The organism is Streptomyces sp. NPDC002825 (assembly GCF_040295385.1).
In the GTDB taxonomy this organism is placed as follows: Bacteria; Actinomycetota; Actinomycetes; order Streptomycetales; family Streptomycetaceae; genus Streptomyces.
Map to the genome: position 1 here is coordinate 85,665 of NZ_JBEOVH010000023.1, position 51,231 is coordinate 136,895.

Here is a 51,231-nt window from a genome sequence, read left to right on the forward strand (position 1 = left end):
GCCCACCGGACCTGTGGGGGCGACCGACACCCCTACCCCAGGCACGACATGGTCGTTCCCGGCCGTGCCCACCGGACCTGTGGGGGCGACCGACACCTCTACCCCAGGCACGACGTGGTCGTTCCCGGCCGTGCCCACCGGACCTGTGGGGTCGGCCGACACCACTGCCCCGGGCCCCGCGGCGTGCGCGGGGGCCGGGGCGGGCGGGGGGATCAGGAGCGGGTTCAGTGGGCGTGCGCCGCCTTCGCCGAGGCGGTTCCGGAGATCTCCTCGCCGGGCTCCATGGGCGCGGTGACCTCGTCGGCGTCGCGGCCCCGGCCCAGGTGGTTGAAGACCACGTTGAGCAGGACGGCGGCGACGCAGCCCGTGGAGATGCCCGAGTCCAGGATGATCTGGGCGGTCTCCGGGAAGGCGTGGTAGAAGTCCGGCTTCGTGATCGGGATGATGCCGACCGCCAGGGAGACGGCCACGATCAGCACGTTGTTGTCCTTCTCCAGGCCGGCCTTGACCAGGGTCTGGATGCCGCTGGCGGCGACCGAGCCGAAGAGGACCACACCGGCGCCGCCGAGGACCGGCCGGGGCACGACCGAGATGAGCGAGGCGGCGACCGGCGAGAGGCCCATCAGGACCAGGAAGCCACCGCCGCAGGCGACGACGAAGCGGCTGCGGATCCGGGTCATGGCGACGAGGCCGATGTTCTGCGCGAAGGCGCTGCACATGAAGCCGTTGAAGAGGGGGCTGAGCGCGGAGCCGAGGGTGTCGGCGCGCAGTCCGGCCGCGATGGTCTTCTCGTCGGCGGGGCGCTCGACGATCTCGCCGAGCGCCAGCATGTCGGCGGTCGACTCGGTCATGGAGACCAGCATGACGACGCACATGGAGATGATCGCGGCGAGGGCGAACTGCGGGGCGCCGAAGTGGAACGGGGTCGGGAAGCCGACGATGTCGGCCTCCTTCACCGGGCTGAAGTCGGTGACGCCGAAGGGTATGGCGATGAGCGTGCCGAGGACGAGACCGACCAGGACGGCGACCTGCTTGAGGAAGCCGCGGGTGAAGCGCCGGAGCAGCAGGACCACGACGAGGGTGATGCCGGCGAGCGAGAGGTACGTGGTCGAACCGTAGTCCTCGGCCTTGGGGTTGGGCCCCTGGGCCCAACCGAACGCGACCGGGAGGAGGGAGACGCCGATGAGGGTGATCACGGAGCCGGTGACGACCGGCGGGAAGAACCGCACGAGGCGGGAGAAGAACGGGGCGGCGGCGAAGCCGAGGAGTCCGGCGACGATGATCGCGCCGAAGATCACGGGGAGCGCGTCGGCCTTGTTCTCGGTGGTGTCGACGATCGCCAGCATCGGCGCGACGCCGGCGAAGGTGACGCCGTTGACGAACGGCAGCTTGGCGCCGATCTTCCAGATGCCGAGCGTCTGGAGGAAGGTGGCGAGACCTGCGGTGAAGAGGCTCGCGCCGGTGAGGAAGGTGAGCTCGGTGCCGGAGAGGCCGACGGCCGCTCCGACGATCAGGGGCGGGGCGACGACACCCGCGTACATGGCGGCCACGTGCTGCAGGCCGCTGGTGAGCATCTTGAGTGGGGGCAGCGTCTCGTCGACCGGATGCTTCTCACGGTCTTCGGGGGCGGAGCCTGCGTCTGGTGCATTGCGAACCTGGGGCTTGGCGGCCACGGCGGTTCCTCCGGTCGGTTACACGTCGGCGGCGACGAGGGGTTCAGGGAGGTGGTGCGATGCGGTGCGAAGTGCAGGAGGTGCGGCTCGTTGCGAGGTAGGGCGGGTGGTGCGGGTGGGGCGGGGTGGTGCGGGGTGCCGCGGAGGGGGAGCGCGGCGGGGACGGGTGCCCGGTGTGGGGGTGCGGACACGCTTCACCGTCCCGGGTGGTGCCGTACGTCTTCTGCGTACGGCACCACCCGGTCGGGCTGCCGCGGGCCCCGCTCGGGTCCGCGGCGACCGACCGAGGGCCGTCCCCCTCGGTCGGACTCCGTGGGGAGGGTCAGCTCTGGGCCGTGATCCGGGCCAGGCGCTGCGCCTCCGCGCGCGCGTCACGCGCGATCTGCTCCTCGTCGGCGAACAGGAGTCGGTTGTTCTCGACGATCTGCTTGCCGTTGACGAAGGAGGCGGTGACCGGGGCCGCCGCGCCGAAGACGATGGCGGTGACCGGGTCGGCGATCGAGGAGTGGCCGAGGCCGTCGATCTTCCAGAGGACGAAGTCGGCGAGCTTGCCGGCCTCGAGCGAGCCGATGTTGTCGGCGCGGCCGAGGACCTGGGCGCCGCCGTAGGTGCCGAGGCGCAGGGCCTGGCGGGCGTTGAGCGCGGCCTCGCGGTGGGCGCCGAGGCGGTTGATGAGGAGCGCGTTGCGCAGCTCGGTGTGGAGCTCGCCGGACTCGTTGGAGGCGGTGCCGTCGACGCCGAGGCCGACGGGGACGCCCGCCTTGAGCATGTCCGGTACGCGGGCGATGCCGGCGGCGAGGCGCGCGTTGGAGGACGGGCAGTGCGCGACACCGGTCTTGGTGCGGGCGAAGGCCTCGATGTCGGAGTCGTTCATGTGGACGCAGTGCGCCATCCACACGTCCTCGCCGAGGAAGCCGGTGGACTCGAAGTAGTCCGTCGGGCCCATGCCGAAGAGCTCGTGGCAGAACTTCTCCTCCTCCACGGTCTCCGAGCCGTGGGTGTGCATGCGCACGCCGAGCCGGCGGCCGAGCGCGGCGCCCTCGCGGAGCAGCTCGGTGGAGATGGAGAAGGGCGAACAGGGGGCGACGGCGACCTGGGTCATCGCGTCGAAGGAGGCGTCGTGGTACTTCCGCACCGTCTCCTCGGTCGCGGCGAGCGCGCCCTCGGTGGTCTCGACGGCGAAGTCCGGCGGCAGGCCGCCGTCCTTCTCGCTGCGGTCCATGGAGCCGCGGGCCAGGGTGAAGCGGACGCCCATGTCGGCGGCCGCGCCGATGATGGCGCCGGAGAGGTCGCCGGAGCCCTGCGGGTACACGTAGTGGTGGTCCATGGCCGTGGTGACACCGCCGCGGGCCATCATCGCCAGGGAGCCCTGGGCGGCGACGCGGACCATCGACTCGTCGATCCGCGACCACGTCGGGTAGAGCGCGACCAGCCAGTTGAAGAGGTTGTGGTCGGTGGCCAGACCTCGGGTGATCCACTGGTAGAAGTGGTGGTGGGTGTTGACCAGACCGGGCGTCACCAGATGACCGGTGGCGTCGATCCGGCGGACCACGTTCTCCAGGCCCTCGGGCGCCTTGCCGGCGCCGATGGACTCGATCTTGTTGTCGGCGACGACGAGGTACCCGGAGGCGTACTCGGTGTCGTTCGCGTCGACGGTCGCGATCGCCGCGTTCTCGATGACGATGCGCTGGGCTGCCGAAGGTGCTGCCATGGCGGTGCTTCCTTCATTCCTCGGGGATGGTTCGGGCACGGCAGGACCCTAGGAGGATTTGAGTGCCGGAGCCGCGTGACGGCTCCGGGTGCCGAGATGGTGGAAGAACAGGTTCAGCAGGACGGCGACGAGCGCGCCCGCGCTGATGCCGGAGCCGAGCACGGTCTGCGCCCAGGCGGGGAAGCCGGCGTAGAAGGTGGGTGCGGCGAGCGGGATGATGCCCGCTCCGAGCGCGACGGCCACCAGGATGATGTTGGAGCTGTCGTCGAGTCCGGCCTCGGAGAGGGTACGGATGCCGCTGACCGCGATGGAGCCGAAGAGGACGATGCCGGCGCCGCCGAGGACGGGCATCGGGACCATGGACACGACCGCGCCGAGGACGGGGAAGGCGCCGAGGACGAGCAGGGCGCCGCCGGCGACGGCGACCACGTACCGGGACCGGACCCGGGTCAGCGAGACGACGCCGACGTTCTGCGCGAAGGCGGAGGTCGGGAAGCCGCCGAAGACGGGGCCGAGCAGGGTGGCGATGCCGTCGGTGCGCAGTCCGCGGGTGATGGTCTTCCCGTCGCTGCGGCGCTCGCAGATCTCGCCGAGGGCGAGCATGCCGGCGCTGGACTCGGTCATGAGGACCAGCATCACGATGCACAGGGAGAGGATCGCGGCGGGCTGGAACTCGGGGGCGCCGAAGGCGAAGGGGGCGGGCAGGGCCGCGACCGGTGCCTCGCGCAGGGCGCTGAAGTCGGCCATCCCGAAGGGGATCGCGGCGAGGGTGCCGATGAGCAGGCCGAGCAGCAGGGCGATCTGCTTGACGAAGCCCTTGCCGAAGCGCTGGAAGAGCAGGATGACGACGAGGGTGAAGGCGGCGAGTGCCAGGTACTTCATGGCCCCGAAGTCGGCGGCGGTCCTGTCGCCGCCCTGGGCCCAGCCGACGGGCACGGGCATCAGGGTGACCCCGATGAGCGTGATCACGACGCCGGTGACCAGCGGCGGGAAGAAGCGCAGGAGCCTGCCGAAGAAGGGGCCGACGGCGAGGCAGAAGACTCCGGCGACCATCACCGCGCCGTAGATGGCGGGGAGTTGGTGTCCGGGGGCGCTGGTCTCGGCGATGGCGAGCATCGGGGCGATGCCTGCGGACGAGGCGGCGTTGACGAACGGGAGCCGGTTGCCGGCGAAGCGTCCGAGGCCGAGGGTCTGCAGGATGGTCGCGCAGCCCGCGATGAGCAGGCTTGCGGCGATGAGCCGGGTCATTCCTGCGGCGTCCAGGCCGACGGCCTGACCGATGATGAGCGGAGGGGTGACGACGCCGGCGTACATGGCCGCGATGTGCTGGAGTGCCGCGGGGACGAGCCGCGAGGCGGGAAGCTTCTCGTCCACCGGGTGGCACTCGGCCGTTGCCGAGGCAAGGGTGGACGGAGGGGTGGAACACGGGCCTTCGGCGTTTGCCGGCCCCTGTGCAGGCTGAGCCATTGTTGTTCCCTCCGGTCCGGTGCGCCGGCCCCGCCCGACTGCGGGCGGGCGGGTCCGGCGACGCGGATGCCGCTTAGAGGTTGGTCATGTCGACCGGGATCTGCGCCGTGGCTCCGTCGCGGAGGACGGTGGCCTCGATGAGGCCGTACATGCGGTCGGCGGCGTAGTAGACCTCGTTGTCGTTCTTCAGGCCGAAGGGCTCGAGGTCCACCAGGAAGTGGTGCTTGTTCGGGAGCGAGAAGCGGACTTCGTCGATCTCCGAGCGGTGGTTGATGATGCGCGTGGCCATCTGGTACAGCGTCTGCTGCAGGGAGTACGAGTACGTCTCCGAGAAGGCCTCGAGCATGTGCTTCCTGGTCTGCTCGTAGGACCGCTCCCAGTTGGGCATGCGCTGGTCGTCGTCGGTCCAGTTGAACCGCCAGCGACCGGACACCTGGGTGGCCAGGATGCGGTCGTACGCCTCCTGGAGCGTCGTGTACTGGTCCTTGATGTAGCCCCAGAACTCCGAGTTGGTGGAGTTCATGACGACGAGGTCCTTGAGGCCGGAGATGACCTCCCACTTCTCGCCGTCGTAGGTGATCTGGGTGACGCGGGTCTCCTGGCCCTTGCGGGCGAAGGAGTGGTTGACCTCGTCGGAGCCGATGAACTTGGAGTTGGCGTCGGAGGAGGCGATGCGCTCCCAGGCGTACTCCTCGATCCGGATCCGCGCCCGCTTGATCGGCTCCTGGCTCGTCACGAAGTGGCGGGCGAGGTGGATGCCGAACTGCTCGGCGGACTCGATGCCGTACTCCTTGGCGAACGCGAAGACGGTGTTCTTCGTCGTGTCGGTGGGGAGGCAGTGGGCGTTCGAGCCGGTGAGGTGGACGTCGTCGAGGTCGCCGGAGAGGGCGACGGAGACGTTCAGGTCCTTGATGTGGTGGGTGGCGCCGTCCCGCGTGATCTTGACGACGCGGTTCTCTGCTTTGCCGTACTGGTTCTGGCCGAGAATCGTGGGCATGTCTGCTAGCTCCCTCGGTAAACGGAGTAGCCGAACGGGTTGAGCAGCAGCGGTACGTGGTAGTGCTCGCCCGGCTTGACGGCGAACGTGATCGCCACCTCCGGGAAGAACGCACCGCTGTCCCTTACGCGGGGGGCGTCCTGCTGCGCCTCGGCTTGCTTCTTGGCGAAGTACGTCTCGGTCTCGAAGTCGAGACGTACGTGGGTGGTTTCTTCCGGCAGCGCCGGCAGGTCCTTGCAGCGCCCGTCCGCGTCGGTGGCGGAGCCGCCGAGCGTGACCCACTCCGCGTCGGAGCCGCTGCGGGCCGCGAGCGTGATGGCCACGCCCTCGGCCGGGCGGCCGATGCTGGTGTCCAGGATGTGGGTGGACACCGAGGCGGTGGTGTCGGTGCTCATGCGGAGCTCTCTTCCTCGGAGGTCTCGGTCTCGACGAGACGGGTCAGCCGGATGCGGTTGATCTTGCCCAGTTCGGTGCGGACGGTCTCCCGCTCCACCTCGGGCGTGTTGCCGATCCGCTCCCGGACCGCGTCGCGCATCTGCTCGCCGGTCCTGCCGGTGGCGCAGATGAGGAAGACATGACCGAACTTGTCCTGGTAGGCCAGGTTGAGTTCGAGCATCTCGGCCTTGAGCTCCGCGGAGGCGCCGGCCATCCCGCTCTGTTCGCGGGAGGAGGTCGGGTCCCCTGCCTTCGGACGACCGATCGGCGGGTGCCCCGCCATCGCCTCGGCCAGGTCCTCGGTGGTCAGCTCGGCCATGGCGGCGTCGCTGGCGAGGAAGAGGGCTTCGGCGGTGGAGTACGGGCGCTGGGCGAGGACCTTGCTCCCCCACGCCGAACTGGAACACACCTCGTGGAGCGCGGCGACGGCCTCGCTGTCCGAGGAGGTGTTGAACCGGGCGAGGCCCGGTGTCGTACCTGAAGTCACGGGAAGCCTCCGTGGCTGTTTTTCGCTGTGCGTCGGACGGGCTGCGGATAGCTAACGCCCTCCGCAACACAACGTCAACACTTTGTTGAAAACTCGGCCATACAAAAGCCGTCGTCCCGACATCTGGACGACGGCTTATGACCCGAACATGATCAACTACTCGCTCTTGGTGGCCTTTTCCCTGTTCAGGGCGGTCTCCCTGTTCAGGTAGTTGTACACGGTGAAGCGGCTGACGCCGAGCGCCCCGGCCACCGTCTCCACTCCATGGCGTACGGAGAAGGCACCGCGTGCCTCCAGGATCCGGACGACCTCCTGCTTCGCCTTGCGGTCCAGTTCGGCCAGCGGCATCCCGTGCCGCCGCTCCATCGCCGCGAGGATGTGGTCCAGGGAGTCCGAGAGCTGCGGCAGACGCACGGCGAGCACGTCCTCACCCTCCCAGGACAGGACGACGTCGTCGACCTCTGCCTGCGCGGGGACCAGGAGCTCGGCGCCCATGGCGTCCACCAGGGGCTTCACCGCCGCGACCAGGGGGTGCTCGCTCACTTCTCGCCCTCCCCGATCACGTTGACCTGGAGCGAGACGCGCGTGGCGCCGGCCGCGAGCGACTTGCGCAGCAGGGAGTCGACGGCGGTGAGCACCGCGTCGGCGGCGCCCTCCGCCGTGTTCCCGAAGGGGCCGACGTCGACCGCGTCCAGCTCGGCCGACTGGATGACCTCACGAGCCACGACCGCGTGCGCCGGCGCCTCGTCGAGGTCGAACGGCTCGGTGGTGAACTCCACTCTCAAACGCTCCATGGCCCCACGCTACGGCCCCGCCCCGCCCCGCGGGAGCCCCGGACCTGCGGGGACCTCTTGACAAGTGCGTCACCCGCCTTGCAACATTCCGTCAGACAGAAACTTACTTCCGCAATACGGAAGGAGCGCCGCCCCTCATGGGATACACGGACCAGCGCTTCGATGTGAACCTGTCGATCCTCTTCACGGAACTCCCGCTCCTGGAGCGCCCCGCGGCCGCCGCCGCGGCGGGCTTCACCGCGGTCGAGCTGTGGTGGCCCTGGATCGACACCGCCACCCCCGAGCAGAGCGAGCTCGACGCCCTCAAGAAGGCTCTTGAGGACGCCGGCACCCAGCTGGTGGGCCTGAACTTCTACGCCGGGCAGCTCCCCGGCCCGGACCGCGGAGCCCTCTCCGTGCCCGGGGAGGAGTCGGACCGCTTCCGCGCCAACATCGAGGTCGCCGCCGACTTCGCCGCCTCGGTCGGCTGCAAGGCGCTCAACGCGCTCTACGGCAACCGCGTCGAGGGCGTGGACCCGCAGATCCAGGACACCCTCGCCCTGGAGAACCTGGTCCTGGCCGCCCGCGCGGCCGACCGGATCGGCGCGATCCTCCTCGTCGAGACCCTCAACAAGCCGGAGTCGCCGCTCTACCCGCTGGTGAGCGCCCCCTCCGCGATCGAGATCGTCGACAAGGTCAACGCCGCCACGGGCCTCGGGAACGCGAAGTTCCTGCTCGACATCTACCACCTGGCCATGAACGGCGAGGACGTCAGCGCGGTCATCGCACAGTACGCCGACAAGACCGGCCACGTGCAGATCGCCGACAAGCCGGGCCGTGGCGCCCCGGGCACGGGCGAGCTGCCCCTCGAGCAGCTCCTCGACGAGCTGAGGAAGGCCGGTTACGACGGCTGGGTCGGCCTGGAGTACAAGGCCGCCGATGCCGCCGCGTCCTTCGAATGGCTGCCCGCCGAGGCCCGCCCCGCCAGCTGACGCAGGCTCCCTCCCCGTACCACCTTGTTTTGAGAGGCACCCTCATGAGCAACCTCCCCAAGATCGCTTGGATCGGCCTCGGCATCATGGGCTCCCCCATGTCCGAGAACCTCCTGAAGGCCGGCTACTCGGTCACCGGCTTCACCCTGGAGCAGGACAAGCTGGACCGCCTGGCCAAGGCCGGCGGCACCGCCGCCGGCTCGATCGCCGAGGCCGTCAAGGACGCCGACGTCATCATCACGATGGTGCCCGCCTCCCCGCAGGTCGAGGCCATCTCCTACGGCCCCGAGGGCATCCTGGAGAACGCCAAGCAGGGCGCGCTGATCGTGGACATGTCCTCGATCACCCCGCAGACCTCGGTCGACCTCGCGAAGAACGCCAAGGAGAAGGGCATCCGCGTCATCGACGCCCCGGTCTCCGGCGGCGAGGCCGGCGCCATCGAGGCCGTGCTCTCGATCATGGTCGGTGGCGAGCAGGCCGACTTCGACGAGGCCCTCCCGATCCTCGAGGCCCTCGGCAAGACGATCGTCCTCTGTGGCCCGCACGGCTCCGGCCAGACGGTGAAGGCCGCCAACCAGCTGATCGTCGCGGTCAACATCCAGGCCTGCGCCGAGGCCGTCGTCTTCCTGGAGAAGTCGGGCGTGGACCTCAACGCCGCCCTCGACGTCCTCAACGGCGGTCTGGCCGGCTCGACCGTGCTGACCCGCAAGAAGGACAACTTCCTGAACCGGGACTTCAAGCCCGGCTTCCGGATCGACCTGCACCACAAGGACATGGGCATCGTCACCGACGCCGCCCGCAACGTCGGTGCGGCCCTCCCGGTCGGCGCGGTCGTCGCCCAGCTGGTCGCCTCGCTGCGCGCCCAGGGTGACGGCGGCCTGGACCACTCGGCCCTGCTGCGCGCCGTCGAGCGCCTCTCCGGCCAGCAGGTCTGACCCAGCGCCCCTTCACCGGGGCCCCTGATTTCCGGTCGGTGGCGGCGCTGACAACCTGTCCTGTCGCGCCCAGGCGTCGCCGCCGACCGGAACACCACACTTCATTTTCAACAAACTGTTGACGTGCTGTTCGAGCCGAATTTACGCTCCTCGGACCGTCAGCAGAGCTCCCGTACGGAAGGTCACCATGTCGAAGCGCGTGCTTACGACCGAGTCCGGCGCCCCCGTCGCCGACAACCAGAACTCCGCCACCGCCGGCGTCGGTGGCCCTCTCCTCCTCCAGGACCAGCACCTGCTGGAGAAGCTCGCGCGCTTCAACCGTGAGCGGATCCCGGAGCGCGTGGTGCACGCCCGCGGTTCCGGCGCGTACGGCTACTTCGAGGTGACCGACGACGTCACCGCGTACACCAAGGCGAACTTCCTCGGCGAGGTCGGCAAGAAGACCGAGACCTTCATCCGCTTCTCCACCGTGGCCGACTCGCTCGGCGGCGCGGACGCGGTGCGCGACCCCCGCGGTTTCGCCCTGAAGTTCTACACCGAAGAGGGCAACTACGACCTCGTCGGCAACAACACCCCGGTGTTCTTCATCAAGGACCCGATCAAGTTCCCCGACTTCATCCACTCGCAGAAGCGCGACCCCTTCACGGGCAAGCAGGAGCCGGACAACGTCTGGGACTTCTGGGCGCACGCCCCCGAGGCCACCCACCAGATCACCTGGCTCATGGGCGACCGCGGCATCCCGGCCTCGTACCGTCACATGAACGGCTACGGCTCGCACACCTACCAGTGGACCAACGAGGCGGGCGAGGCCTTCTTCGTCAAGTACCACTTCAAGACGAACCAGGGCATCCGCTCGCTCTCCGCCGAGCAGGCCGCCGAGCTCGTCGGCAAGGACGCCAACTCGCACCAGACCGACCTGCTCCAGGCCATCGAGCGCGGTGTGAACCCGAGCTGGACCCTGTACGTCCAGATCATGCCGGCCGCCGAGGCCGCGGACTACCGCTTCAACCCCTTCGACCTCACCAAGGTGTGGCCGCACAGCGACTACCCGCTGCAGCGCGTGGGCCGCCTGGTCCTCGACCGCAACCCGGACAACGTCTTCGCCGAGGTCGAGCAGGCCGCGTTCTCCCCGAACAACTTCGTGCCGGGCATCGGTCCCTCGCCGGACAAGATGCTCCAGGGCCGTCTCTTCGCCTACGCGGACGCCCACCGCTACCGCCTCGGTGTCAACCACACCCAGCTCCCGGTGAACGCCCCCAAGGCGACCGTGGCCGAGAACTACGGCCGCGACGGCGCCATGGCGACCCGCAACGGCTCGCGCTACGACAAGAACTACGAGCCCAACTCGTACCAGGGCCCGGCCCAGACCGACGCCGCGCTCTCCGCGCCGCTCGCCATCCACGGCTGGACCGGCACCCACGAGGCGCCCGCCCACACCAAGGACGACGACTTCTTCCAGGCCGGTGAGCTCTACCGCCTGATGTCCGAGGACGAGAAGAAGCGCCTCGTCGCCAACATCGCCGGCGGCCTGTCCCAGGTGTCCCGCGAGGACGTCATCGAGAAGAACCTCGCGCACTTCGCCGCCGCCGACCCGGAGTACGGCAAGCGCGTCCGCGAGGCCGTCGAGGCCCTGCGCGAGGACTGACCGCACAGCAACACCCAGACTGCGTACGGCACCTGACGGGAGGTCAGTGTCGTACGTGGTCCGGATCGCCGGCCCGGATGAGGGGTGGTCGGTGAACCGGACAAGCGTGAGGACCGCGGCGGCTCCGAGCCAGTGCGGTGGTAAGGACGCCGGGCCCCCTTCTTGACCTGAAAGAAGGGGAACCGCCACGGCGCCCGTCGGAACCGCCGCGGTCCCAACGCCCCCTTCCGAGGGGTCCCCGATACTTCGCACATCCCAAGACTCCGCCCGGCGGCGCGAACGTCCTGTCGCGTCAGCCTCGTGCCGTCGGGCGGTCACAAGACGGGAGAGCGCGGAACCAGGTTTACGGTCCCTGGTTCCGCGCTCTTCTTCGTTGCCCGGGCCAGCAGGAACGTCACGGTGAGCGAGGCGACGGCGAGCAGCACCATTCCCGTGCGCGGTGACGTGTACTGGGCGAGGGTGCCGGCCAGGGCCGCGCTCAGCCCCTGCAGGGCGAGCATCCCCGAGGTGTGCAGCCCGAGGGCGTGACCGCTCAGCTCCTCCGGCACCAGGGTCATCAGCTGCTCCTGGTGGAGCAGGCTCGCCCCGTACCCGACCGCCGACACCGTCACGAGCACGAGCGCGAGCGGCAGCCCCGGGTCGAGGGCGAACAGCAGGAACGGGGCCGCGAGCAGCGCCTGGAGCGGGAAGCGGATCCGCTCGCGCAGCCGCGCCGGTACGAAGCGGCCGATCGCGGTGTCCCCGGCCAGCATCCCGAGCGCGCCGCACGCGAAGAGCAGCCCGGCGCGCTCGGGGGCGTACGGCACGAAGAGCGACTCGCAGCCGACGACCAGACCGTTCGGCACCCAGAGCGCCAGGTAGGCCCGGCGGCGGGCCGGGACGGCCCAGAGGCGCCCGTTGGTGCGCCAGGTCTCGGCGACCGAGGGCCGCCCGGCCGCGCGGGGCGGGCGCGCCCCGAGGCCGAGGCGGGCGGCCAGGGCGGCGGCGAGGTAGAGACCCGCGCCGGCGAGGACCGTGCCGCGGGGCGAGAGCAGGGCGACGAGGATCCCGCCGGTGGCGAAGCCGCCGATCTGGAAGGCGCCGGTGGCCATGTTCATCACGGAGCGGCCCAGGAGGTACTCCTCGCGCGGGAGGATCTCGTTGAGGAGCCCGTAGCGCGCCCCGCCGCCCAGCGAGGCCGCGAGCCCCTCGGCGAGCAGGATCGCGAAGACCGCCCAGGTGGGCAGCGCGGGGATCGCGAGGGCGGCGGTGCCGACGGCGAAGAAGAGGGCGATGCCGGAGAGCGCGGCGCGCGGCGGCAGCCGGTCGGCGGCGGAGAGCAGGGTGGTCGCGCCGACGAGCTGGGCGAGCGAGGGGCCGAAGAGGGCCAGGGCGGACAGGAACGGGGACCCGGTGGCGCGGAAGACGAGCGTGGCGAGTCCGAGCCCTGCGACGGTCTGGGCGGCGGTGTGGGCGGCGCCGGTGAGGAAGAGCGGTTTGAACTCGGGGGTGCGGAAGAGCGCGCGGTAGCGGGGCATGCGAGGAGTCTCGGAGGGCGCGGCGGACCACCGGTAGTGTTTCGCGGGGAGGCGAAACATGGGCTGGTGGCAGATCGGCACGGACACCCTGGCGGGGAGCTCGTTCGTGCTGTCCCCGCTCGCCGAGACGGTCGCCTCGCTCAAGACCCTGCACCTGGCGGTGGCGACGCACCCGGGCGAACGGGCCTGGCTCGACCGGCACCTGCCCGCGTACCGGGAGCGGCTCGCGGCCGAGCCGGTCGACGCGCTGCTCGTACGGGCGTCGTTCTCGCCGACCTGGAACGCGGACTTCCTCACCCCGACCCCGCGGGGCGACCGCGAGCGGAGCTTCGAGGAGGAGGTCGAGGCGGTGCGCGCGACCGAACCCGCCGATGCCGTCGACCAGTTGGCGGTGTCGGTCGGCGGGCCGGTGCCGGAGCCGCTGCGCTCGGCGCGGGATCTGCCGGAGCGGCTCGCGGACGTGCTCGGCTGGGTGTGGCGGGAGACGGTGCTGCCCGAGTGGGCGCGGCGGCGGCGCGTCCTGGAGGCCGACGTGATGGCGCGGACGGCGCTGCTGAGCCGGGGCGGCTGGGCGGCGGCGCTCGACGAGCTGTGCCCGGGGAAGATGCGCTGGCTCGGCGACGGGCGGCTCCAGGTCAACACCCGTGACTATCCGCCGCGTTCGGTCGACCGGGGACGTCTGCTGCTCGTTCCGGTGACGCCGGCCACCGGGTGGGTGTCCTGGGAGGAGACGGAGCGGTACGCGATCGTCTATCCCTGCGCGGGAGTTCTGGCGGACGCGGCCGGTCCCGCGGTGCCGCAGGCCCTGGGGGCCCTGCTCGGGACGGCCCGGGCCGGGGTGCTCGTACGGCTCGGATCGCCGCTTTCCACCAGCCAGTTGGTGGCTCTGACGGGGCAGGGGCTGGGCTCGGTCGGCCGGCATCTGAAGGTGCTGCTCGACGCCGGGCTCGTACGGCGCGGGCGGGCGGGCCGCTCGGTGCTGTACGAGTGGACGGAGGCGGGCGCGGTGCTCGTGGCGGCACAACGGGGAGACCCCCGCCCCGGTGCTCCTCGGGGCGGGGGCCGGTCCCTCTGACGAGGGGGACGATCAGACCTGGAGGGCCTTGATCGCGGTCGGGGCGTGGCCGGGCTCGGTGGCCAGCTCCTCGAACTCGGTGACGTCGCTCATGTCGACGGTCTTGCTCATGGCGATGTTGGTGATGCGCTCCAGGATCGCCTCGACGACGACCGGGACCTGGTGCTCGACGGCCAGCTTCTTGGCCTCCTCCAGGGCCTCGCCCAGCTTGTCCGGGTCCTCGACGCGGATCGCCTTGACACCCAGGCCCTCGGCGACCTTGACGTGGTCGACGCCGTAGACGCCGATCTCCGGGGTGTTGATGTTCTCGAACTCGAGGTTGACCTCGAAGTTGATGCCGAGGCCGCCCTGCGCCTGACGGATCAGACCGAGGTAGGCGTTGTTCACGAGGACGTGGACGTAGGGGACCTTGTGCTGGGCGGCGACCGCCAGCTCCTCGATCATGAACTGGAAGTCGTAGTCGCCGGAGAGCGCGACGACGGGGACGTCCGGCTGCGCGGTCGCGGCGCCGATGGCGGCCGGGATGGTCCAGCCGAGCGGGCCGGCCTGGCCGCAGTTGATCCAGTGGCGCGGCTTGTAGACGTGCAGGAACTGCGCGGCCGCGATCTGCGAGAGACCGATGGTGGTGACGTAGCGGGTCTCCGGGCCGAAGGCCTTGTTCATCTCCTCGTAGACGCGCTGCGGCTTCATGGGGATGTTGTCGAAGTGCGTGCGGCGCTGGAGGGTGGCCTTGCGCTCCTGCGCGGAGGCGGCCCAGGCGGAGAAGTCCGGCAGCTTGCCTGCGGCCTTCCACTCCTTGGCGATCTCGATGAAGAGCTCCAGGGCGACCTTGGCGTCGGAGGCGATGCCGTAGTCGGGGGCGAAGATCTTGCCGAGCTGGGTGGGCTCGATGTCGACGTGGACGAACTTCCGGCCCTTGGTGTACGCCTCCAGGTTGTAGCCCGTGTGGCGGTTGGCCCAGCGGTTGCCGATGCCGAGGACGAAGTCCGACTCCAGGAAGGTCGCGTTGCCGTAGCGGTGCGCGGTCTGGACGCCGACCATGCCGGCGGCGAGCTCGTGGTCGTCCGGGATGGTGCCCCAGCCCATGAGGGTGGAGATGACCGGGATGCCGGTCAGCTCGGCGAACTCGACGAGCAGGTCGGAGGCGTCGGCGTTGATGATGCCGCCGCCGGCGACGATCAGCGGGCGCTCGGACTCCAGGAGGAAGCTCAGGGCCTTCTCGGCCTGGGCGCGGGTCGCGGACGGCTTGTAGACCGGCAGCGGCTCGTAGGTCTCCGGGTCGAACTCGATCTCGGTCAGCTGGACGTCGATCGGCAGGTCGATGAGGACCGGGCCGGGACGGCCGGAGCGCATCAGGTGGAAGGCCTGCTGGAAGACGCCCGGGACCTGCGCGGCCTCCAGGACGGTCGTCGCGGCCTTGGTGACCGGCTTGGCGATCGAGGCGATGTCGACGGCCTGGAAGTCCTCCTTGTGGAGCTTCGAGACCGGGGCCTGGCCGGTGATGCAGAGGATCGGGATCGAGTCCGCGATGGCCGAGTACAGGCCGGTGATCATGTCGGTGCCGGCGGGGCCGGACGTACCGATGCAGACGCCGATGTTGCCGGCCTTGGCACGGGTGTAGCCCTCGGCCATGTGGGACGCGCCCTCGACGTGGCGGGCGAGCGTGTGGCTGACGCCGCCGACGTTCTTGAGCTCGCGGTAGAAGGGGTTGATCGCCGCGCCGGGGACGCCGAACGCCTGGGTGACGCCTTCGCGCTTGAGGATCTCAACGGCCGCTGCGGCGGCGGTCATACGAGGCATGGGAGTGCTCCTGCTTCGGCCGGGCGGATCCAGACGGGGCCCCGTCTCGGGAGGCCCTGCCGCCTGTTTCCGTAATGCGGAAATGCTGTTCTGCTATACGGAAGCAATGTAGGTCGGGCCCCGGAGAGCCGTCAAGAGAAGTCCGCCCGCCGGGATCACGGAAGTGGCCGAACACCCTCCCCCGGGGTGTCGGATGGGTGGACGATGGGGCGGAACGACAGGGGGTTGGGCTGTGGGCGAGTCGGTACCGGTGCGCTGTCCGGAGTGCCTGCGCACGCAGGCGTACGCGCCACCCGTCTTCCCCTGCGCATGCGGAAGCCCGGTCGCCCCGCCGGTGGCGGCGGGCGCGGTCGCGGAGCCGATCACGCACCGGAACTGGGCGGACGAATGGGTCAAGGTCCGCTGCGAGGCCTGCGACCGCGAGAACGACTGGCCGCACCCGGAACTGTGCTGCCCGTGCGGGACGGTCCTGCGGGTACCGGTACGGGCGGTGGAGCCCAAGGGCACGGAGGCGGCGGGTACGGGGCCGGTGGCGGCGGACGGGAGCGGCGCGGTCGCCGGGGGCGCGGCAGGCGGGGTGTCCGGAACCGGGCGCGGCGTCTCGGCAGGAGATACGGAGGACACGGGGGACACGGGAGGCGGGGCGGGCGGCACGGGCGGCACCTCGTCCGGTGCGGCCGGGGGCCTGGCCGGTACCGGCGGGGGCGCCGTGCCGGCGCGGGAGCCGGAGGCGTCGACGCCGCTCCCGCCCGCACCGGGGGCGGCACGGCCCGGAGCCTCGGCGTCCGCCGGTGGGGCCCCGGCCCGGCCCGTGGAGTCCGGGTCCCCCTGGTTCGGACCGGGTCCCACCGCATGGGGCGGGGCCGGTACGGCGGCGGGGCCCGGGGCGGACGAGCCCGGTCCGGTCGGGTGGCAGGCGGACGAGCCCGGTCCGGTCGGGTGGCAGGCGGACGAGCCCGGTCCGGTCGGGTGGCAGGCGGACGAGCCCGGTCCCGCGGGGCCGCGTACCTTCGCCGAGCGGTACCCCGCGCACATCCCGCTCCCCGTCACCGCCCCGCGCCCCGCTCCGCTGCGCGGAGCCTTCCGGCCCGTGACGATCCGGACCTCGCGGGACGCGGTCGCGGCGGCGGCCGGGTATCTGCGCTGGCTCGGTTTCCGCGACGTCGTCCAGCCCGAGGAGCGCCCCTCGTCCGGGGTGGACCTGCGGGCGCCCGGCCTGGTCGCCCAGGTCGACCCGAGCACCCGGCCGACCGGGCTGCGGGCCGTCGAGTGCCTGTGGCTCAACGGGCTGAGCGCCGCCACCGTGAGCGTGTTCTTCTCGCTCGCGGGCTACACCCCGGAGGCCCGCTCGCGCGCCGCCGAGGTCGGGCTCCCGCTCTTCGTGCTCGACCTGACGGGCACCCCGCAGCCGGTCAACGACGCGGCGGAGGACCTGGCGGCGGGCGGCGCCTGACCGCGGAGGCCGTTCGGGGCGCCCACACAACTCCTCGGCATCCGAAATCGGCCATTCACGCGTGACGATCACGCTCCCCCGGGCACAACACCCTCGGGGGGTGGGTGTCATGCCGACGGCTACGTGGTGGTTCATCGGGGCGGCCTGGGGTGAACTGCTGCTGGCCGCCCTGCTGTTGACAAGCGGAGGAACCCGCAGCGAGGAGCCCGGGGCCGACGCCGTGCCCGCACCGCAGGCCCTCGCGCTGCTGCGGGGCGGGCGGCGGGCGGCCGTCACCGTCGCCCTGGTGGCGCTGCACCAGCGCGGGGCGGTCGCGGCGGGCCGCAAACATACGATTCGGGCCAATGGCGGACCGGGCCGCACCCGTGACCCCGTACAGCTGGGCGTGCACGGGGCGCTGCACCGGGCCCTCGCGCTGCGGACGCTCGCGCTGCGCCCCGAGGCGCGGCGGGCGGTGGACGCGCTGCGCGGCGAGCTGCGCGGCGCGGGGCTGCTCCGGCCGCTCCCGCGGCTGTGGGCGGCCCGGGTCCTCCTCGGCTGTGTACCGCTGACGGTGCTGGCGGGACCGTTCGTGACGGGGGCGGAGGGTCCGGCCCTCGCCGGGGCCCTGGCGACCGGGATCCCGCCGGTCCTGGTGGCGGTGGCGCTGCTGCGCCTGCCGGAGACGACGAGGGCGGCGCGGCGGCTCCTGGCCGTCCTGCGGGAGCGGTATCCGCTGCCGGCCCACCGGCGCGAGGTGACGGACGGCCGGCTCGTCCAGCTGTACGTGGCGCTGTACGGGGATCCGGCCCTGGCCCTGTTCCTGCCCCGTTTCTCGCGCGAGGGCGGTCTGCTCGACCGCCCCCGGGAGGACGAGCACAACCGTCCCCCGACGCACGGCGGCCCGCCGCGCTGAGCCCGCGCCATACTGGCGTATGCGCATCAGAGCGGCCGCTCCGGCCGAACTCCCGCTGCTCCAGGACATCGAACGGGCGGCGGGCGAGCCGTTCCGTACTCTCGGCATGGCGGCGATCGCCGACGACGACCCGCTGCCGCTGGACGTCCTGGAGACGTACCGCAGGGCCGGCCGGGCCTGGGTGGCGGTGGACGCCGCCGACCGGCCGGTCGCGTACCTGCTCTCGGACACCGTCGACGGTGCCGCCCACATCGAGCAGGTGTCGGTGCACCCGGACGCCGCCCGCCGGGGCGTCGGCCGGGCGCTGATCGAGCATCTGGCGGCCGCCGCCGGGGAGCAGGGCCTGGCGGCCCTGACCCTGACGACCTTCGCGGAGGTCCCGTGGAACGCCCCGTACTACACCCGCCTCGGCTTCCGCCCGCTGACGGACTCGGACCCGGCGCTCACGGAGGGGCTGCGCGCCATCAGCCGGGCCGAGGCGGCCCACGGCCTGTCGGCCTGGCCGCGGGTCTGCATGCGCCGGGAGGTGGTCCAGGAGCCGTAGGTTTCCGAGTCCTCTAGGAGCCGTACGTCTGCCGGAGCTCCACCTTCCGCACCTTGCCGCTCACCGTCATCGGGAACTCGGTGAGGATCTCGACCCTGCGCGGGATCTTGTAGTGGGCGAGCCGGTCCCGGCAGAAGGCGGTGAGCTCGTCCAGGGTGGGCGGGTCGGCGGGGTCGCGCGCGATCACGCAGGCCAGGATCTCCTCGCCGTACCGCTCGTCGGGGACGCCGACGACCTGGACGTCCGCGATCTTGGGGTGCCCGTAGAGGAACTCCTCGATCTCGCGCGGGTACACGTTCTCGCCACCACGGATGATCATGTCCTTGATGCGGCCGACGATCTGCACGTAGCCGTCGTCGCGCATCACCGCGAGGTCCCCGGTGTGCATCCAGCGGCCGGGGTCGATCGCCTCGGCCGTCTTGTCCGGCTCGTCCCAGTAGCCGAGCATCACGCTGTAGCCGCGGGTGCACAGCTCCCCCGCCGTGCCGCGCTCCACGGTCAGCCCGGTCGCCGGGTCGACGACCTTCACCTCGACGTGCGGCATGACCCGGCCGACGGTGCCGGTGCGGCGCTCCAGGTCGTCGTCGCGGCGGGTCTGGGTGGAGACGGGCGAGGTCTCGGTCATGCCGTAACAGATCGACACCTCCGCCATGTTCATCTCGGTGACGACCCGCTTCATCACCTCGACCGGGCACGGCGAGCCCGCCATGATCCCGGTGCGGAGCGTGGAGAGGTCGTACGCGGCGAAGTCGGGGAGGTTGAGCTCGGCGATGAACATCGTGGGCACCCCGTACAGCGAGGTGCAGCGCTCCTCCTGGACCGCCCGGAGGGTGGCCGCGGGGTCGAAGGACGGTGCCGGGATCACCATGCAGGCGCCGTGCGAGGTGGCCGCGAGGTTGCCCATGACCATGCCGAAGCAGTGGTAGAAGGGGACCGGGATGCAGATGCGGTCCTGCTCGCTGTAGGCGATCATCTCGCCCACGAAGTAACCGTTGTTGAGGATGTTGTGGTGGGAGAGCGTGGCGCCCTTCGGGAAGCCCGTCGTCCCCGAGGTGTACTGGATGTTGACGGGCTCGTCGCAGGAGAGCGGCTCCGGGCGCAGCTCCCCGGGCGTACGGGCGAGCAGCGCGTCCCAGGTCGGGTCGCCGAAGTAGACCGCTTCCCGCAACTCCGGGCAGTCGGCCCGTACTTGCTCGACCATCGCCCGGTAGTCGCTGGTCTTGTGCCTGAGGGAGGCGAAGAGCAGGGAGATGCCGGCCTGCTTGAGCACGTACTCCAACTCGTGGGCGCGGTAGGCCGGGTTGATGTTCACCATGATCGCGCCGATGCGGGCGGTGGCGTACTGGACGAGCACCCACTCGGCACAGTTCACCGCCCAGATGCCGACCCGGTCGCCCTTGCGGACTCCGCTGCCGAGCAGGGAGCCCGCCAGCCGGTCGACGTCCGCGCCGAACTGCGCGTACGTCCAGCGGCGTCCGGTGGGCACGTCGACGAGGGCCTCCCGGTCGGGCCAGGCGGCGACGGCACGGTCGAGGTTGGCGCCGATGGTGTCGCCGAGGAGCGGCGTGTCGGAGACGCCGTGCGCGTAGGACAGGTTCACGAGAGGTCCCCTTCCGCGTACTCCTTGCCGCCGCCCTCCGCCGTCAGCCGGCGCAGTTCGACGCGCCGGATCTTGCCGGACACGGTCTTGGGCAGGTCGGCGAACTCGATGCGGCGGACGCGCTTGTACGGGGCGAGGACCGCGCGCGAGTGGGCGAACAGGGCCTTCGCGGTCTCCTCGCCGGGCTCCCAGCCCGCCGCGAGGACGATGTACGCCTTGGGGACGGCGAGCCGCAGGGGATCCGGGGCGGGGACGACGGCCGCCTCGGCGACGGCCTCGTGCTCCAGGAGGGCGCTCTCCAGCTCGAAGGGCGAGATCTTGTAGTCGCTCGCCTTGAAGACGTCGTCGGCGCGTCCGATGTACGTGATGTAGCCGTCGGCGTCCCGGGAGCCGATGTCGCCGGTGCGGTAGTAGCCGCCGTCCATGGCCTCCGCCGTACGCTCCGGGTCGCCGTGGTAGCCGGTCATCAGGCCCACCGGGTTGACGCTGAGGTCGAGACAGATCTCGCCCTCCTCGACGTCCGGCGTGCCGCTCACCGGGTCGACGAGGGTGACCCGAAAGCCGGGGCTGGGGCGCCCCATGGAGCCCTCCTTGAGCCGCTGGCCGGGGCTGTTGGACACCTGGACGGCGGTCTCGGTCTGGCCGAAGCCGTCCCGGATGGTGACGCCCCAGGCGCGCCGCACCGACTCGATGACCTCGGGGTTGAGCGGTTCGCCGGCGGCGACGACCTCCCGGGGCGGGGTCTTGAGCTGGCTCAGGTCGGCCTGGATGAGCATCCGCCACACGGTCGGCGGGGCGCAGAAGCTGGTGACGCCGTGGCGCTCCATCTCGCTCATGAGCCGGGCCGGGTCGAAGCGGGTGTAGTTGTGGATGAAGACGGTCGCCTCGGCGTTCCACGGCGCGAAGAGGTTGGACCAGGCGTGCTTCGCCCAGCCCGGCGAGGAGATGTTGAGGTGGACGTCGCCGGGCTTGAGGCCGATCCAGTACATCGTCGACAGGTGGCCGACGGGGTACGAGGTGTGGGTGTGCTCGACCAGCTTGGGGCGGGCGGTCGTGCCGGAGGTGAAGTACAGCATCAGGGTGTCGTCGGCGAGGGTGACGCCGTCGGGCTCGAAGACGTCCGACTCCTCGGCGGCGAGCTCGTACCCCAGCCAGTTCGCCCCGTCGCCGCCCACCGAGATCCGGGTGTAGTCCCCGGGGACGTCGTCGAACTTGGCGGTGTCCTCGGCGCGCACGACGACGTGCCGGGCGCGGCCCCGGTCGACGCGGTCGCGCAGATCGGCGGGGCCGAGGAGCGGGGTGGCGGGGATGAGGACGGCGCGCAGCTTCATCGCGGCGAGCACCATCTCCCACAGCTCGACCTGGTTGCCGAGCATCAGGATGATGCGGTCGCCGGCGCGGACGCCCTGGGCGCGGAGCCAGTTCGCGACCCGGTTGGAGCGGGCGGACATCTCGGCGAAGGAGACCCGGGTCTCGGAGCCGTCCTCCTCCACGATGTGCAGCGCGGTCCGGTCGTTGTCCCGTGCGATGACGTCGAACCATTCGAGCGCCCAGTTGAAACGGTCGGGCCGGGGCCACACGAAGCCCTCGTAGGCCCTCTCGTAGTCCTCGCGATGCTGCAGCAGGAAGTCCCGGGCGGCCCGGAACCTCTCCGTCGCGCCGGTCGCGCTCGTGGGCGTCATGTGTCCTCCTCATTGCGGCACCTGTCCCGGACATCGTGTAATCGGTGACCCAGGTCTCACTACCCCCGTTCGGGGGTGAAGGAGTGGTTCCGTGCCCGAGATGGTGGAAGCGGTGGAGTTGCGTACGGCGCTGCTGCGGCTGAGGCGCGCCAGCGGGCTGCCCGTCGCCTTCGGCGGACTGCTCCAGGAGGGGGCCACCGGCCGCACGGTGCGGATCGCCGAGCTGAGCGGGGCGGTGACGCCCGCGCTGAGCGGTCTGACGATCTCGGCGGGCTCGGGCCTGGGCGGGAAGTGCCTGGCGCTGTCGCGGCCGTGCGCGGTCACGGACTACCCGTCGTCGCGGCACATCACCCACGAGTACGACGTGCCCGTCTCGGCGGAGGGCCTGCGCGCGGTGATCGCCGTCCCGGTCGTCGTGCGGCGCAAGGTGCGCGGTGTGCTGTACGGGGCGCTGCGCGAGTCCCTCCCGATCGGCGAGCGGGTCTTCGACGCGGCGATGGCGGCGGCCCGTGACGTGGAGCAGGCCCTGGCGGTACGGGACGAGGTACGGCAGCTGCTCGCGCCCCCGCCGCCGGGACCGTCCTGGGAGGAGGTGCGGCAGGCGTACGGGGAGCTGCGCGAACTGGCGCCGAAGGTCGTCGACCCCGCGCTGCGGGAGCGCCTCCTCGCGGTGTGCGGCCGCCTCGAATCGGCCTCGGGCACGGCCTCCGCGAACCCCTGCGTCTCGCTCACCCCGCGGGAGACGGACGTCCTCGCGGCGGTCGCCTCCGGCGCGACGAACGCGACGGCGGCGGAGCGTCTCGGCCTCCGCCCGGAGACGGTGAAGGGCTACCTCCGCTCGGCCATGCGCAAACTCGGCGCCCACACCCGCCTGGAGGCGGTGGTGGCGGCCCGGAGGGCGGGGGTGCTGCCGTGACGGACCGGTCCGCCGTCAGGCGAAGCGGTCGCGCGCGTCCCGCTGGGGACCGCGCAGCAGGCAGCTGATCGCCTCGTACGCATCGGCTCCCAGGAACTGCGGGCCGGTGTGGTGCAGGAGGAAGAAGTGCCCGGTCTCGTCGATGAGGACCATCGCCCCGTCGAACGTCTCGTAGCCGACGGGGAACAGCCTCTTCCCCAGGTTTCGGGCGAGCTCGGCGACGTCCTCGCCGCTCTCCTCGTAGATCCAGTGCGGGGTGAGGCCGACGGCGTCCGGAGGCGTCCCCGGGATCACCAGGCGCAGCCCGCCGAACTCCCGGACGAAGTCCCGGGCCGCCCGGAACGGCTCGACCGGATGGCCCTCCTCGGCGAAACGGTCGGTCACGAAGGCGAGGAGCCCGGGCAGGCGCGCCCCGATGTCACGCCCCGGCGACCAGCCCGCCCCGGTCAGGACGGCCTCGACCTCCGCCGTCGTCATGCGCGGCATGTCAGTCCTCCGTGCCCTTGCTGGGGCGGCCGCTGTCCGCGCCTTCCTTGTGGACGATGTCGTACGGGGTGCCCGGAGGCGTCATGAGCCGGAGGGTCCGCTCGGCCTCGGCGGTGAGCGCGGTGCGCGTCGCGCGTGTCATGCCCGCGAAGGGTTCGATGGTGAGGGTCGTACGGTCCTTCGCCTCGTCGAGGTGCCAGATCCCGGCCACGAAGCCGTCGACGAGGAACGTCCGGTGCGCCTGGTTGCCGGTCCAGGTGCGGCCGTGGTGCGCGGCGGGGACGACGCGGGTGCGGTCGGCATGTGAGAGGAGCAGGTTGTCGAACTCGGGGAGGAAGCGGGGCGGGGCCGGGGTGTCCTCGTCGGGGCGGGGCGCGTCGGGGAGGTCGAAGAGCTCGGTGCCCCGCTCGTCCCGGAAGACGAGCAGCCCGGGCCGCAGCCGTTCGAAGGCGGGACGCAGCCGGGTCAGGCCGCACCAGGTCTGCATGTCCTTGACGGAGGCGGGGCCGAAGGCGCCGAGGTAGCGGAGCACGGTCTCGTCGAGGTCGGCGGCCTCGTCCTCGACCCCGTCGAACCACGTACGGACGGTGGTGAGCGCGACCTGCCCGCTGCGCCCCCACAGCCCGCGCGGGGTGACCTGCACCATCAGGAGCAGGCAGCGGGCGGCGATGGTGAGCGCCTGCGCGTCGGCGTCCGGCCACTCCCGGAGGAGGTGCTCCCGCAGCTCCTTGGGGGTGCGGGGGCGCTCCTCGACGTACTCCGTGGCCAGGGCGGTGAGCCGGTCGAGGTCGACGCCGTCGAGCCCCTTGCGGAACATCTTCAGCTCCCGGTCGATCGCCCCGGCCTGCACGAGCCGGCGCAGGCCGACGGCGTCGCGGGCGGTGTGGGTGTGCACGGTGGACCGCAGGGAGACGATCCGGGCGACCTGCCGGGACTCCATGAGCGTGGACAGCTGCTCGGGCCGGAAACCGTCGAGCCGGGCGGCGAGCGCGTAGTACGGGGGCTTGGTGTTCTGCGCCTGGAGCCCGACGAGGTGATCGACGGCCTCCTCGGCACCGAGCGGGGCGGGGCGCAGGAGCAGCTGCCGGTCGAGGGTGGCGCGGTTCAGGGCGCGGGGGCCGAGCACGGGGTGGGTGGTCTTGAGGGCCATGCCGCGCACGCTACCGAGACTTGCGGACGATCCCGGTCCTGAACTGCGGCCGGGACCGGGATCCGTACGAGCGGGATTGGCCCCATATATCCTGCTCTCGACCGACCCGCAGCCCGAGGTGGAGGTGCCGACGATGTCCGACCGCCGCCCCCGCGCGGCCTGGCGCCGCCGGCCCGAGCCTCCGCCCGAGGCCGCTGCCGCGCGGCCACCCTCGGTGCAGCCGAGCGTCGTGCAGTCGACGCTGTACCGCGACGGCCGCCGGGTCGCCTCCCCCAGCACGCTCGCGGAGACGTTCCGACAGCTGCGCGAGCACCCCGACGGGATGGCCTGGATCGGCCTCCAGCACCCGACGGAGGAGGAACTCCACTCGCTGGCGGGCGAGTTCGACCTGCACGAGCTGGCGGTCGAGGACGCGATGGAGGCCCACCAGCGCCCCAAGCTGGAACGGTACGGCGACACGCTGTTCGTCGTCCTGCGCGCCGCCCGCTATCTGGACGCCCCGGAGGAGGTCGAGTTCGGCGAGCTCCATGTCTTCGTGGGCCCGGACTTCCTGATCACGGTCCGGCACGGCGCCGCACCGGACCTGTCGGCCGTCCGCCGCCGCATGGAGGAGAACCCGGACCTGCTGGCCCTGGGTCCCGAGGCGGTCCTGTACGCGATCCTCGACGCGGTGGTCGACGGCTACGCGCCGGTGGTGGCGGGCGTCCAGAACGACATCGACGAGATCGAGACGGAGGTCTTCGGCGGCGACCCGGCGGTCTCCCGCCGCATCTACGAACTCTCCCGGGAAATGGTCGAGTTCCAGCGCGCGACCCGCCCCCTGGTGGGCATGCTGCACGCCCTGATGGCGGGCTTCGCGAAGTACGGCACGGACGAGGAACTCCAGCGCTACCTCCGCGACGTCGCCGACCACGTCACCCACACCAGCGAACGCGTCGACGGCTTCCGCCAGGCCCTCACGGACATCCTCACGGTCAACGCGACCCTGGTCACCCAGCAACAGAACGCCGAGATGCGCGCACTGGCCGAAGCCGGCTTCGAACAGAACGAGGAGATCAAGAAGATCTCCGCCTGGGCGGCCATCCTGTTCGCACCCACACTCGTGGGAACGATCTACGGGATGAACTTCGACAACATGCCGGAGCTCCGCTGGACGGGCGGATACCCGTTCGCGATCGGCTTGATGGGGATCGTCTGCACCGGTCTGTACGTGATCTTCAAGCGCCGGGACTGGCTCTAGAGAGCGACCGCTCCCCCTCGCACCGCGCGGCGGACCGCCGTGTCACCCCCGGCCGTCGTGCCGGCGCCACCGTCCGGCCGACCGGCGCACCGGCGTGCGGGCGTCCTGCGTCACCGAGGGCGTCCGGGTCCGTTCCGCCATCGCGGTCCAGAACCGGACGAGCTCGCGGTCCGTCATACCCTGCCAGTCCGCCCTCGTACGCCGGATGGTGCGCCTCTTCAGCAGGGCCTGCTGCTGCCAGCAGAAGGGTTCGCGCAGCTCGGCGCCCGGCTGCGTCCCCTTCGCGGGGTACGGGCACAGCTCGAACTGGCAGCTGCGCAGGCAGCTCGTCCCGGGTTCGGCCGTGCCTGGCATGCCCACCGTGCGCTCGGGATGGAGTGCCGTGCGGTCCTTGGTCAGGCAGGGCGGCAGGGTGGTGCGGTTGGTGCGCGCCAGCCGGCTGTCGACCATCACCCCGTCGCGTTCCGTGAGGTTCAGCAGCAGCAGAATGTCGCCGAGGAGCTGCTGGGCGCGCGGATTCAAGGTGCTCCACCCCACCGACGGCGGAATCCAGAGGTTGTGCTTGCGATGGACGGTGGGGTCGGCGGTCCGTGAGCCGATGTTGACCATGGTCCCCTTCTCGTCGATCCAGATGAACCGCTCGGGACGCCGGGTCTCCAGGGCGAGCACCGCGAGGTCCGCGGCCTCGGCGACGAAGGGGTGCAGTCGCTTTCCTCCCCGCACCGCCAGCTCGTCCGCGGGCCGATCGCCGGGGGCCTGCTCACTGCCCGCCATGCCGAGCCAGCGTTCCACGGCCCGCAGCGGGTCGGCGTCGGCCCGGCGGCCGGCCTCGACGCCGTCCTGCCCGTCGTCGATGCCGTCCGGCAGCTCCCACAGGCACAGGGCGTGGATGAGCGTGACCTGGGAGTACCAGTAGCGTGCGTGCGTCAGCAGGTGCTCCGCTCGCTCTATGAGGTACTCACGGGCCTCGTGAGAGGTCGCGGGATGCCGTCTTCGGCGGTTCGCCGCGCTCTTGAAGCCCTGGGCCAGGGCGATCTCCAGCGAGATGGGCAGGTCCGCGCGCCCCGTCGCGGGGTTCGGCGTGAGGTGTTGCAGCCAGAGGTCCATGCGCTCCCGGGCCTGGCTGCACCGCTCGTTGCCCACCGAGCCCACGATCATGGGAACGAGCCAGGCCCTGGTGACGAACTCGCGCCAGATCTCCACTGCCGTATGTGCCTCCCGGGCGACCCCGTCCGAACTGTCGGGCGGACCGATCTTCTCCTCACGTGCCGCGCTCTCCTTGTACCTCTGGGCCTCCATCGCCGTTTTGTACTGTTCCCAGGGGTCGTACATCTTGGCGTCGGAAATCGCCTCGCGCTTCGGCCACGGGAAGAGCCTGCGCAGTGCGTCGAATGCATGGTCACCGCCCGCGCCGATCTCCTGGGCGATGGCCAGCCTGACCGGATAGCTTTCCTCGATCCAGCTGATCCTCATCATGTCGCCGTAGGCCGGCTTGACCCATTTCCTGGGGTCTTCCTTGCTCAAGCGGTCGAGCCGGCGAGCCATCTCACCGAAGGAGTGCACCAGTCGCAGCTTTGCCGCGTCGAGCGTTCTCGGATCACCATCGACGATCTCCGGCCACCGCCGCAGGATCGTTTTGGTGATCCGTACGTGGGCCGAATCACCGGCCTCGCCGGTGTCGATCTCCAACGCTGCGGCGAACAGGTCGAAGGCCTTTCCGTCCCGGCGCTCCCGGGCCGCCTTCACCAACAGCTCGACGTTGGCGCGCTGCGGGGTCTCCGGCTTACGGCGGGAGCGCAGGACCAGGGCGATGAGAAGCTCACGACCGGGCTCGGCGAGCGCCTTTCCGAGGTCTCCCGCGGCGTCCCGCTGGACGGCGTCGAGGAACGGGAACCCCAGATAGGCCTGCAGAATGCTGTGAGGGAATCTGACCTTGAAGCTCTGGGCCTCCACAAGCCCGAGTTGCTCACCCCACGCCGCATAGCGTGACAAGGCGGTGCGCCAGCAGAATTCGTCCTCGCCCCTTGGCAGGTCTCCGACGCGCCGGCGCAGCTCGTCAAGAATCGCCGGACAGGAGGTCTTCTTCCGTTCGCCGGCGTCGCCGTTCCAGCTGATCAGTTCTTCGAATCTGACCTCCAGCCGGTCGTTGAGAAGTCCGATGCAGGCCAGCGCCGAAATGACCGAGACTGTTTTCTTCCGCTGCTCTTTCGAGATGTCGAACTGAGCCTGGAGATGGCCATCCACCAGTGCCTTCGTCCAGGATTCCAGGAGATTCAGCCGAATTCCCGACCGGTCGCCTCCCCGAGTGTCCACCTGGTCCCGATCCCTGGTGCTCTCGAAATGCTCCAGAAGCTGGTGCTGTCGCAGCTGACGGGCGATCTGGAGGTACAGCGGCGACTCGGCGACCGCGGCCGTCTCGACGATCCAGTCCAGCCTCCGGTTGTCCGCGCCGGGCTCCCGCTGCATCAGGTAGCCGAGCGCGGCCTCCTCGCTGAGGGGTTCGAGGTCGATGACGGCCGCCTGGGTGCGTTCGAGCGCCGTGTGCGGACGCGAGGCGATCACCAGCGGAAGCTTCTGCTTCTGCGCCCGGCCGATCGCGCGGCGGATGAGACTGTCCCGGTTCGCCTGATTCTCGTCGTCACAGAATGCCTCTTCGAGACCGTCCGCTACGACGACCGCCTTGTCCTCCATGCAGAGCTGCCGCCACACCCGCTCGGCCTGGGCTCTGGATATCACCCCGGGGTCCACCTCGTCGCAGAAGCGCTTCTTCGCCAGCTCGCCGAAATTCAGGTCGTCACCGTCGAGGTCGATGCGCCGGAGGTGGATCGGGACGGGAACGGCGCCGTTCTCCGCCAGCATCTGGGTCAGTTGCACGAGCACGGCCGTCTTCCCGCTGCCGATGCCACCCACGAGCACGTACGGCCGGCGGCGGCGCCGGTCCCGCAGGGCTTGTGCGATGACCGAGCACAACTCCTGCCGGCCGACGACCTCGTCCACGATCGTGCCGGCCGTGGGCACCAGCTGCTGCGGGTTCCTCCGCGCGATTCGCCCGATCGGCCGGATCGTCTTCCAGTGCCGAACACCCAGAAAGACAGCCGTGCTCAGCGAGAAGACGAGAAAGGGCGTGACGAAACTGATGACCACGCTGCAGGACTGGCCTGTTTTCAGGCAGGTGTTCTCGACGAACCCGGGCTTTCCGTCGATGATCACGTGAACGGCCAGGAACAGCCAGCCCAGGAGCAGGATCGTTCCGATCCAGGCGAACACCTTGACATAGTTTCCGGGCGTCCATCTCCCGTACCATTCACGGGGAGTGGACACCCGCCGCCGGGCCTCTCCGCGAATGCGCCGCATTCGCCACGCTCGGCCTACATGGGACCTCAGCCAGGAACGGAAGCGTCTTCCACGAACGAAGCGCGGCTCACCCCGAGGGCGGAACTTCCCCTCAGGATGCCGGATGACCTGATTCATCGGGGTCTTTCCTCACTGACGCCGGATGAAATATGCCACCGCCCATAGCAGCCAGACTACGCGGTCCTCGGCCGGGGCGCGCAGTGGCTCGGGGCCGCACCTGGGAGTACAGTTCGCGCCTGCGGGACCCCGTTCATCCTCACGACCCCGCATCACCTGGCCTGTCGGCGAGACCCCGCGCGTGCCGGGATTCCAAGCCGTATTTCAAGCGGACTTGACGGCCGGAGAAGACGACCGGGAGCGCATGGCGGCCGCGGGGTGCCGTGGTCAGAAGCGTGGGCCGGTCGGGGCGAGGGGCAGGCGGGCCGTGACCTCGAAGCCTCCGGCCGGGGTGGGCTCGGCGTTGAGCTCTCCGCCGAGCAGTTGGCAGCGCTCGCGCATGCCCAGGATGCCGCGGCCGGGCTTGCGGTCGGCGGGCGGCCGGGTCACAGGGGTCCGGTCGGAACCGGCGCGCCCCTGGTCGGTGACGCGGATTTCCAGGTGGTCGATCGCCGGGTTCACCGCGACCGTCACCCGGGTCGGGCCGGTGTGCCGGATGATGTTGGTGATCGACTCCTGCAGGATCCGGTACGCGGCACTGTCCACCGCGCTCGGCAACGGCGCCGCGGGCGAGGTCACTTCGAGCGTGACGTCCAGTCCTGCGGCGCGGGCCTCCGCGGTGAGGTCGTCGATCTGTTCCAGACTGCTGTGCGGCACGGGGTCGTCGTCGTCGCCCCGGAGGACGCCGAGGATGGCCCGCATCTCCTGCAGCGTCCGGGAACTCGTCTGCGCGATGGTCTGCAAGGCCTCGCGTGCCTGCTCGGGGCGCTTGTCGAGCACGTGAGCGGTGACGCCGGACTGGACGTTGATGATCGCGATGGCGTGCGCGACGGTGTCGTGGACCTCGCGCGCGATGCGGAGCCGTTCGGCGTCGACCCGTGCGCGGGCTTCCTCCTCGCGGGTCCGCTCCGCCCGTTCCGCGCGCTCCTGGGCGTCGGCCGCGATGACCCGCCGGGACCGGACGGACTCGCCGAGAGCCGTGCTCATGACGGCGACACCGATACGGAAGAAGACCCAGCCGATGGCCTCGCGCGGCTGCACGTCGGCCGCCGCGTACAGCCACCCGGTGGCCAGGACCGCGGTGCCCACGCCGGCGATCGCCAGTGACCGCCGCCCGTCACCGTAGGCGGCGAGGGTGTAGAGGGAGACCATGAGGCCCAGCCAGCCGTACCCGTCGGGGAATTCGAGGGCGTAGTACACCAGGCTGGCGAGTGCTGCGGTGACGAACACCGCCACGGGCCACACCCGGCGGACGCCCACGACCAGGCCGCCCACCACGAGCAGCGTGAAGCCGAGGCATCCGAGGTCGGTGAGCGGACGCTGTTCCGTCCCCCTGGCGGCGGCGAGGGCGACCGTGCCCTGCACCTGCATGACGGTGACGAAGAGCGCGAGCAGCACGTCTTGGGTCAGTACCCGCAGGGTGAACGGCCCGGGGCGGAGTCTCATGCCGCGATCGTACTGTTCGCGACCACGGACGACGCTCCGCTCAGACGCGCGAACCGCTACGTCGACGGGCGCGGCGCGGCGCGGCCGGTTACGTCCGATTGCGTAGACGTCGCCATCCGTCGTCAGAGGTCAGTGCCCCCTTGCGCGCGACACGATCGCCGTTGTGACCGATCAACCTCCCCTTCGTCCGAGAAGCACGCCGTGCCGCACGGCTCAACCGCTGAGGAGCAGATGATGTCGACGATCGAGTCTCCCCGTGAGGGAACGCTCGCGGGACTGGGGCGCTTCTGTTTCCGCCGCCGCCGTCTCGTTCTCCTGGCCTGGGTCATCGGTGTCATCGTCGTGGCCTTCGTCGGCTTCGGCTACGGCGCCGCCCCCGACAACGACTTCTCCGGAGGGGGCTCGCAGTCGGCCAAGGCGCAGGAGCTGCTGGCGCAGCACTTCCCCAAGGAGCAGGGGGACAGGCTGACCCTCGCGATCAGGGCCGACAAGGGAATCGACGATCCGGCCGCCCGGCAGAAGATCGAGAAGACCATCGCCGAGCTCGCCGGCTCGCCCGTGACCGGCCCGGTGACTTCGCCGTATCAGGACGAGAGCCTGGTGACGAAGGACCGTCGCATCGCCCGTACGACCATCCCGCTGAGCGACAAGGGGCTGGAGAAGAGCGAGGTGAAGCCGTTGGTCGACAGGGTCAAGGACGCCTCCGGCGACGGCGTCACGCTCGCGCTGGGCGGCTACATGGCGGAGAAGGCGGAGACGCCCCCGCAGGGCCCGGCCGAGAGCGTGGGCCTCGTGGCCGCGGCGGTGATCCTGTTCATCGCCTTCGGATCGCTGGTGGCGATGGGCCTGCCGCTCGCGACCGCCCTCCTGGCCATCGTGGGCGGTCTCGCCCTGATGAAGCTGGTGGGGCACCTGGTTCCCGCGCCGAACTTCGCTCTCACCTTCGGCGCGATGATCGGGCTCGGCGTCGGCATCGACTACGCGCTGTTCATCGTGACCCGCTACAAGGACGGCCTCGGGGACGGCGACGACCCCGAGAGCGCCACGGTCAAGGCCATCGCCACCGCCGGTCACGCGGTGCTCTTCGCGGGCACGACGGTGGTGATCGCCCTGATGGGCCTGCTCGTCATGGGAGAGCGCCTGATGACCGGGCTGGCCGTCGCCACGTCGATCACGGTGCTGGTCACGATGATCGCCGCCCTGACGCTGCTGCCCGCGTTCCTGGGCTTCACCGGACACCGGATCAACTCGCTGCGCCTGCCTCGCCGCGCGTCCCGCCGGAACCGGGAGGCCGGCGCGCAGCGCCGGAACAGGCCCATGCTCGCCGAGCGTTGGGCCGGCGTGGTGCAGCGCAGGCCGCTGGTCTCCGCACTCCTCGCCGGCGGGGTCCTGCTGGCGCTGGCCGCCCCGACCCTGTCGATGCGACTGAGCCAGCCCGACGCCAGCGTCCAGCCCCGGGACCGGAGCAGCTACATCTCGTACGAGATCCTCTCCGAGGGCTTCGGTCCGGGGTACGGGGCACCCCTGGTCTTCGCCGGCGAGGTCGGCTCCGGGGGCGCCGATCTGCGTCCCGTCGTCGAGGCGGTCCGCAAGACCGAGGGCATCGCCTACGCCACACCGCCCCGGGTCAGCGAGGACGGGCAGGCCGTCACCTTCGCCGCCTTCCCCACGACGGGGTTCCAGGACGAGGCGACCACGGATCTGGTGCACCGGCTCCGCGACGACGTGCTGCCCCGGAGCACCGGCGGCGCACACGTCCTCGTCGGCGGACCGAACGCCGGCACCATCGACACCGCCGAGGAGTCCGGCTCGCGCCTGCCCCTCATGATCGCGGTCGTCATCGCCCTGTCCATGGTGCTGCTGATCGCGTTGGTCCGGTCGGTCACGATCGCCCTGCAGGCCGCCCTGATGAACCTGCTGTCGATCGGCGCCGCCTACGGTGTGCTGGTGGCGGTCGTGCAGTGGGGTTGGCTCGGCACGGCCCTCGGGTTCCCCGCCGCCATGCCGGTCACGACCTGGGTGCCGATGATGATGTTCCCGGTCCTGTTCGGCCTGTCGATGGACTACCAGGTCTTCCTGATCTCGCGTGTCCGTGAGGAGTACGAGCGGACCGGCGACACCCGCACGGCCGTCGCCACCGGCCTTGCGCGGACCGCCAAGGTGATCACGGCCGCGGCCGCCATCATGATCGCGGTCTTCACCACCTCGCTGCTCGGCCCCGACGTCGCGGTCAAGCAGGGAGGTCTGGGCATGGCCGTCGCCGTCCTCATCGACGCCACCGTCGTCCGGATGATCTTCGTCCCCGCGGTGATGGAACTGTGCGGCAAGGCCAACTGGTGGATGCCCGGACGCCGGGCGCCGAAGACACTTCCCACGCGCCCCGCCGAGGTCGAGGACGGGGTCAGGGTCTGAGCCTCCCGCAGCTCGGATCCACCGTCGAGGTGGTGGATCCGAGCCGAACGGCCTCACGCACGGCCGGCGCCTCGACCGCTACGGGCTGACGAGCCCCGTCCGATAGGCGATGACGACGAGTTGGGCGCGGTCCCGCGCACCCAGCTTCACCATCGCGTGGCTGACATGGGTGCGCGCGGTGGCCGGGCTCAGGCACAGCTCGGCGCCGATCTCGTCGTTGCTCAGCCCCTGTCCGACCAGCGCCAGCACTTCACGCTCGCGCTGGGTCAGGACCGCGAGCCGGTCCTCGCCGGCCTGCGTGGCGACCCGTCGCTCGGTGAACTGGGCGATCAGACGACGCGTGATCCGCGGGGCGAGCAACGCGTCTCCGGCGGCCACGACCCGGATGGCGTGGAGGAGTTCGGCCGGTCCCGCGTCCTTGAGCATGAAGCCGCTGGCACCGGCCTGCAGCGCGTCGAAGACGTACGCGTCGGTCTCGTACGTGGTGAGGATCAGGACCCGGACATGCTGAAGCCCGGGGGTCTTGACGATCTGCGCGGTCGCCTGGATCCCGTCGAGCTTCGGCATGCGGATGTCCATGAGCACGACGTCGGGCCGGGTCGCGCGGGCCCGTTCGACGGCCTCGGAGCCGTCGGTGGCCTCCCCCACCACCTCGAAGTCGTCCTCGAGGTCGATCAGCACCTTGAACCCGGATCGCACCAGACGCTCGTCATCGGCGAGGAGAACCCTGATGGGCGCGTTCGTCGGAGCGTTCATCGGTGGGCCGTTCCGTTCGGCGTCAGGAGTCGCATGCTTGCCGGCGGCGCGGCTCTGCGTTGCATACCCGAGATCGTACTGCCAGGGCGGACGGCGCCGAATGCTCGTCGGTCCGCGGTCGTGTACGGCGGAGAGCGCGCCCGAACGCCCGCCGGGTACGCAGATCTGCGTACGCCCGGCCGACCGCCGTCGGAGGACGCCGCGTGGCGTCGAGGCGACGATTCCTTCCGTGATTCCGCAGACGGAGAGAACACGTCCCACACCGATCCGAAGGGTGCCCCTCGATGCGTAAAGCCATCGCCGTACTGGCGGCCGCGCTCATGCTCGCGATCGTCGTCCAGTTCTTCCTGGCCGGCAGCGGAGCGTTCGACACCGCGCCCCACGACGAGGCCTTCCGGCCGCACCGGGCCCTGGGCTATCTGATCGTCCTCCTCGCGCTCGTGACGACGGTGACGACCGCGCTGGCCCGCGTGCCCGGCCGGCTCATCGGCATGGCCGGTCTGCTCGCCGGGCTCGGGGTCGCCCAGCCCCTGATCGCGGCCCTCGCCAAGGCGTTCGGCGACACGGGAGACACCACGACCGCGGGTCGACTCGTCTTCGGCCTGCACGCCGTCAACGCGCTGATCATGATGGGCGTGGCCGGCAGGATCCTCCGCCAGGCGCGAGAGCCGTCGTACTCCTCGGCGTCCACCGTCCAGGCCGCCGATGCCGATGCCCGCGCTGCCGGGACCGCCACGGGAACCGCTCAGTGACCACGGGCCGGTTGATCGTCCTGGACCACGCCGTCGCCCTGCTGGGCGTGGTGTCGTGGTTCGGGGCCGGAGTCGCGGCGGCCGTCCGGCGCCGCCGGCTGGGATTCGGACTTCTCGCCGCGGCCGTCCTGGTCACGCTCGCCCGGGCGGCCACCGTGTCGGTCCTGGCCGGCCGGGGGTGGTGGTTCGTCGAGGAGAAGGTGCTGCTGGGGCTTCCGCTGCTCGGCGTCGCCGGGACGACCGCGGTGTTCGTCGCCGGGCCCCGGCTGCGGACGGCGGGAAGGGTGGCCGGAACGGCGGCCGACGAGCGCCTGCCGGTGAGCAGCGTCGTCTCGCTGTTCACCGCCGGGTACGCCGCGCTGGCCGGCCTCGTGGTGACCTTCGTCGCCGGGTACCCCCTCACCTGGTCGACCGCGCTGATCACGATCGCGCTCGTGTCGGCCGGCGCCGTGCTGACCGCCCGCGTCGTGGCGCGGGAGGCGGAGGGCCCACGTGTGAAGACGGACCGTCAGTCCGCCTTCAGCCGACGAAGGTTCGTCGGCACCGCGGTCGGAGTCGGCGCCGCGGGCACAGGCGTCGGCCTGCTGTTCAGGCCCGCCGGCTCCATGACGACGGGCGGCGGCCCTGCTCCCTCGGCCGGCTCCGCCACGGCACGGTCGGTGGCCGATCTGCGCGGCCTCGGGACTCCGTCTCCCGGCGGCACCACGCGGCGGCACGTGCTCACCGCGCAGAAGGCGACGGCGCGGCTGGCGTCCGGACGTGAGGTCGACGCGTGGACGTACGACGGGCAGGTACCGGGCCCGGCGATCACCGCCACCGAGGGCGATGTCATCGAGGTGACGCTGCGCAACGGCGACATCGAGGACGGGGTCACCCTGCACTGGCACGGCTACGACGTGCCGTGCGGCGAGGACGGTGTACCGGGCCTGACACAGCACCCGGTGGCGCCCGGTGGGGAGTTCGTCCACCGCTTCCGCGCCGACCAGGTGGGCACGTACTGGTACCACACGCACGAGGCCTCGGACCCGGGCGTGCACAAGGGGCTGTACGGGACCCTCGTCGTCACACCACGCGACGGGCGACCCTCGGATGAGGGCTCCGGCCGGCAGTCGGTGGACCTCACCCTGCCCGTGCACACCTTCGCCGGGACCTTGGTCGTGGGGGATCAGGACGGGCGCACGGTACGGACCGCGGCACCCGGCGCGGCGGTACGGCTGCGGCTGATCAACACCGATTCGGATGCGCACCGGCTCGCGCTGGCCGGAACCCCGTTCCGGGTCGCGGCCGTCGACGGCCGCGACCTCCACCAACCCGAGCAGGTCCGTGACGTGAGCCTGCGGCTGCCCGCCGGCGGGCGCCACGACCTGGTGTTCGTCATGCCGGACAGGCCCGTCGCGCTCATGCTCGACGACGACCGCGACACCGGGGTGTCCCTGCACCCGGACGAGAACGCCGACCGCGAACCCTGGACCGCGGACACCTCCGACTGGCCGGAGCTCGATCTCCTCCGGTACGGAACGCCTGCCCGCGCCCCCTTCGATCCGGACGCCGCCGACCGGCACTTCACCCTCGTGCTGGACCGCGCCGTCGCCCTGGTGGAGGGCCGGCCGGCGTACGCGCAGACGGTGAACGGGCGGGGGCACCCGTCGATCCCGGACCTGCTGGTCACGGAAGGCGACGTCGTACGGTTCACGGTCGTCAACCGAAGCCTGGAGACTCACCCCTGGCACCTGCACGGCCACCCCGTACTGATCCTTTCCAGGGACGGGACGCCCTCGTCCGGCAGCCCGCTGTGGAGGGACACGTTCGAGGTGCGGGCGGGAGAGGTCTGGGATGTGGCGTTCAGGGCCGCCAACCCCGGGATCTGGATGAACCACTGCCACAACCTGCCCCACGCGGAGCAGGGAATGATGCTGCGCCTCTCCTACGAAGGAGTCACCACGCCCTTCGGTGACGCGCACGCCGGTCACGACTAGGCCGTCTCTTTCGGATCTTGCCGGTTAAGCCCGCGGCGTCTGGTGCCGTACATCGCAAGGCGGAGGGTCGCCCGATTACTGGACGTACTTGGGCGGGCCCGACAACGCAGCGAGGTGCGGTGCCAGGCGTCGCGGGTCAGGCAAGATCCGGAAGAGACGGCCTAGGTGCGGGCGGCGGCGGCACGGCGGTGCGCGCCGCCACCCGTACGGCCGGCCTGGCTCAGTCCTCCATGAAGACGATGCGCCGGGGGCCGCTCGCGCCCGGGGACGCCGCCACGGTGGAGCGGCCCGCCGGGACGGCGCGCTCGCGGCCCCAGGCCCGGATCTCCTCGATCTGCTCGGGGTTGACCCGGCTCAACGGGACGGTGTTGGCGAAGGCGTCCACGATGAGCGAGGGGCGCAGGAACTGCACGCCGCCGCTCAGGTGCGCCTCGGCCCCCACGTCGTGCAGCGCCGCGGCGATGTCGGAACCGGCGAAACCCTCGGACAGGTCGACCAGCCGGTCGAGGTGCTCCGCCGCGGGCGCCTGCTTCAGGTAGAGCCCGTAGTACAGCTCGATGATCTCCCTGCGGTCCTGCGCGTCGGGCAGGTCGACGAAGAACAGTTCGTCGAAGCGGCCCTTCCGCAGCAGCTCGGGCGGCAGACTCCGCACGTCGTTGGCGGTCGCGACGACGAACGCCCGCGAGTCCGACTCCTGGAGCCAGAAGAGGAACTGGCCGATGATCCGCTGCGGCACACCCGAACCGTCGTCCCGGCCGGCCAGTCCCTTCTCGATCTCGTCGATCCACAGGATGCAGGGCGCGACCCGGTCAGCCATGGCCAGCGCCTCCCGGAAGCGGCCCTCCGACTCGCCCAGGTACTTGCCGTGGATGCTGCCCATGTCGAGCCGGTACAGCGGCAGTTGCCACTCGCTCGCGATCGCCTTGGCGGACAGCGACTTGCCGCAGCCCGGCACACCGACGAGGAGCACCCCGCGCGGCGGCCGCAGCTGCGTCTCGCGCAGGTCGGCGTGCATGAGCTGGTGCTTCCGCTGGAGCCAGGCGCGCAGGCTCGTCAGGCCGCCCACGGTGTAGTCCGAGTCCTTCAGGCGCACCTTCTCGAGACCGGTCAGATCGCTGAAGATCCGGTCCTTCGCCTGGGCGAGGCCGAGCACGTCCTCCTTCTCGATGGCGCCCTTCGCGGCCACGGTGGCCATCAGGTTGATCGCCTCGGCCTCCGTGACCCCCCGCAGGAACTCCGCCGCCCGCCGCGTGTCCCCCTCGTCCCAGCGGACCGGCATGATCCCCTCGTGGTCGGCGAGGAAGCCCCTGAGGGTCTCGTACGTCTCGTCCGGGTGCGGCAGGTCGAGGTGCAGGCTCATGCCGAGACGCTGCAGACCGCTCCAGATGGGGCTGTCGGTGATCACCACGATGCTGCCCATGTTGTTGCCGGCCAGCCGGGCGAGCTCCGACATGTGCCGGGCGACCGGGGTGTCGCTCTCGAGGTCGGCCGGGTCGACGAAGACGACGGTGGCGTTGGCGCGGCTGGTGAACTGGGCTGCGGCGAAGTCCATGGCGCCCGTCAGGGAACGGTCGTCGATGACGGTGGTGTTGCTGCGCAGGTCCCGCAGGCCGGTCGCCCGCGTGTAGATCCAGAACGGCAGGCTGCTGCGGCGGGACTGGGTGGCCGCCTCCCTCAGCAGCCGCAGCGCCCGCTCCTGCTCGATGGTGCGCATGCCGATGACCGGGACGCGCGCGGAGATGTAGCTGTCGAGGTGCTTCAGGGAATCGGCGTAGTTCGACATCGGGGACCTTCGGGAATCGGCTCGGACGGGGCGGGAGGCTGGGCGGGGCTCGCATGCGTGGAGGCAACAGCGGGAGTGGCGGGGCCGTCGGCCCCTCCGGTCAGTCCCTCAGGACCCTGCGGCGCGGTGCCGCCGCGGGGTCGTACGTCCACGGATCGGCCGTGGGCCCGCTCGACTGCTGCGGCGCAGGTGCGTCCAGTACGGCCGTGAGCCTGTTGTCCCGCAGCGTGCGGCGGCGCTCCTCGACCCAGTCGGCACCCGGGTCCTCCCCCGCCGCCTCCTCCAGGAGCCGCTCCAGCTGTTCCTGCACCTGGACGATCTGCTGGTCCACCACCTCGGTCAGCCGCCCGCGGAGCTGCTCGGGCAGCCGGGGATGGCCGGCGAGGGCGCGGATGGGCCGCAGGCCGTTGCGGGCCTGGGCCAGCTCGCGCCCTGCCTCGAACTCGTCCGTGACCGCGTTCATGGCCCTCGTCAGCGCGTCGGCCCAGGCCTGCAGGCGCGTGCCGAGGGCCTGGACGAGGTGAGCCGTGAGCCGGGCGATCGTGTCGCCGTCGTACGCCTCCGCCGAGATCGGCGGCAGGCGCGCCGGGTCCACGGACTCGCCCGCGGCCCAGCGGCGCAGGAACTCCGCCCACTCCCCGTACGGCCCGCCGTGCCCCCAGAATCCGCTCATCGGCCGGTGCCGGGCCGGCGGACCAGCGTCTCGCCGGGCGGCAGCGGCTCCCAGTCGGGCAGGCCTTCGACGAGGCGGCGCAGCCGGCTGGTGGCCCGCTCGGTCGGTTCCGGGCGGCGGGCGGCCCACGGCGAGTCGGTGCCGGGCCGGCGGACCACCGCCGGGGCCGGGGCCTGCTGAGGCACGGCGGCCTGCGCGGGTACCGCCGCCTGCGGAGGGACAGAAGGCTTCTGCGGGGTGCTCATCGGTGGTCCTCCTTGAGTACGGTCCGGCCTTCGAAGGGAGCGGGGCCGTGATGAGCGGTGGCGAGCGAGGTGATGAACTCCCGGCACCTGGCCTCGACGACGTCGGCCGCGCGGAACGTCTCGTACCAGTCCGTCAGTTCGGCGGCCGCGCCACGGAGCTGGTGGAGCGATTCCAGCTTGGCCTGCTCCAGGAGGCCGCGGGCGTTCGCCTGGAGCTTCTCCGCCGCCTTGTAGCCCTGGAAGACGACCAGGCCCCACACGGCCCCGACGATCAGCGCGGCCACGAACGCGAAGCCCAGGCTGGCCTGGCCGATGAGGAACAGGATGCCGAGCACGACGATGACGGGCGCCACCAGCTTGTTCGCCAGTGGGTACGCGAGCCCGTCGATGAACGGCGCCATGTGCCGGTCCCAGTGGCCGGCGAGCGCGGCCTCGTTCTCCTGGAGCGGCCGGTTGAAGGATCCTTCCCAGGGCGGCAGTTGGAAGACCTGCGCGCCGACGGTGTGGGACGAGCCGAAGACCGCCCGCACGTCGTCCGGTACGGCACCGCGCACGTCCCGGGTGAAGCCCGTGTGCGCCTGGAAGAACCACTCGTCGCAGGCCGCGACCGCCATGCGCTGGGTCGCGGCGGAGGTGCCGATGGCGGCCGGGTTGAGCGCGGCGGCGCTCTGCACGGTCAGGTAGTCGAGGGTCTCCTCGTACGAGGAGGAGTCGGCGTCCGTCTCCCGCCGTGCGGTCTGCACGTCGCCGTCGCGCTCGACGACCTTCTTGTTGAAGGCCAGGTCCCGGCGCAGGGGCAGTTCTTCGTTGTCGTACTCCGCGACCAGCCGGTCGAGGATGTCGTCGACGGCGTCCTCGAGCCGTCCGGGCGCCTCGGACTCCCCCGCCATGATCGCCTGGTACTTGTCCAGGAGCACCTGATGGGCACCGGCCCCGGACAGCGCGCCGTCGAGGGCGGGCCACTGCGGGGAGACCGCCGACAGCCTCGGGAAGCGGCCCTTGGCCGAGGGGACGCGCAGGGACTCGATCTCCTCGCGCCAGCGCTGCACCTGCCGGGCCCGGGTGTCCGGGTCCGCGCTCAGCGTCTCGCGCCATTCGCGGAGGGTCGAGTCGAGCATCGCCCGGCCTTCCGGGCCGAAGGCGCCCTGGGCGATGGACTCCAGGATGACCGCGAACTCGCGTCCCAGCCGGGCGGGGTCCTGGGCGATCAGGTAGTGCCGGAGCCAACGGACGGCGGCCTGGCGCCTGTTCTGGCGGCGCAGGACGAGCGCGAAGAAGAGGGAGGTGCGCTCCGGGGAGCGGCGGAACGCCTCCTCGATGGCGCGTTCGCACAGGTCGCGGTCGTCGGAGGACCAGGAGGCGAGCGCGACCAGGGCCGGGGCGAGCCAGTAGCGGGGGGTCTGCAGCATCAGCTGGTCGCTGACGAGCCGGACGCTGTCCTCGGACACGATGCCGATGTCGAAGGCCTGGAGCATGCCGACGGCGGTTCGCCGGACCGACTTGTAGTGGCCGAAGGCGTGGTCGATCTCGTCCTGGATGACGCCGATCTTCGTCTCGGCCCGCTGGACGTTGGCCAGGCGCACCGAGTGCTGGGCGAACTCCAGGAAGTCGGCGCGGAGCTGCTGCAGTTCACTGCTGGTCTGCTGCTGCCGGTTCTCGACGGACGCGACCTGTCCGGACACGGCGCCGACCTGCTCGCTGAGCCGGGTCACGAGGTTGCCGACCTCGCGCACCTTCTGATGAAGGGCGAAGTCCCTGTCGACCATTGCGTCGGTTCTCCGTTCGGGTGGGTGGATGGGCGTACGGGACCGCGCGAGGGCCTGCCCCCCGGGCGGTCGCGCAGGGTCAGGGGCGTACGACGGTGCCGTCTTCGAGGACCGGGAGGATCAGCCCGTTGTCGTAGACCTCGACGTACGCGTAGCCGCCCGAGCGGGCGGTCATGCGGGCCCTGCCGAAGGGGTCGGGCATGGCCTCCGCCGGCGAGTAGTGCCGGACGATCACCTGGAACAGGTTGAGGACGTGGTCGACGTAGGGCGGGCCGAGGTAGCAGCGGGCGACGAAGCCGAGGGGTACGGCGCCGTGGGCGGCTTCGTACTCCTCGCGGGCCCAGTCGGCGAGCTGCCGGCTCGCGGCCTCGTCGAGGCCGGCGTCGAGCCGGCCGACGGCGCCGCGCAGCCGCTCGGACCGGGGGTCGTACAGCTCGCGGGGCGTGCCGCGTCCTCCCTGCGGGCCTCCGGGGCGCGCGCCGGGCCCGGTGACCAGCCTCCGGGACGTCCCGGTGCCGCGTGCCGGGCCGGCCGGCGCGGTGCCGCCCGAGTCCACGACGCGTCGCGGCCGTTCGATGTGACCCATGTGTCGTCCCCCGAGAAGTTCTGCCGTCACGCACCACCACCGGACACAGAGACCGCGTCGACGGAAAGAGGTGGCTGACATCACATCAATAGTGCTCTGTGGAAGGCACATTGTGACTGCGTCGGCCAGGTCGCACCCAGAAAACGACCAGTTTCCGGCCGTCAAGAGGACCCTTTCGCTCGCGCGCTCCTGCGAGACTCTCCCGCATGGGTTCGATCTACGCGCTCCTTGTCGGCATCGACGACTACCCGTCCGGGACGGCCCCGCCGTTGAGCGGCTGTCTCAACGACATCGCCGCGGCGCGGCGCCTGCTCGAGGAGCGCGGTGCGGGGGACGTCCTCGTCCGGACGCTGCTGAACGGCGAGGCCACGCGCCGCGCCGTCGAGGACGCCGTACGGGGACATCTCGGCCGGGCGGGTGCCGAGGACACCGCGCTGCTGTGGTTCTCCGGCCACGGCACGCAGTCCCTCGCCCGGGAGGAGGCGCATCTCAAGATCGAGGCGACGGGCCGGAACCAGGCCCTGGTGTGTGTGGACGGTCCCCTCCTGGACAAGCGGCTCGGGAGCCTCCTCGACGGCGTGGCCGCGCGCGGCGCGCACGTCGCGGCCGTGCTTGACTGCTGCTTCTCGGGCGGCGCCACACGCGAGGACGAGCGCCGGGTCCGCTATGCCGCGCCGGCGCCTTCGTGGGACCTGACCGGAGGGGCGGAGGACGGCCTCCCGTCGGCGGCGCCCCGGGCGGCCACGCCCGAGCCGGGGTGGACCGCGCCCCGGCATGTGCTGCTCGCCGCGGCGCGCCTCGACCAGTACTCGTACGAGGACGACTACGAGGGGCGCCGTCACGGCGCCTTCACGCACGCCCTGCTCGGCGCGGTCCGCGACGCCCGTGACGGGGTGACGTACCGGGAGCTGCTGTCGGCCGCCGACGCCCGTCTGCAGCGCGCCGGCGGCCGTCAGCAGCCGGTGCTGTACCCGGCGGGGGCCGGCTCGCTCGCCGACGCGCCGTTCCTCGGCGGGGCCGCCGCCCGGCCGAGGAGCCCCTATCTGCTGCGTTTCGGGGCGCAGGGCTGGGAGGTGGACTGCGGCGCCGTCCACGGTCTGGCCGAAGGACCGGATCCGGCGGCCACCGAGTTCACCGTGGTGCCGGGTGAGGGACCGGAGGCCGTGCCCGCGCCGTCGCTCCGGGCGCGGGCCGTGCACACCGCGCGCACGCTCGTCGACCCGGTGGACTGGACGCCGTCGACGAACCGCGTCTACCCCGTCGCCCTCTCCGCCCTCCCCCAGCCGCCGGCCACCGTCTGGTGCTCGGCGGCGGAGCCCGAAGCGGAGCTGCTCGACGCGGTACGGACGGAGATCGCGGTCTCTCCCCTGCTGCGGGTCCTCGACGACCCGCGGCAGGCGGGCGACCTGCACTTCCGGGTTCACCTGGAGGGCGGCCTGGCCCATGTCCTGCGCCGGGACGGCACCCCTTTCACCGACCCGCTGCCGCTGCGGGGGCCGGACGGCGCCCGGCGGCTGCCGGTCTGTCTGAACCATCTGACCCGGTGGCATCTGATCCGTGACCTCGCGCCGGGGCCCTCGGCCCTGGACGGCCTGGTTCGGGTGGAGATCACGCCCTGGGACGCGTCCGACCAGGTGCTGACGCCCGACGCCGCGGGCGAGATCGTCTGCGCCTACGCCACGGACAGATGGGCGGAGAGTGTGGAGCCGCGCGTCTCCATCCGGTTGCACAACCGCTCGACGAGCCGCGCGCTGTGGTGCGTGCTGATCGCCCTGACGGACGATTACGCAAGCCACACGCAGCTCTTCCCGGGGCACTTCATCGGTCCCGGCGGCACGGGCTACGCCTTGGACGGCGAGGCCGTGCAACTCGTCCTGCCGCCGGAACGGTCCGCAGTCCCCGGGGCGAGCGGCCGGGATTGGCTCAAACTGATCGTCTCCGAGAGTGAACTGAACACACTTCCGTACGAGTTGGAAGCCTGGGGCCCCTCCGTGCCGGGCTCTCGCCCGATGCGTCGCGTCCCCGCGCCGCAGGGCCGGTGGACGGCCCGCACCGTGACGCTGCGCACGGTGGTGCCGCCGGTCGCCCCACCGCCTACTGTCCCAGGTGGGTGAAGCCGGCCCACGCGCTCAGATCGTCCGGGTCGAGGCTCCGGGCCCGGTGTGCGAGCAGCGGGGGCAGTTCCTCGGGCAGTTCCCGTGCCGGGTCCAGCATCCACAGCTGGGCCCGGCGCAGCGCCTTCGCCGGCGGTTCCCCCTCCGTCCGCAGGTAGCGGTGGGTGAGGAACATGAGCAGTGAGGTCGCGTCGTCTGGCACCGGCCAGAGCGAGCCGACCACCGAGCGGGCTCCGGCCACCAGGAAGGCGGTGGCGAGGCTGTAGGCCTCGTTGTGCCCGCGCCCCGAGACGCTGCTGCGGCAGGCGGCGAGCACGACGAGACCGAGCCGGCCGCCTCCTCCCCCGATGGCCTCGGTGAGTTCCTCGGCGGCCAAGTCGCCTCCGTGGAGGGACAGATGGGCGGTCCGGCGGGCGTCGCGTGCGATCGCCGCGTGGCAGGCCAGGTGCAGCACCCCGCCCTCGTCGGTCCCGGAGTCCGTCAGCCAGGACAGCACCTCGTCGGGGGTGCCGGGGCCGTCGGCGGTGCCGTCGGCCCGGCGGCCGAGGAAGGTGCCCCCCGGGTAGAACGCCCGCTGCACGGCGTCGGCCTCCTCACCCGCGTACGGCAGGTCGCCCGTGGGGTTGCCGACCACGAGCGCGCCTCCGCCCGTGTACGGCGCCGGGGTGCGGGAGGCGACCTCGCAGAGCAGCCGCGCCGAGGCCGCGTACGAGATCTCCGCCTCCTGGAGGGCGTACCGCCGCCCGTCCTCGCCGTCCGCCCACGCCGCGTGCCAGGGGACGAGCCCGAGCGGGCCCATCGGTACGAGCACGAGGCGCGGCGGGCGGCCGCCGGGGGTGCTGAAGGTGTCGAAGAGCGGCCGCACGGCCGCGTACCAGGCCCAGCCGCACAGCCGGTCGAGCTGCTCACGCAGGGGCGCGGCGCGGCGCCGTGCGCTGTGACCGGATCCCGGCACGGGCCCCATGTAGCGGTCCGCGTCGGCCGGGGCCCCGTCGGCTTCCGGGTTCTCGGGAACCTCCCGCCCCGCGCCCCGCCGGGGCAGGTAGTCCCGGAGCGGGGCCGCGTCCTCGGTGAGGCGCGGCAGCGGCACGGTGTGGACGTCGCCGCCGGAGGTAACGACCACGGCGGTGCCGCCGTGCTCGTCGGTGGCGGGCATCAGATAGATCAGGGCGTCCTTGCGCAGCGAGCGCAGGGCCGTCCCGATCTCGCCCACCGCCGGCGGGTCGAGCAGCCGGTCGTGCACTCCGTCCGCCCCTGTCAGCGCGGCGAGCACGCGGCGGCGCAGCAGGCTGGGGATGGCCTGCGGTGCGCGCAGCGCGGCCAGCGGATCCAGGGCGGGGTCCGCGGCGCCCCCGCCGGTCCGCCATTCGTCGGCCAGGTCCTGACGACCGGCGGCGACGAGCCGCTCGGGCACCTGGCGGGAGGTGACCGCGGCGTGCAGCACGAGTCCGCGGCAGGAGTCGAGGGCGTGGACGGCGTCCTCCAGGGCGTTGTCCTTGAGACACCAGGCGGCCACTTCGAGTGCGGTCGAGGTGGCCTTCTCCGCCGCCACGGCGGCGTGGTCGGTGCCGGACTGGAGCAGCGCGGCCCAGGCGTGGCCGCGCAGCGCGTCGAGCCCGATGCGCCGGCCGTTCGTCCGGTCGTCGCGGCCGAGCGCGCCGCGCATGCGGTAGGCGCGGGCGAGGGCGAGCGACACGGACGCGTACTGGGGGTGCTCGGGCCCGCCCAGGCCGCGGTACGCGGTCTCCAGGAAGCCGATCCCCTCGGCGAGTTCGCGCGAGCGGACCACGGGGTTGCGCTGCATCGCGGCGACGGAGCACAGCACCGTGCCCAGGAACGCGCCGTACCGCAGTCGGCTCTCCGTTCCCTCGTCGACCAGCCCGTACGCCTCCCGCGCCAGGCCCATGCCCTCCTCCAGGCCGTCCGCGTCCCGGGTGCGCAGGGCCCGCACACAGCGGGCGATGCCGTTGTCCCCGAGGACCCAGGCCCGGTGGTCACGGGGCAGCCGGCGCGCCTCCTTGCGCAGCCGGTGGGCGCCGGGGCGACCGGTCAGGGGCGGCGCCGCGGGGGCGCCGAGGTCGCGGGCGAGTTCGTCGCGGCCCATGCGCAGGGCCTCGATCGAGGTCCACAGCTGGATGCCCGAGGGGTCGTCGTCGCGGAGAGCGGCGTACGTCTCCGTCATCGTGGCCAGATGGGTGTCCACCGCGCCGAGGTCGCCGGCCTCCACGGCCCGGTGTCCGCTGCCCATGGCGACCTGGGCGGCTATCACGCGTCGCTGGTACGCGGAGAGGCGGTTGTCACCCGCCAGGCGGCGCATGGCCTCCTGGGCGGCCTCCATGTCGTCCGCCGCGCCCGCGACCTGTCCACGGTGGTGGGTGGCCATGATCCCGCTGATGTCGAGCGCGGCACCCACGCTGTGCTCGGGCCCGGCGGCGGCCCGCGCCCGAGCAAGGTGTTCCATGACGTCGTCCGTGCCCGATCCCAGGCCGTTCAGCTCCTCCCAGAGCCTCACCTGGGCGACGCAGGAGTGTGCCCGCCACTGCCACGTCTCGTCGCCCTCGGCGTTCAGGACGCACTCGGTCAGCGCCTCCTTCTGGGCCGCGGTGACATGCGTGGCGTGCGCGTCGTAGAGGGGCAGCACCGTCAGCAGGGCCAGGGCGAACTCGGCGCGTTGGCGCCCGGGTTCCGTGGCGAGCCAGCGCTCGTACTCGCCCTGGAAGGCGTCCCGCAGCCAGGACGGGTTCGCCGTGCCTTCCAGGAGGCCGGGGAACTCGTCGTCGCTCTCGCTGAAGTCCGCGAACGCGCGCCCCTGTTTCAGATCCTCGAACAGCGCGAGGATCGACCGGTCCTGTTCCTGCGTGCTCAGGCCCGAGGGGCGGTGGTCCAGAGACTCGGGCCGGACTCCGTGCCGCTGCTCCAGCATCGACAGGGCCCATCCGCCGACCATGCGGGTCACGTTGTGGAATTCCTCGGCGAACTCCTCGTCCGCCAGGACGAGGCCGGTCATGCGGAGGACCTCGTGGAGGCGCTCGACGTCCGGGTCCTCCCGGTAGCGGCCCTGCTGATAGCCCGCGAGGAGGAAGGCGGTCACGGTGACCTTGCCGTCCCTGGCGGGCTGCCACTGCTCGATCGCCCGCCGGACCATTCCGATCGCCCGGTCCTTCGCCGGGCCGTCCCCGCGCAGGCCGGCGCGCTCGAACAACAGGCGGCCGAACGCGTCGAGATAGTGCGGCGTGAGCCGTTCGAGTGCGTCCGGGGCGGCGAGCAGCCGGTTCAGGTCGGCTTCCGCCGCGGCGGCCTGGGCGTGGTCCTTGCAGCGGGCCCAGACGAAGGTACGGATGTAGGCGCCGCGAATCTCCGACTCCCACGCCCACGAGGGTTCTTCGCCGGCGAGCCGCACCTGGTGGAGCGCGGCGCCCATCTCGTTCCTGGCCTCCTCCAGGACCTTCCGGTCCTGGATCGCGCACCCGTGGGTCATCGTGGCCAGGCCGATGCTGTGGCGTACCAGTGGCAGGTCGCTGGTGGGCAGCGCCGCGTCGAGGGAGGCCCGGTAGTGGCCGGCCGCGGCGACGGCGTCGTCGGAGTCCCCGCCGCCTCCCGAGGCGCGCAACAGGTGCAGATAGCCCAGGGATTCGCGCAGGTCGACCTCGGCCGCGGTGCCGGGCTCCAGGAGGGGCAGCAGCCGGTAGTGGTGCTCAAGGGACTCGGCGATCAGAGTGCCGCGCTCGGCGGCGTCGTACTGCTCGGGAAGCTTCATCACCCGCGCCTTGGAGCCGTACGCGAGGAGGTGGCACGCGACCGCGAACTCCTCCTCGTAGCCCGGGTCCGCCTCGGGAATCCCCGCCAGCCCCTCCCCGGCCAGGTCCATCGCCTGCTCCAGGAGGGCGGGGTCCGCCTCCTCGTCGTAACGGCAGGCCTGCACGTACGCGTACCTGATGCGCCAGGCCGACCACACCTCGTCGTCACCGGGCGCCCGGAAGGCGAGCTCGAAGGCCTGTCCGCCCAGCTCCAGGTCCTCGGCCAGGCCGGAGCGTGCGAGCAGCACGGAGCTGATGGCGCCCACGCGGGCGCAGAGTTCGGGGGCCTCGGGATCGTCGGACGGCAGGAGGGAGATGCTGTCGAGGAGTTCGTCGCGCGCCTCGCGGAGTTCCTCGTCGGTGGGTCCGGTGGGTTCCTCGTCCGGGGGTCCGGGGAGTTCCGCGTCCGGGAGTCCGGTGAGTTCCGCGTCGTCGGGTACGGGTTCCATCTGTCCGTCCATGGTCAGGCCGAGAGCCGCACGTGGTACGGCTGGAGCACGGAGTCGAGCCACTCCTCCCCCTCGGCCGTGCCGAAGTCCACCGCCCTCTCGGGTTCGCTGCGCACCGCGCCGGGCGGGCAGCGGTCCCCGAACAGCACGACGGTCCGGTCGGCCGGTTCCCGCTTCGAGGACCAGACGAGGCCCTGTGCCCAGGGCTCGGTGTGGCGCCGGATCCAGTGCGCCCAGTCCCTGGTGTACGCGTAGTCCTGGGCCTCGGTGTGCACCAGCCAGCTGTCCTGGTGCACGGCCGCCAGATCGCGCGCCGACACCAGGGGGACGACGTCCAGATCGGTGGCGAGCCGGAGCGTGGACAGCTTCCGTCGGGCGACGCCCACCCGGGGCAGCAGCCGGGGCCCGCCGGCCGGGTCGAACGGCAGGGAGCGGAGCAGCGTCTCGCAGATCGCCGCCTCGGCGCTCAGACCGACGTACAGATAGGGGTACGGATCGCAGGACGTGCCGTCGAACCGTCCGCCGCCGTAGAGGCAGTGCGCGGGGATCGGGTTGAAGTCGGCGGCGTCCCGGTGCGCCGCGTGCACGCGGTACAGGACGGTGCCGCGCGCCAGGGTGACCTTGCCGGGGGCTCCGGTCATCTCGGCCGGCGGTCGGTAGTGGGGCACTACTCACCCTCCATCAGGAAACCTGCCAGATCGGCCAGTTGGTGCTCCGTCGGTCCGCCGAGGAGTTCGGCGGGCGGGGCGCCGAGCCAGGCGTTCGGCGACAGCCACCAGTCCGCGGCGCCCCAGGGATCACGGTCGGCCTCCAGGACTCTGTTGACCTCGAGGACGGCCATCCACGGGAGCGTACCGTCGGAGAACTGGAACCTGGGCAGGCGCAGAACGCCGCCCGGGCCGCGCAGTCTGATCAGCTCGCGCGCGTACGGGTCGCCGCCGCGGCGCAGCACGGTGTCGGCGTTGAGGGCGGGCGCGGCGAGCAGCCGTTCGCGTACCGGCCCGAGGACGGGGCCGACCATGCGGTGACCGTCGAGCAGCAGGACGGCGAGGTCCTCGGCGTGGAATCCCAGGTAGGCGTCGTCGAGCACGTCGGGCGCCCACCGGGCCTCGCCCTCGGCGCCGAACTCGTCCGGCAGCCCTTCCCGGAGGACGTGGACCGCGGCCTCCGCCGCCGTCGCCCGCCCCTGCTCGTCCTTCGCGCGCCGCACGCCGGCGAGGTGCTCGGCGAGGCGCTCGCGCCGCGCTCCGTCGAGACCGCCGGCGAGCTCTTCCCAGCGGGCCGCGGCGGCGGCGAGTACGGCGTACGGATTCATGGGGTCTCCCGGTCGTCGGTGATCGGGCCGGATGAGAGGCCGGGTATCGGGTCGGACATCGGGGTCGCGGCGGCATCGGATGCCGGGCCGTATGCCGGTGCGGACCTCGGCTCGGCGAGCGGTGCGAGGAGACGCTCGATGAGATCGGCACGGGCGTGCGCGCGTACGACGAAGTGGATCTGCCAGGGCCGTCCGCGGACCAGCTCCGCCTCCACGGCCGGCCAGAGCGCGCCGAAGCTCTCCAGCGGTGTGAGTCCGCCCCGGCCGGCGCCCAGCAGCGGCAGGCAGACGGAGGTGAGCGGCGGCGTGTGGCGGGCGGATTCCTCGGCGAGCAGGGCGAAGGAACGGGCCACGCCGCGCGTGACGTCGGCGGGCTGGACGTCGTAGTCGTTGGTGCCGGGCCGGGGTTGGGCGACGGCCACGTGGTGGATGCGCCGGAGGCCCTGCGCGGCGAGGGCGCCGGCCGAGGTCACCGCGACGGTGCCGGGGAGCGCCGCGCGGCCCGCGATCCCCTGGCGGTGGCCCCAGTCGCGTAACTCGTCGTGCAGGTGGTCCTCGATGAGCCCCCCGGCGTGGTCGAGGCGCGCTCCGGCGCGCCGGAGCGTGGCCGACACGGAGGACTTGTACGGGGGCGGCAGGACGAAGTGCGTGTTGGAGGGCGACAGCACGACGTCCACGTCGCGGAGCAGGTCGACGGAGTGGACGTGGATGCGCACGGTCACGGGCGCGGCCCGGCCGGGGAGGCGGAGCCGGAGCGAGCGGTGGACGGGCGCGAGGGGGCCGGCGGCCGCGGGCGGGGGTTCGCTCTCGCGACGTGGGGTGCTCGCATCCCCGGGGAGGGGACGGCTGACGAGGACGAGGACCTGTTCGGTGATCTGCCCGAGCACCATCAGCTCGTGGTGCTTGCGGAAGCGCTCGACACTGACGCCGTACACCTGGGCCGCCCGGCGGCGGCGCTCCGAGGCGGGCCAGTCGCGGGTGCCCTGGGCGAGGCCGAGGCTGTACTCGGCGGCCGTCTGAAGACTTCCGCCGCCGATCCGGGAGACCGCGGTCCGTAACAGGCGTTCGATGCCGGCGACGGTGCCCCGGTCGCCGTCGCCCGCCGGGTCGCCGGACACGTCCAGGGACAGGCGGGCGAGTCCGGGCAGGTGCAGCTCGCGCAGCCGGACGAGGCCTGCTCGCCTCACCTGCCTCACCTCCGCGAGGACCGATCCGTGTTCCAGAGGCGGGGAGTGCGCGGGCATGGCGGAAGGATCGCACCACCGCAGCACGCCCACAAGCCTGGCCCCTTCCTTCTCCATTACACCGGAGGCGCTGGTCGGTCCCCGGCCGGTTCCGGGGCGGATCCGGGGCGGCGCCGGGCGGGCGGGGGTCCGGCAACGGTGCTATCAAGAAGGCATGGGTGACCTCCTCCTGATCCGTCACGGGGAGACGGAGTGGAGCGCTGCCGGACGGCACACCGGCCGCACGGATCTGCCGCTCACGCCGGACGGCGAGGCGGAGGCGCGGACGCTCGCGCCGTTCTTCGCGGGCCGGTCCTTCGCCTTCGTGCGTACGAGTCCGCTGCGACGGGCCCGGGACACGGCCGAGCTGGCCGGCCTGCGGGGCGCGGAGACGGACGCGGACCTGTGCGAGTGGGACTACGGGGGGTACGAGGGGAGGACCACGGCCCGGATCCACGAGACCCGGCCGGACTGGTCGCTGTGGCGGGACGGGGTGCCTCCGCACCCGGACGGGCGACCGGGCGAGTCCGCCGAGGACGTGGGGCGACGGGCGGACCGGGTCCTGGCACGCGTCACGCCCCTTCTGGCGGGTGCGGCGGAGGACGGCGTGCTGGTGGCGCACGCGCATCTGCTGCGGGTCCTGACCGCGCGGTACCTGGGGCTGCCGGCGTCCGAGGGCCGACTGTTCCTCCTCACGACGGCGAGGGTCGGCCGCCTGTCGAGGGAACACGGCCTGCCGGTCATCGCGGGCTGGAACCAACGCCCGACCCCCGGGGTCTGACGCGCCCCCGTGCGGTCATGCGTTCCGCCGGGGCGGTGCCCACCCGCAACGAAACGGCCAAGGCCCCCACGCCCGCGCCCCGTGTGGGCAATCGTCCCTCCCCCAGACTTCGTCCGGGGGGACCCCCAGGGCGGGACGGGTGGGCACACGGGACGGCGCCCTTAGCGGCGCCTC

General features: G+C 71.8%; 40 protein-coding genes. 14 read left to right on the forward strand and 26 right to left on the reverse strand.

Annotated elements, in window-relative coordinates; genetic code table 11:
• Nucleotides 1-224: 224 nt before the first annotated feature.
• The 8 genes from ABT041_RS26345 to ABT041_RS26380 form a co-directional block, all read right to left on the reverse strand.
• Complete coding sequence (locus ABT041_RS26345; protein WP_502976596.1) at nt 225-1,673, reverse strand: nucleobase:cation symporter-2 family protein; 1,449 nt, start codon at nt 1,671-1,673, stop codon at nt 225-227.
• 322 nt (nt 1,674-1,995) lie between these two features.
• On the reverse strand, nt 1,996-3,384 hold the full coding sequence (locus ABT041_RS26350; protein ID WP_351188506.1) for an 8-oxoguanine deaminase: 1,389 nt from the start codon (nt 3,382-3,384) through the stop codon (nt 1,996-1,998).
• Between the two features lie 48 nt (nt 3,385-3,432).
• A complete protein-coding gene (locus tag ABT041_RS26355; protein ID WP_351188509.1) occupies nt 3,433-4,851 on the reverse strand; it encodes a nucleobase:cation symporter-2 family protein in 1,419 nt (472 codons plus the stop codon).
• A gap of 73 nt (nt 4,852-4,924) precedes the next feature.
• Complete coding sequence (pucL, locus tag ABT041_RS26360) at nt 4,925-5,848, reverse strand: factor-independent urate hydroxylase (protein WP_351188512.1); 924 nt, start codon at nt 5,846-5,848, stop codon at nt 4,925-4,927.
• A gap of 5 nt (nt 5,849-5,853) precedes the next feature.
• On the reverse strand, nt 5,854-6,243 hold the full coding sequence (uraH, locus tag ABT041_RS26365; RefSeq protein WP_116158141.1) for a hydroxyisourate hydrolase: 390 nt from the start codon (nt 6,241-6,243) through the stop codon (nt 5,854-5,856).
• On the reverse strand, nt 6,240-6,770 hold the full coding sequence (uraD, locus tag ABT041_RS26370) for a 2-oxo-4-hydroxy-4-carboxy-5-ureidoimidazoline decarboxylase (RefSeq protein ID WP_351188515.1): 531 nt from the start codon (nt 6,768-6,770) through the stop codon (nt 6,240-6,242). The genes uraH and uraD overlap by 4 nt, the downstream gene beginning before the upstream one ends.
• 156 nt (nt 6,771-6,926) lie before the next feature.
• Nucleotides 6,927-7,265 carry a helix-turn-helix domain-containing protein gene (locus ABT041_RS26375; RefSeq protein WP_351188600.1) on the reverse strand — a complete coding sequence of 113 codons (339 nt, stop codon included), beginning with the start codon at nt 7,263-7,265 and terminating at the stop codon, nt 6,927-6,929.
• 44 nt (nt 7,266-7,309) lie between these two features.
• Nucleotides 7,310-7,564 (reverse strand): YkoF family thiamine-binding protein, encoded by a 255-nt coding sequence (locus tag ABT041_RS26380; RefSeq protein WP_351188518.1) that lies wholly within the window; start codon nt 7,562-7,564, stop codon nt 7,310-7,312.
• Between the two features lie 137 nt (nt 7,565-7,701).
• Between ABT041_RS26380 and ABT041_RS26385 the strand changes: the two genes are divergently transcribed.
• The 3 genes from ABT041_RS26385 to ABT041_RS26395 all read left to right on the forward strand — a co-directional run bounded on the left by ABT041_RS26385 (nt 7,702) and on the right by ABT041_RS26395 (nt 11,115).
• Nucleotides 7,702-8,535 (forward strand): TIM barrel protein, encoded by an 834-nt coding sequence (locus tag ABT041_RS26385; RefSeq protein WP_351188521.1) that lies wholly within the window; start codon nt 7,702-7,704, stop codon nt 8,533-8,535.
• Nucleotides 8,536-8,579: 44 nt separating this feature from the next.
• On the forward strand, nt 8,580-9,470 hold the full coding sequence (locus ABT041_RS26390; protein ID WP_351188524.1) for a 2-hydroxy-3-oxopropionate reductase: 891 nt from the start codon (nt 8,580-8,582) through the stop codon (nt 9,468-9,470).
• Between the two features lie 187 nt (nt 9,471-9,657).
• On the forward strand, nt 9,658-11,115 hold the full coding sequence (locus tag ABT041_RS26395) for a catalase (RefSeq protein ID WP_351188527.1): 1,458 nt from the start codon (nt 9,658-9,660) through the stop codon (nt 11,113-11,115).
• Between the two features lie 314 nt (nt 11,116-11,429).
• On the opposite strand, the gene ABT041_RS26400 is transcribed toward ABT041_RS26395, so the two are convergent.
• On the reverse strand, nt 11,430-12,632 hold the full coding sequence (locus tag ABT041_RS26400; protein ID WP_351188530.1) for an MFS transporter: 1,203 nt from the start codon (nt 12,630-12,632) through the stop codon (nt 11,430-11,432).
• A 58-nt stretch (nt 12,633-12,690) separates the two neighbouring features.
• On the opposite strand from ABT041_RS26400, the gene ABT041_RS26405 reads away from it, so the two are divergent.
• Complete coding sequence (locus ABT041_RS26405; protein WP_351188533.1) at nt 12,691-13,707, forward strand: ArsR/SmtB family transcription factor; 1,017 nt, start codon at nt 12,691-12,693, stop codon at nt 13,705-13,707.
• 12 nt (nt 13,708-13,719) lie between these two features.
• On the opposite strand, the gene gcl is transcribed toward ABT041_RS26405, so the two are convergent.
• The gene (gcl, locus tag ABT041_RS26410; protein WP_351188536.1) at nt 13,720-15,507 is read right to left on the reverse strand and encodes a glyoxylate carboligase; all 1,788 of its coding nucleotides are present in this window, start codon (nt 15,505-15,507) and stop codon (nt 13,720-13,722) included.
• Between the two features lie 811 nt (nt 15,508-16,318).
• Here gcl and ABT041_RS26420 point away from each other — a divergent pair.
• The 3 genes from ABT041_RS26420 (at nt 16,319) to ABT041_RS26430 (ending at nt 18,399) form a co-directional block, all read left to right on the forward strand.
• Nucleotides 16,319-16,960: a hypothetical protein gene (locus tag ABT041_RS26420; RefSeq protein WP_351188602.1), complete on the forward strand. Its 642-nt coding sequence runs from the start codon at nt 16,319-16,321 to the stop codon at nt 16,958-16,960.
• 109 nt (nt 16,961-17,069) lie between these two features.
• Nucleotides 17,070-17,855, forward strand: coding sequence for a TIGR04222 domain-containing membrane protein (locus tag ABT041_RS26425; protein WP_351188538.1), 786 nt, complete (start codon nt 17,070-17,072; stop codon nt 17,853-17,855).
• Nucleotides 17,856-17,874: 19 nt separating this feature from the next.
• Complete coding sequence (locus ABT041_RS26430) at nt 17,875-18,399, forward strand: GNAT family N-acetyltransferase (protein WP_351188540.1); 525 nt, start codon at nt 17,875-17,877, stop codon at nt 18,397-18,399.
• A 13-nt stretch (nt 18,400-18,412) separates the two neighbouring features.
• Here ABT041_RS26430 and ABT041_RS26435 read toward each other — a convergent pair whose 3' ends face one another.
• Nucleotides 18,413-19,999 carry an AMP-binding protein gene (locus ABT041_RS26435; protein ID WP_351188542.1) on the reverse strand — a complete coding sequence of 529 codons (1,587 nt, stop codon included), beginning with the start codon at nt 19,997-19,999 and terminating at the stop codon, nt 18,413-18,415.
• Nucleotides 19,996-21,681 carry an AMP-binding protein gene (locus ABT041_RS26440; protein WP_351188544.1) on the reverse strand — a complete coding sequence of 562 codons (1,686 nt, stop codon included), beginning with the start codon at nt 21,679-21,681 and terminating at the stop codon, nt 19,996-19,998. Before ABT041_RS26440 ends, ABT041_RS26435 begins: the two co-directional genes overlap by 4 nt.
• 91 nt (nt 21,682-21,772) lie before the next feature.
• Between ABT041_RS26440 and ABT041_RS26445 the strand changes: the two genes are divergently transcribed.
• Complete coding sequence (locus ABT041_RS26445; RefSeq protein ID WP_351188546.1) at nt 21,773-22,597, forward strand: helix-turn-helix transcriptional regulator; 825 nt, start codon at nt 21,773-21,775, stop codon at nt 22,595-22,597.
• Between the two features lie 15 nt (nt 22,598-22,612).
• On the opposite strand, the gene ABT041_RS26450 is transcribed toward ABT041_RS26445, so the two are convergent.
• Both ABT041_RS26450 and ABT041_RS26455 read right to left on the reverse strand, forming a co-directional pair.
• The gene (locus tag ABT041_RS26450) at nt 22,613-23,083 is read right to left on the reverse strand and encodes an SUKH-3 domain-containing protein (RefSeq protein WP_351188548.1); all 471 of its coding nucleotides are present in this window, start codon (nt 23,081-23,083) and stop codon (nt 22,613-22,615) included.
• A 1-nt stretch (nt 23,084) separates the two neighbouring features.
• On the reverse strand, nt 23,085-24,233 hold the full coding sequence (locus tag ABT041_RS26455; protein ID WP_351188551.1) for a winged helix DNA-binding domain-containing protein: 1,149 nt from the start codon (nt 24,231-24,233) through the stop codon (nt 23,085-23,087).
• 133 nt (nt 24,234-24,366) lie between these two features.
• Between ABT041_RS26455 and ABT041_RS26460 the strand changes: the two genes are divergently transcribed.
• Nucleotides 24,367-25,473 (forward strand): magnesium and cobalt transport protein CorA, encoded by a 1,107-nt coding sequence (locus ABT041_RS26460; protein ID WP_351188604.1) that lies wholly within the window; start codon nt 24,367-24,369, stop codon nt 25,471-25,473.
• A 42-nt stretch (nt 25,474-25,515) separates the two neighbouring features.
• On the opposite strand, the gene ABT041_RS26465 is transcribed toward ABT041_RS26460, so the two are convergent.
• The gene (locus ABT041_RS26465; RefSeq protein ID WP_351188553.1) at nt 25,516-28,740 is read right to left on the reverse strand and encodes an NACHT domain-containing protein; all 3,225 of its coding nucleotides are present in this window, start codon (nt 28,738-28,740) and stop codon (nt 25,516-25,518) included.
• A gap of 471 nt (nt 28,741-29,211) precedes the next feature.
• Nucleotides 29,212-30,429, reverse strand: coding sequence for a sensor histidine kinase (locus tag ABT041_RS26470; RefSeq protein WP_351188555.1), 1,218 nt, complete (start codon nt 30,427-30,429; stop codon nt 29,212-29,214).
• Between the two features lie 234 nt (nt 30,430-30,663).
• On the opposite strand from ABT041_RS26470, the gene ABT041_RS26475 reads away from it, so the two are divergent.
• Nucleotides 30,664-32,841 carry an MMPL family transporter gene (locus ABT041_RS26475; RefSeq protein WP_351188557.1) on the forward strand — a complete coding sequence of 726 codons (2,178 nt, stop codon included), beginning with the start codon at nt 30,664-30,666 and terminating at the stop codon, nt 32,839-32,841.
• Nucleotides 32,842-32,919: 78 nt separating this feature from the next.
• Here ABT041_RS26475 and ABT041_RS26480 read toward each other — a convergent pair whose 3' ends face one another.
• Entirely contained in the window at nt 32,920-33,597 is a 678-nt protein-coding gene (locus ABT041_RS26480) for a response regulator transcription factor (protein ID WP_351188559.1), read from the reverse strand.
• A gap of 284 nt (nt 33,598-33,881) precedes the next feature.
• Between ABT041_RS26480 and ABT041_RS26485 the strand changes: the two genes are divergently transcribed.
• A complete protein-coding gene (locus ABT041_RS26485) occupies nt 33,882-34,349 on the forward strand; it encodes a DUF6220 domain-containing protein (protein ID WP_351188562.1) in 468 nt (155 codons plus the stop codon).
• The gene (locus ABT041_RS26490; protein WP_351188565.1) at nt 34,346-36,325 is read left to right on the forward strand and encodes a multicopper oxidase family protein; all 1,980 of its coding nucleotides are present in this window, start codon (nt 34,346-34,348) and stop codon (nt 36,323-36,325) included. Before ABT041_RS26485 ends, ABT041_RS26490 begins: the two co-directional genes overlap by 4 nt.
• A 220-nt stretch (nt 36,326-36,545) precedes the next feature.
• Here ABT041_RS26490 and ABT041_RS26495 read toward each other — a convergent pair whose 3' ends face one another.
• The 5 genes from ABT041_RS26495 to ABT041_RS26515 all read right to left on the reverse strand — a co-directional run bounded on the left by ABT041_RS26495 (nt 36,546) and on the right by ABT041_RS26515 (nt 41,378).
• Entirely contained in the window at nt 36,546-38,108 is a 1,563-nt protein-coding gene (locus ABT041_RS26495) for an AAA family ATPase (protein ID WP_351188568.1), read from the reverse strand.
• A 100-nt stretch (nt 38,109-38,208) separates the two neighbouring features.
• Nucleotides 38,209-38,781, reverse strand: a complete 573-nt coding sequence (locus ABT041_RS26500) for a hypothetical protein (protein WP_351188571.1) — start codon at nt 38,779-38,781, stop codon at nt 38,209-38,211.
• Nucleotides 38,778-39,026: a hypothetical protein gene (locus ABT041_RS26505; protein WP_351188573.1), complete on the reverse strand. Its 249-nt coding sequence runs from the start codon at nt 39,024-39,026 to the stop codon at nt 38,778-38,780. Before ABT041_RS26505 ends, ABT041_RS26500 begins: the two co-directional genes overlap by 4 nt.
• Nucleotides 39,023-40,792 (reverse strand): hypothetical protein, encoded by a 1,770-nt coding sequence (locus ABT041_RS26510; protein ID WP_351188576.1) that lies wholly within the window; start codon nt 40,790-40,792, stop codon nt 39,023-39,025. The genes ABT041_RS26505 and ABT041_RS26510 overlap by 4 nt, the downstream gene beginning before the upstream one ends.
• A 79-nt stretch (nt 40,793-40,871) precedes the next feature.
• The gene (locus ABT041_RS26515; protein WP_351188579.1) at nt 40,872-41,378 is read right to left on the reverse strand and encodes a hypothetical protein; all 507 of its coding nucleotides are present in this window, start codon (nt 41,376-41,378) and stop codon (nt 40,872-40,874) included.
• 206 nt (nt 41,379-41,584) lie between these two features.
• On the opposite strand from ABT041_RS26515, the gene ABT041_RS26520 reads away from it, so the two are divergent.
• The gene (locus tag ABT041_RS26520; RefSeq protein ID WP_351188581.1) at nt 41,585-43,492 is read left to right on the forward strand and encodes a caspase family protein; all 1,908 of its coding nucleotides are present in this window, start codon (nt 41,585-41,587) and stop codon (nt 43,490-43,492) included.
• Here ABT041_RS26520 and ABT041_RS26525 read toward each other — a convergent pair.
• Genes ABT041_RS26525 through ABT041_RS26540 form a run of 4 tightly spaced genes read right to left on the reverse strand, consistent with a single transcriptional unit; the run spans nt 43,473 to nt 50,297 of the window.
• The gene (locus ABT041_RS26525) at nt 43,473-47,738 is read right to left on the reverse strand and encodes a CHAT domain-containing protein (RefSeq protein ID WP_351188584.1); all 4,266 of its coding nucleotides are present in this window, start codon (nt 47,736-47,738) and stop codon (nt 43,473-43,475) included. The genes ABT041_RS26520 and ABT041_RS26525 overlap by 20 nt on opposite strands.
• Before the next feature lie 14 nt (nt 47,739-47,752).
• Nucleotides 47,753-48,406, reverse strand: a complete 654-nt coding sequence (locus ABT041_RS26530; RefSeq protein ID WP_351188585.1) for an RES family NAD+ phosphorylase — start codon at nt 48,404-48,406, stop codon at nt 47,753-47,755.
• Complete coding sequence (locus ABT041_RS26535) at nt 48,406-49,053, reverse strand: hypothetical protein (protein ID WP_351188587.1); 648 nt, start codon at nt 49,051-49,053, stop codon at nt 48,406-48,408. Before ABT041_RS26535 ends, ABT041_RS26530 begins: the two co-directional genes overlap by 1 nt.
• Nucleotides 49,050-50,297 carry a hypothetical protein gene (locus tag ABT041_RS26540; RefSeq protein WP_502976597.1) on the reverse strand — a complete coding sequence of 416 codons (1,248 nt, stop codon included), beginning with the start codon at nt 50,295-50,297 and terminating at the stop codon, nt 49,050-49,052. The genes ABT041_RS26535 and ABT041_RS26540 overlap by 4 nt, the downstream gene beginning before the upstream one ends.
• Before the next feature lie 154 nt (nt 50,298-50,451).
• Between ABT041_RS26540 and ABT041_RS26545 the strand changes: the two genes are divergently transcribed.
• Nucleotides 50,452-51,057: a histidine phosphatase family protein gene (locus ABT041_RS26545; protein WP_351188592.1), complete on the forward strand. Its 606-nt coding sequence runs from the start codon at nt 50,452-50,454 to the stop codon at nt 51,055-51,057.
• The last annotated feature ends 174 nt before the right edge of the window (nt 51,058-51,231 follow it).

What these genes read in the sequence shown, in the direction of transcription:
- ABT041_RS26350 (WP_351188506.1), bottom strand. Translation starts at nt 3,384, where the DNA reads ATGGCAGCACCTTCGGCAGCCCAGCGCATCGTCATCGAGAACGCGGCG.
- ABT041_RS26355 (WP_351188509.1), bottom strand. Translation starts at nt 4,851, where the DNA reads ATGGCTCAGCCTGCACAGGGGCCGGCAAACGCCGAAGGCCCGTGTTCC.
- pucL (WP_351188512.1), bottom strand. Translation starts at nt 5,848, where the DNA reads ATGCCCACGATTCTCGGCCAGAACCAGTACGGCAAAGCAGAGAACCGC.
- uraH (WP_116158141.1), bottom strand. Translation starts at nt 6,243, where the DNA reads ATGAGCACCGACACCACCGCCTCGGTGTCCACCCACATCCTGGACACC.
- ABT041_RS26375 (WP_351188600.1), bottom strand. Translation starts at nt 7,265, where the DNA reads ATGGGCGCCGAGCTCCTGGTCCCCGCGCAGGCAGAGGTCGACGACGTC.
- ABT041_RS26380 (WP_351188518.1), bottom strand. Translation starts at nt 7,564, where the DNA reads ATGGAGCGTTTGAGAGTGGAGTTCACCACCGAGCCGTTCGACCTCGAC.
- ABT041_RS26385 (WP_351188521.1), top strand. Translation starts at nt 7,702, where the DNA reads ATGGGATACACGGACCAGCGCTTCGATGTGAACCTGTCGATCCTCTTC.
- ABT041_RS26390 (WP_351188524.1), top strand. Translation starts at nt 8,580, where the DNA reads ATGAGCAACCTCCCCAAGATCGCTTGGATCGGCCTCGGCATCATGGGC.
- ABT041_RS26395 (WP_351188527.1), top strand. Translation starts at nt 9,658, where the DNA reads ATGTCGAAGCGCGTGCTTACGACCGAGTCCGGCGCCCCCGTCGCCGAC.
- ABT041_RS26400 (WP_351188530.1), bottom strand. Translation starts at nt 12,632, where the DNA reads ATGCCCCGCTACCGCGCGCTCTTCCGCACCCCCGAGTTCAAACCGCTC.
- ABT041_RS26405 (WP_351188533.1), top strand. Translation starts at nt 12,691, where the DNA reads ATGGGCTGGTGGCAGATCGGCACGGACACCCTGGCGGGGAGCTCGTTC.
- gcl (WP_351188536.1), bottom strand. Translation starts at nt 15,507, where the DNA reads ATGCCTCGTATGACCGCCGCCGCAGCGGCCGTTGAGATCCTCAAGCGC.
- ABT041_RS26425 (WP_351188538.1), top strand. Translation starts at nt 17,070, where the DNA reads ATGCCGACGGCTACGTGGTGGTTCATCGGGGCGGCCTGGGGTGAACTG.
- ABT041_RS26430 (WP_351188540.1), top strand. Translation starts at nt 17,875, where the DNA reads ATGCGCATCAGAGCGGCCGCTCCGGCCGAACTCCCGCTGCTCCAGGAC.
- ABT041_RS26440 (WP_351188544.1), bottom strand. Translation starts at nt 21,681, where the DNA reads ATGACGCCCACGAGCGCGACCGGCGCGACGGAGAGGTTCCGGGCCGCC.
- ABT041_RS26450 (WP_351188548.1), bottom strand. Translation starts at nt 23,083, where the DNA reads ATGCCGCGCATGACGACGGCGGAGGTCGAGGCCGTCCTGACCGGGGCG.
- ABT041_RS26455 (WP_351188551.1), bottom strand. Translation starts at nt 24,233, where the DNA reads ATGGCCCTCAAGACCACCCACCCCGTGCTCGGCCCCCGCGCCCTGAAC.
- ABT041_RS26460 (WP_351188604.1), top strand. Translation starts at nt 24,367, where the DNA reads ATGTCCGACCGCCGCCCCCGCGCGGCCTGGCGCCGCCGGCCCGAGCCT.
- ABT041_RS26470 (WP_351188555.1), bottom strand. Translation starts at nt 30,429, where the DNA reads ATGAGACTCCGCCCCGGGCCGTTCACCCTGCGGGTACTGACCCAAGAC.
- ABT041_RS26475 (WP_351188557.1), top strand. Translation starts at nt 30,664, where the DNA reads ATGTCGACGATCGAGTCTCCCCGTGAGGGAACGCTCGCGGGACTGGGG.
- ABT041_RS26480 (WP_351188559.1), bottom strand. Translation starts at nt 33,597, where the DNA reads ATGAACGCTCCGACGAACGCGCCCATCAGGGTTCTCCTCGCCGATGAC.
- ABT041_RS26485 (WP_351188562.1), top strand. Translation starts at nt 33,882, where the DNA reads ATGCGTAAAGCCATCGCCGTACTGGCGGCCGCGCTCATGCTCGCGATC.
- ABT041_RS26495 (WP_351188568.1), bottom strand. Translation starts at nt 38,108, where the DNA reads ATGTCGAACTACGCCGATTCCCTGAAGCACCTCGACAGCTACATCTCC.
- ABT041_RS26500 (WP_351188571.1), bottom strand. Translation starts at nt 38,781, where the DNA reads ATGAGCGGATTCTGGGGGCACGGCGGGCCGTACGGGGAGTGGGCGGAG.
- ABT041_RS26505 (WP_351188573.1), bottom strand. Translation starts at nt 39,026, where the DNA reads ATGAGCACCCCGCAGAAGCCTTCTGTCCCTCCGCAGGCGGCGGTACCC.
- ABT041_RS26510 (WP_351188576.1), bottom strand. Translation starts at nt 40,792, where the DNA reads ATGGTCGACAGGGACTTCGCCCTTCATCAGAAGGTGCGCGAGGTCGGC.
- ABT041_RS26515 (WP_351188579.1), bottom strand. Translation starts at nt 41,378, where the DNA reads ATGGGTCACATCGAACGGCCGCGACGCGTCGTGGACTCGGGCGGCACC.
- ABT041_RS26520 (WP_351188581.1), top strand. Translation starts at nt 41,585, where the DNA reads ATGGGTTCGATCTACGCGCTCCTTGTCGGCATCGACGACTACCCGTCC.
- ABT041_RS26525 (WP_351188584.1), bottom strand. Translation starts at nt 47,738, where the DNA reads ATGGAACCCGTACCCGACGACGCGGAACTCACCGGACTCCCGGACGCG.
- ABT041_RS26535 (WP_351188587.1), bottom strand. Translation starts at nt 49,053, where the DNA reads ATGAATCCGTACGCCGTACTCGCCGCCGCCGCGGCCCGCTGGGAAGAG.
- ABT041_RS26540 (WP_502976597.1), bottom strand. Translation starts at nt 50,297, where the DNA reads ATGCCCGCGCACTCCCCGCCTCTGGAACACGGATCGGTCCTCGCGGAG.
- ABT041_RS26545 (WP_351188592.1), top strand. Translation starts at nt 50,452, where the DNA reads ATGGGTGACCTCCTCCTGATCCGTCACGGGGAGACGGAGTGGAGCGCT.